General features: G+C 43.0%; 52 protein-coding genes (2 of these 52 cut by a window edge). 18 read left to right on the forward strand and 34 right to left on the reverse strand.

All coding sequences use genetic code 11. The features are described 5' to 3' along the window. Positions 1–1,116 carry the 5' portion of a S8 family serine peptidase gene (locus tag CCS90_RS14215; RefSeq protein WP_099020242.1) on the reverse strand. 654 nt of this gene lie to the left of the window's left edge, so 1,116 of the gene's 1,770 nt are visible here — the first part of the coding sequence; it begins with the start codon at positions 1,114–1,116; its stop codon lies beyond the left edge, outside the window. Between the two features lie 335 nt (positions 1,117–1,451). Here CCS90_RS14215 and rnt point away from each other — a divergent pair, with 335 nt between their 5' ends. Beyond that, positions 1,452–2,069 carry a ribonuclease T gene (rnt, locus tag CCS90_RS14220; RefSeq protein ID WP_180236540.1) on the forward strand — a complete coding sequence of 206 codons (618 nt, stop codon included), beginning with the start codon at positions 1,452–1,454 and terminating at the stop codon, positions 2,067–2,069. A gap of 161 nt (positions 2,070–2,230) precedes the next feature. On the opposite strand, the gene mmsB is transcribed toward rnt, so the two are convergent. From mmsB to CCS90_RS14240, 4 genes are read right to left on the reverse strand one after another with little or no spacing between them, the layout of a single operon-like run. Beyond that, on the reverse strand, positions 2,231–3,121 hold the full coding sequence (gene mmsB, locus CCS90_RS14225) for a 3-hydroxyisobutyrate dehydrogenase (protein ID WP_099020243.1): 891 nt from the start codon (positions 3,119–3,121) through the stop codon (positions 2,231–2,233). Between the two features lie 18 nt (positions 3,122–3,139). Continuing rightward, complete coding sequence (locus CCS90_RS14230) at positions 3,140–4,261, reverse strand: enoyl-CoA hydratase/isomerase family protein (protein WP_099020244.1); 1,122 nt, start codon at positions 4,259–4,261, stop codon at positions 3,140–3,142. Continuing rightward, on the reverse strand, positions 4,261–5,421 hold the full coding sequence (locus tag CCS90_RS14235; RefSeq protein ID WP_099020245.1) for an acyl-CoA dehydrogenase family protein: 1,161 nt from the start codon (positions 5,419–5,421) through the stop codon (positions 4,261–4,263). Before CCS90_RS14235 ends, CCS90_RS14230 begins: the two co-directional genes overlap by 1 nt. Before the next feature lie 26 nt (positions 5,422–5,447). Continuing rightward, positions 5,448–6,944: a CoA-acylating methylmalonate-semialdehyde dehydrogenase gene (locus CCS90_RS14240; RefSeq protein ID WP_099020246.1), complete on the reverse strand. Its 1,497-nt coding sequence runs from the start codon at positions 6,942–6,944 to the stop codon at positions 5,448–5,450. A 322-nt stretch (positions 6,945–7,266) separates the two neighbouring features. Here CCS90_RS14240 and CCS90_RS14245 point away from each other — a divergent pair, with 322 nt between their 5' ends. Beyond that, the gene (locus CCS90_RS14245; protein ID WP_099020247.1) at positions 7,267–7,500 is read left to right on the forward strand and encodes a hypothetical protein; all 234 of its coding nucleotides are present in this window, start codon (positions 7,267–7,269) and stop codon (positions 7,498–7,500) included. Positions 7,501–7,560: 60 nt separating this feature from the next. On the opposite strand, the gene CCS90_RS14250 is transcribed toward CCS90_RS14245, so the two are convergent. Then, positions 7,561–7,851 carry a chaperone modulator CbpM gene (locus tag CCS90_RS14250; RefSeq protein ID WP_099020248.1) on the reverse strand — a complete coding sequence of 97 codons (291 nt, stop codon included), beginning with the start codon at positions 7,849–7,851 and terminating at the stop codon, positions 7,561–7,563. Next, positions 7,848–8,744, reverse strand: coding sequence for a DnaJ C-terminal domain-containing protein (locus tag CCS90_RS14255; protein ID WP_099020249.1), 897 nt, complete (start codon positions 8,742–8,744; stop codon positions 7,848–7,850). Before CCS90_RS14255 ends, CCS90_RS14250 begins: the two co-directional genes overlap by 4 nt. Before the next feature lie 255 nt (positions 8,745–8,999). Between CCS90_RS14255 and CCS90_RS14260 the strand changes: the two genes are divergently transcribed. The 5 genes from CCS90_RS14260 to CCS90_RS14280 all read left to right on the forward strand — a co-directional run bounded on the left by CCS90_RS14260 (position 9,000) and on the right by CCS90_RS14280 (position 13,408). Then, positions 9,000–9,461, forward strand: a complete 462-nt coding sequence (locus tag CCS90_RS14260) for a DUF3429 domain-containing protein (RefSeq protein ID WP_162846850.1) — start codon at positions 9,000–9,002, stop codon at positions 9,459–9,461. A gap of 52 nt (positions 9,462–9,513) precedes the next feature. Next, the gene (locus tag CCS90_RS14265) at positions 9,514–10,245 is read left to right on the forward strand and encodes a DNA-3-methyladenine glycosylase I (RefSeq protein ID WP_099020251.1); all 732 of its coding nucleotides are present in this window, start codon (positions 9,514–9,516) and stop codon (positions 10,243–10,245) included. 81 nt (positions 10,246–10,326) lie between these two features. Next, positions 10,327–11,790 (forward strand): S8 family serine peptidase, encoded by a 1,464-nt coding sequence (locus CCS90_RS14270; protein WP_099020252.1) that lies wholly within the window; start codon positions 10,327–10,329, stop codon positions 11,788–11,790. A gap of 24 nt (positions 11,791–11,814) precedes the next feature. Then, positions 11,815–12,855, forward strand: coding sequence for a threonine aldolase family protein (locus CCS90_RS14275; RefSeq protein ID WP_099020253.1), 1,041 nt, complete (start codon positions 11,815–11,817; stop codon positions 12,853–12,855). Positions 12,856–12,970: 115 nt separating this feature from the next. Then, entirely contained in the window at positions 12,971–13,408 is a 438-nt protein-coding gene (locus CCS90_RS14280; RefSeq protein WP_180236541.1) for a hypothetical protein, read from the forward strand. Between the two features lie 13 nt (positions 13,409–13,421). Here CCS90_RS14280 and CCS90_RS14285 read toward each other — a convergent pair whose 3' ends face one another. Then, complete coding sequence (locus tag CCS90_RS14285; RefSeq protein ID WP_162846851.1) at positions 13,422–14,897, reverse strand: CRTAC1 family protein; 1,476 nt, start codon at positions 14,895–14,897, stop codon at positions 13,422–13,424. 161 nt (positions 14,898–15,058) lie between these two features. Between CCS90_RS14285 and CCS90_RS14290 the strand changes: the two genes are divergently transcribed. Next, positions 15,059–15,922, forward strand: a complete 864-nt coding sequence (locus CCS90_RS14290; RefSeq protein WP_099020256.1) for an NIDO-like domain-containing protein — start codon at positions 15,059–15,061, stop codon at positions 15,920–15,922. 253 nt (positions 15,923–16,175) lie between these two features. Here CCS90_RS14290 and CCS90_RS14295 read toward each other — a convergent pair whose 3' ends face one another. From CCS90_RS14295 to CCS90_RS14335, 8 genes are all read right to left on the reverse strand, one after another. Then, entirely contained in the window at positions 16,176–17,306 is a 1,131-nt protein-coding gene (locus tag CCS90_RS14295) for a helix-turn-helix domain-containing protein (protein WP_180236542.1), read from the reverse strand. 142 nt (positions 17,307–17,448) lie between these two features. Further along, a complete protein-coding gene (locus tag CCS90_RS14300) occupies positions 17,449–17,964 on the reverse strand; it encodes a DUF1697 domain-containing protein (protein ID WP_099020258.1) in 516 nt (171 codons plus the stop codon). A 33-nt stretch (positions 17,965–17,997) separates the two neighbouring features. After that, on the reverse strand, positions 17,998–19,407 hold the full coding sequence (gene gltX, locus CCS90_RS14305) for a glutamate--tRNA ligase (protein WP_099020259.1): 1,410 nt from the start codon (positions 19,405–19,407) through the stop codon (positions 17,998–18,000). Positions 19,408–20,400: 993 nt separating this feature from the next. Further along, positions 20,401–20,898: a protein tyrosine phosphatase family protein gene (locus CCS90_RS14315; RefSeq protein WP_099020261.1), complete on the reverse strand. Its 498-nt coding sequence runs from the start codon at positions 20,896–20,898 to the stop codon at positions 20,401–20,403. A gap of 24 nt (positions 20,899–20,922) precedes the next feature. Then, positions 20,923–21,750 carry a thioredoxin gene (trxA, locus tag CCS90_RS14320; RefSeq protein ID WP_099020262.1) on the reverse strand — a complete coding sequence of 276 codons (828 nt, stop codon included), beginning with the start codon at positions 21,748–21,750 and terminating at the stop codon, positions 20,923–20,925. Positions 21,751–21,759: 9 nt separating this feature from the next. Further along, positions 21,760–22,335 carry a NifU family protein gene (locus tag CCS90_RS14325; RefSeq protein ID WP_099020263.1) on the reverse strand — a complete coding sequence of 192 codons (576 nt, stop codon included), beginning with the start codon at positions 22,333–22,335 and terminating at the stop codon, positions 21,760–21,762. Then, positions 22,332–23,294: an alpha/beta hydrolase gene (locus tag CCS90_RS14330; RefSeq protein WP_162846853.1), complete on the reverse strand. Its 963-nt coding sequence runs from the start codon at positions 23,292–23,294 to the stop codon at positions 22,332–22,334. The genes CCS90_RS14325 and CCS90_RS14330 overlap by 4 nt, the downstream gene beginning before the upstream one ends. Before the next feature lie 239 nt (positions 23,295–23,533). Beyond that, on the reverse strand, positions 23,534–24,772 hold the full coding sequence (locus CCS90_RS14335) for a M12 family metallo-peptidase (RefSeq protein ID WP_099020265.1): 1,239 nt from the start codon (positions 24,770–24,772) through the stop codon (positions 23,534–23,536). 563 nt (positions 24,773–25,335) lie between these two features. Between CCS90_RS14335 and CCS90_RS15000 the strand changes: the two genes are divergently transcribed. The 4 genes from CCS90_RS15000 (at position 25,336) to CCS90_RS14350 (ending at position 28,643) form a co-directional block, all read left to right on the forward strand. Then, positions 25,336–25,503 carry a hypothetical protein gene (locus CCS90_RS15000; protein WP_162846854.1) on the forward strand — a complete coding sequence of 56 codons (168 nt, stop codon included), beginning with the start codon at positions 25,336–25,338 and terminating at the stop codon, positions 25,501–25,503. Positions 25,504–25,578: 75 nt separating this feature from the next. After that, positions 25,579–26,187 carry an HTH-type transcriptional repressor FabR gene (gene fabR, locus CCS90_RS14340; RefSeq protein WP_099020266.1) on the forward strand — a complete coding sequence of 203 codons (609 nt, stop codon included), beginning with the start codon at positions 25,579–25,581 and terminating at the stop codon, positions 26,185–26,187. A 201-nt stretch (positions 26,188–26,388) separates the two neighbouring features. Beyond that, positions 26,389–27,495: a flavin reductase family protein gene (locus tag CCS90_RS14345; protein ID WP_099020267.1), complete on the forward strand. Its 1,107-nt coding sequence runs from the start codon at positions 26,389–26,391 to the stop codon at positions 27,493–27,495. A gap of 38 nt (positions 27,496–27,533) precedes the next feature. Then, positions 27,534–28,643 carry a fatty acid desaturase family protein gene (locus CCS90_RS14350; RefSeq protein ID WP_099020268.1) on the forward strand — a complete coding sequence of 370 codons (1,110 nt, stop codon included), beginning with the start codon at positions 27,534–27,536 and terminating at the stop codon, positions 28,641–28,643. 21 nt (positions 28,644–28,664) lie between these two features. On the opposite strand, the gene CCS90_RS14355 is transcribed toward CCS90_RS14350, so the two are convergent. Both CCS90_RS14355 and CCS90_RS14360 read right to left on the reverse strand, forming a co-directional pair. Beyond that, positions 28,665–29,282, reverse strand: coding sequence for a fumarylacetoacetate hydrolase family protein (locus tag CCS90_RS14355; protein WP_099020269.1), 618 nt, complete (start codon positions 29,280–29,282; stop codon positions 28,665–28,667). Between the two features lie 15 nt (positions 29,283–29,297). Next, the gene (locus CCS90_RS14360) at positions 29,298–30,920 is read right to left on the reverse strand and encodes a M28 family metallopeptidase (RefSeq protein ID WP_162846855.1); all 1,623 of its coding nucleotides are present in this window, start codon (positions 30,918–30,920) and stop codon (positions 29,298–29,300) included. 184 nt (positions 30,921–31,104) lie between these two features. Between CCS90_RS14360 and CCS90_RS14365 the strand changes: the two genes are divergently transcribed. Beyond that, a complete protein-coding gene (locus tag CCS90_RS14365; protein WP_099020271.1) occupies positions 31,105–32,562 on the forward strand; it encodes a choice-of-anchor Q domain-containing protein in 1,458 nt (485 codons plus the stop codon). Positions 32,563–32,604: 42 nt separating this feature from the next. On the opposite strand, the gene CCS90_RS14370 is transcribed toward CCS90_RS14365, so the two are convergent. The 4 genes from CCS90_RS14370 to CCS90_RS14385 form a co-directional block, all read right to left on the reverse strand. Then, positions 32,605–33,426 (reverse strand): SdrD B-like domain-containing protein, encoded by an 822-nt coding sequence (locus CCS90_RS14370; protein WP_218961671.1) that lies wholly within the window; start codon positions 33,424–33,426, stop codon positions 32,605–32,607. After that, the gene (locus tag CCS90_RS14375) at positions 33,368–33,847 is read right to left on the reverse strand and encodes an SdrD B-like domain-containing protein (protein WP_099020273.1); all 480 of its coding nucleotides are present in this window, start codon (positions 33,845–33,847) and stop codon (positions 33,368–33,370) included. The genes CCS90_RS14370 and CCS90_RS14375 overlap by 59 nt, the downstream gene beginning before the upstream one ends. Further along, positions 33,735–37,751: an SdrD B-like domain-containing protein gene (locus tag CCS90_RS14380; protein WP_099020274.1), complete on the reverse strand. Its 4,017-nt coding sequence runs from the start codon at positions 37,749–37,751 to the stop codon at positions 33,735–33,737. Before CCS90_RS14380 ends, CCS90_RS14375 begins: the two co-directional genes overlap by 113 nt. A 359-nt stretch (positions 37,752–38,110) precedes the next feature. Beyond that, positions 38,111–39,007 (reverse strand): RluA family pseudouridine synthase, encoded by an 897-nt coding sequence (locus CCS90_RS14385; RefSeq protein ID WP_099020275.1) that lies wholly within the window; start codon positions 39,005–39,007, stop codon positions 38,111–38,113. 499 nt (positions 39,008–39,506) lie between these two features. On the opposite strand from CCS90_RS14385, the gene CCS90_RS14390 reads away from it, so the two are divergent. Continuing rightward, positions 39,507–42,452 carry an Rne/Rng family ribonuclease gene (locus CCS90_RS14390; RefSeq protein WP_442757013.1) on the forward strand — a complete coding sequence of 982 codons (2,946 nt, stop codon included), beginning with the start codon at positions 39,507–39,509 and terminating at the stop codon, positions 42,450–42,452. A gap of 74 nt (positions 42,453–42,526) precedes the next feature. Here CCS90_RS14390 and crp read toward each other — a convergent pair whose 3' ends face one another. Both crp and CCS90_RS14400 read right to left on the reverse strand, forming a co-directional pair. Then, positions 42,527–43,255: a cAMP-activated global transcriptional regulator CRP gene (gene crp / locus CCS90_RS14395; RefSeq protein ID WP_099020277.1), complete on the reverse strand. Its 729-nt coding sequence runs from the start codon at positions 43,253–43,255 to the stop codon at positions 42,527–42,529. Between the two features lie 92 nt (positions 43,256–43,347). After that, on the reverse strand, positions 43,348–44,202 hold the full coding sequence (locus tag CCS90_RS14400; protein ID WP_099020278.1) for a chorismate transformation FkbO/Hyg5 family protein: 855 nt from the start codon (positions 44,200–44,202) through the stop codon (positions 43,348–43,350). 257 nt (positions 44,203–44,459) lie between these two features. Between CCS90_RS14400 and cysS the strand changes: the two genes are divergently transcribed. The 4 genes from cysS (at position 44,460) to CCS90_RS14420 (ending at position 49,845) form a co-directional block, all read left to right on the forward strand. Next, positions 44,460–45,839, forward strand: coding sequence for a cysteine--tRNA ligase (gene cysS / locus CCS90_RS14405; RefSeq protein WP_099020279.1), 1,380 nt, complete (start codon positions 44,460–44,462; stop codon positions 45,837–45,839). Beyond that, the gene (locus CCS90_RS14410; protein ID WP_099020280.1) at positions 45,836–46,261 is read left to right on the forward strand and encodes a SufE family protein; all 426 of its coding nucleotides are present in this window, start codon (positions 45,836–45,838) and stop codon (positions 46,259–46,261) included. The genes cysS and CCS90_RS14410 overlap by 4 nt, the downstream gene beginning before the upstream one ends. A gap of 504 nt (positions 46,262–46,765) precedes the next feature. Then, on the forward strand, positions 46,766–47,812 hold the full coding sequence (nagZ, locus tag CCS90_RS14415) for a beta-N-acetylhexosaminidase (RefSeq protein ID WP_099020281.1): 1,047 nt from the start codon (positions 46,766–46,768) through the stop codon (positions 47,810–47,812). A 23-nt stretch (positions 47,813–47,835) separates the two neighbouring features. After that, the gene (locus tag CCS90_RS14420) at positions 47,836–49,845 is read left to right on the forward strand and encodes an FAD-dependent oxidoreductase (RefSeq protein ID WP_099020282.1); all 2,010 of its coding nucleotides are present in this window, start codon (positions 47,836–47,838) and stop codon (positions 49,843–49,845) included. A 359-nt stretch (positions 49,846–50,204) separates the two neighbouring features. On the opposite strand, the gene CCS90_RS14425 is transcribed toward CCS90_RS14420, so the two are convergent. The 10 genes from CCS90_RS14425 to rplO form a co-directional block, all read right to left on the reverse strand. Further along, positions 50,205–50,933, reverse strand: coding sequence for a hypothetical protein (locus CCS90_RS14425; protein ID WP_099020283.1), 729 nt, complete (start codon positions 50,931–50,933; stop codon positions 50,205–50,207). A 150-nt stretch (positions 50,934–51,083) separates the two neighbouring features. After that, positions 51,084–52,445: a class II 3-deoxy-7-phosphoheptulonate synthase gene (locus CCS90_RS14430; protein ID WP_099020284.1), complete on the reverse strand. Its 1,362-nt coding sequence runs from the start codon at positions 52,443–52,445 to the stop codon at positions 51,084–51,086. After that, positions 52,442–52,948, reverse strand: a complete 507-nt coding sequence (locus CCS90_RS14435; RefSeq protein WP_133566507.1) for a disulfide bond formation protein B — start codon at positions 52,946–52,948, stop codon at positions 52,442–52,444. The genes CCS90_RS14430 and CCS90_RS14435 overlap by 4 nt, the downstream gene beginning before the upstream one ends. A 137-nt stretch (positions 52,949–53,085) precedes the next feature. Beyond that, positions 53,086–53,484 carry a 50S ribosomal protein L17 gene (gene rplQ / locus CCS90_RS14440; protein WP_099020286.1) on the reverse strand — a complete coding sequence of 133 codons (399 nt, stop codon included), beginning with the start codon at positions 53,482–53,484 and terminating at the stop codon, positions 53,086–53,088. A 10-nt stretch (positions 53,485–53,494) separates the two neighbouring features. After that, positions 53,495–54,490 (reverse strand): DNA-directed RNA polymerase subunit alpha, encoded by a 996-nt coding sequence (locus CCS90_RS14445; RefSeq protein ID WP_099020287.1) that lies wholly within the window; start codon positions 54,488–54,490, stop codon positions 53,495–53,497. Positions 54,491–54,515: 25 nt separating this feature from the next. Further along, a complete protein-coding gene (gene rpsD / locus CCS90_RS14450; protein WP_099020288.1) occupies positions 54,516–55,145 on the reverse strand; it encodes a 30S ribosomal protein S4 in 630 nt (209 codons plus the stop codon). 11 nt (positions 55,146–55,156) lie between these two features. Further along, positions 55,157–55,546, reverse strand: a complete 390-nt coding sequence (rpsK, locus tag CCS90_RS14455; RefSeq protein ID WP_099020289.1) for a 30S ribosomal protein S11 — start codon at positions 55,544–55,546, stop codon at positions 55,157–55,159. A 43-nt stretch (positions 55,547–55,589) separates the two neighbouring features. Then, complete coding sequence (rpsM, locus tag CCS90_RS14460) at positions 55,590–55,946, reverse strand: 30S ribosomal protein S13 (RefSeq protein WP_099020290.1); 357 nt, start codon at positions 55,944–55,946, stop codon at positions 55,590–55,592. Between the two features lie 194 nt (positions 55,947–56,140). After that, complete coding sequence (secY, locus tag CCS90_RS14465) at positions 56,141–57,499, reverse strand: preprotein translocase subunit SecY (RefSeq protein WP_099020291.1); 1,359 nt, start codon at positions 57,497–57,499, stop codon at positions 56,141–56,143. A 1-nt stretch (position 57,500) separates the two neighbouring features. Continuing rightward, positions 57,501–57,671 carry the 3' portion of a 50S ribosomal protein L15 gene (rplO, locus tag CCS90_RS14470; RefSeq protein WP_442757014.1) on the reverse strand. The gene runs 267 nt beyond the window's last position, so only the last 171 of its 438 coding nucleotides appear in the window; the start codon falls outside the window, past its right edge; the stop codon is at positions 57,501–57,503.

Here is a 57,671-nt window from a genome sequence, read left to right on the forward strand (position 1 = left end):
CACTTTGTCATGGAATGAAATAACCCCACGATCAATCAAACAAATTTTACCAGCAGCTCCTCCATCAGTTGATTCTGCAGTACCCATATAATATGTGGAACCACTGGCAGAGCCTACATTTTCCATGGCTGAAGAAGCCACACCAGCACCATCAGCTGTGGCAGAGGAGAGTGTTGCCAAGCCAGCTGGATAAGTTGAAAATGTATCGACCCCACCTGCAGTCACTTCAACACAAATTGTTTCGTCAGTTTTAACTTTCTTTCCTCTGCCTGAAGTACAAGAAGGAAATTGAGAAAAATCAGCGATGTTGTTATCCGCATCATTGGCCCCAATCATCATCACTGATGAATAGCCTGCAGGATAAGAACGCACTGAATTACCATCATTACCAGCAGCAGCAACCACCAGACCGCCGTTGGCGATAAAGGTATCAAATGCATTTTCTTCAATTGAATTGGCTCCACCACCACCTAAACTCATGGAAATGATGTTGGCACCTGCATCAGTACATTTTTGTGCCGCGTACGCTAAATCAGAAGAATAACCCCAACCGGCAGCATTAAAAACTTTGATGATGTGCAATGGGACACCGGGGGCCATTCCAACCACACCAATGTTATTGTCAGCAGCCGCAATGGTTCCAGCGACATGGGTACCATGAGGACCACCATGATCGAACCAGTTACCCGTGCCTGAATCATTGTCACCAGTGATGTTAGACCATTCGAAATCATTGTTGCTGGCATCTAAACCAGAGTCAATCACACAAACCTTTTGACCAGGCTGTAAACTGAGTTGATCAGCTTGTGATTGATAAATGGCATATGGTTTTAATTGTTGTAAAGTAGGATCACCTGCATCATCATTATAAATAGACAGTGGGTATCTTTTTGCATCCACTTCCATATTTTTGAATCCACTTTTGCCACGCATGGCAGATTTGCCATTCTCGTCCAACTCAACTGCAAACCAACCATCACCTTGAACCAAGACTTGGTGACCATTTTTCAATCCATTGCCATTGTCATGATGACTCACAATCATGCGTTCAGCTTGTGCAAAAGTTCCCAGTGCCAACATGGTTGCCACACAGGTTTTCTTCATAGTAAATTTCATTAAGTAATCCTCTTTTATTTAAGTTTGTATGTATTTCAAAATGGCCTGTTTTTTATTCTCATTTCAAAATATATGCGGAGTGCCATTAAAGGCTGCAAAAGATTAAAGCAATATATTTAACAAAGTTCAAGCAGAAATTTTCTTATTTGCAATTATAATTACATATGTTGTTTGCTGACCAATCGCATAAGAAACAGTCAATCCCTTTTTATTCAATAAAGCGGTTTACGTGCTGCCTCACCTTTAAACCATCCGATCACTGGCTATTTTCATCATGCCGCTTTCAATCTAACTACAGGTCTCATACAATAAACACTTTATAAAAACAGACTCAGATGCCCACAATCAAAGACCGATTCAGAGGATTTTTGCCCGTAGTAGTTGATGTTGAAACCGGTGGTTTTAACAATCAAACCGATGCTTTGTTAGAAATTGCAGCAGTGATCATTGAAATGAACGATGACGGCACCCTCAGATCAGGTGAGACTATCAATGCCTATGTCACTCCGTTTGAAGGATCAAACATTGAACAAGCGGCGTTGGATGTCACCGGCATAGATTTGAACCATCCTTTAAGAATGTCCTTGGATGAAAACGCCGCCCTGGGAAAAATTTTCACCCCAATACGCAAAGCCATCAAAGCCGCTGGCTGCACCCGCGCCATTTTAGTCGGCCACAACGCACATTTCGATTTGGGCTTTGTCCATGCCGCCGCTGAACGCGCTGGCATCAAACGGAATCCATTCCACCCTTTCAGCTGTTTTGACACCGCCACTTTATCGGCTTTGGCCTATGGACAAACGGTCTTAGCCAGAGGCATCGATGCGGCAGGCATAGAATGGGAAACAGACCAGGCACATTCTGCCTTGTATGACACCGAAAAAACCGCCGAGTTGTTCTGTAAGATATTTAATCAGGCATTAGAAACTGGTATGTATACGCCCAAAACATAAGCAACTAATCATAAACAATTGACACTTCTGCAAGTTTAATCATAATAATACTGGGTCAGTCAAAGCATGTTATCAAACCTGCCTTACATCAATCTAAATGAATGCAAAACACCCTGTTATTTCAGTTGACAGGGTGTTCTCAAATGAAGTGTTTTGAACAGTTACTTTTTTTGAAATAACTGTAATATACTTGAAAAATCTTTACCGCCAGCACCTGCTGCTTGGTGAATTTGGTACAGCTGAGTGGCCATGGCACCTAACGGTGTGGCACTCTTTGATTTGGCGGCCAGCTCTTGGGACAAGCCCAAGTCTTTACTCATCAAGTCAACCATAAAACCACCTTGGTAGTCATTACTTGAGGGGACGTTTGGCATCACACCTGGGAATGGGTTATAGACTTGTAGTGACCAATTATTGCCCGAGCTGGCTTTCATGATTTCAGACATCACTTTTGGATCAAGCCCTTGTTGAGCCCCCATGTTCAAAGCTTCAGCTGTGCCAACCATGTGGATTGCCAATAACATGTTGTTACATATTTTAGCCACTTGGCCTGCTCCGGACGCGCCAGCATGGAAAATGTGCCTACCCATGGCACTCAAAACCAATTTAGCTGCTTCAAAATGAGCTGGTTCGCCACCACATATAAAGGTCAAAGTACCCGCTTCTGCGGCTGCCGTGCCACCGGAAACCGGCGCATCAATCATCGCGATGCCTTTGCGTTCACAGGCTTTGGCCACTGCACGTGCGTCATCAGCTGCGATGGTAGATGAATCGATGATTAACACATCGTCTTTGACCTCGTTGATCAATCCATTGTTGCCGATATACAGTGATTTAACGATCGCTCCATTGGGTAACATGGAAATAATCACATCGGCATCTTTGATCGCCGCTTTGGCATTGTCAGCGGTGTTAGCCCCTGCCGCTTTCAGATCAGCAACCACATGGGCGTTCAAATCATAAACTGTAACCTTGAAATCATTTTTAATCAGGTTTTTGGCCATAGGGCCACCCATGTTACCTAAACCGATGAATGCGATGTTCTGTGTCATATGAATACCTACTAAAATCTAATTGTTTAATTGGGGTTGAGTAAAAAATGCCTCAACCTCTGCCGTTGAAATTTCATCTACGCTGGCAGCACTCCATTGCGGCTGGCCGTCTTTATCAATCAACAAAGCCCGTATTCCCTCAGCCAAATCTGCGTGCATGGCACACTGGGTCGACATGATGAGTTCCATATCAAACACCGCTGATAAACTCATGTGTTTGGCACGTTTGATTTGTTCTCTGACTAAATGCAAAGTCATTGGACAACCATTAATCAGTGCTTTGGCGGCAAACGCCATCCATTTGTCATCGGTTGCCAACTCTTTGAATTGTTGTACCACCTCAGAAAGGTCTACCGGCGCCATCAATTCATTGATCAATTCATAATTAACCCATAACTGAGATTCGTGCACGCGTTGTTCCATTTGTGCAGATTGTATCGCAGTGGTGATGCCCTCATGGCTGCCATCTGATTCCAAAATGGCCAATTGCATGACCCCCAAATCCTCAGTAGCGACTGCAAAGTCTGCCAGTTTGGCAAATAAGGCATCAGCGGCATTCATTCTGGCGCCCGTCATACCAAGAAATTCTGCACATTTACCAGGCATGCGGTTAAAAAACCATGAAGCACCCACATCAGGATACAAACCTATGGTCACTTCTGGCATGGAAATCATGGATCGTTCTGTAACGATGCGGTGTGAACCACCAACAGTCACACCCAAGCCACCACCCATGACGATGCCATCGGCATAGACAATCACTGGTTTGGCATAATAGTGTATGGTTTGATCTAACTGGTATTCCTTGGTGAAAAATTCATGCGCTTTGCTTGGGACATCACCGGCTTTGGTTTCTTGCATCGAGTGATATAACATCACCACATCACCACCGGCACAAAATGCCTTTTCGCCAGCACCTTCAATCCACACCACCTTAACTTGATCATCCACAGCCCATGCGTCTAATGTGGCTTGCATGGCTTCAATCATCTCAGTTGAAAGGGCGTTCAACGCTTTGGGTTTATCCAAAACTATTTTTCCCAACAAACCGAAATCTGCTTCAACCAATTTGGTTTTGATGTGCTCACTGAGCTCATGTGGCTTGGCTTTACCAATCTCAGAATTCAAAGAATTAACCATTAAATAATCACCTCAGTGGCGCCTTCTTGAAGAATTTTTCGCGAAATAATTAAGCGCATGATTTCATTGGTGCCCTCTAAAATTCGATGAACTCGAGTGTCACGCACATGGCGTTCCAAGGGATATTCTTTGATGTAGCCATAACCACCGTGTAGCTGCAGGGCCTCATCACAAATTTGAAAACACACATCGGTGGCAAATCGTTTGGCCATGGCACAATAGGCCGAAGCTTGTGGGTGTTTATTGTCTAATTTTACAGCAGCCAATCGCACCATTTGTCGCGCTGCAATCAGTTCAGTCAGCATGTCCGCTAATTTAAACTGTAAGGCTTGAAATGATGCCAATGATTGACCAAATTGTTTGCGTTCAAGCATATAAGACTGTGCTTGGTTCAAGGCCGCCTGGGCAGTACCCAAAGAACAAGAAGCAATGTTAATACGACCACCATCCAATCCTTTCATGGCAAATTTAAACCCTTCACCCTCTTGACCGATTAAATATTCTGCAGGTATGGTCACGTCCTCAAAAGTGATCAACCGGGTTGGTTGTGAATTCCAACCCATTTTATCTTCTTTCTTACCGTATGAAATACCAGCCAAGTCAGCAGGAACCATAAAGCATGAAACACCCCTGGGGCCCGCTTCTCCGGTTCGCGCCATCACAATCAAAATTTCAGTTGAACCGGCTCCGGAAATAAAAGTTTTGCTGCCATTGAGTACATAAGTATCGTCTGTTTTGACTGCTGTGGTTTTCAAATTGCCTGCATCTGATCCATGACCAGGTTCAGTTAAACAATAAGAAGCCAACAACTCACCTGAGGTCAATTGAGTGCCCCACGTTTCAGCCAGTGATTCGCTGCCAAATGTGGTCAGCATCCAAGCACACATATTATGAATGGTTAAGTAGGCTGTGGTTGAGGTGCAATGCTTGGACATTTCTTCGAATATCAAGGAAGCATCCAATCGACTTAAGCCCAAACCACCATATTTTTCTGGTGAATAAATGCCTAAAAATCCCAACTCACCCGTGTTTCTGATTACATCCACAGGAAAAATACTTTCCTCATCCCATTTGGCTGCCAATGGTGCCATCTCACTGATGGCGAATTCTTTGGCTGCATCGACAAAGGCTTGTTGGTCTTCGTTTAAGTCAAAATTCATAACTGATCCTAATAAATAAAATGGGTTTATAAATTAATGGTGGCGTTAGGCGCAGCATCATCTGGAATGTCAGATTCAAACCAACGCGCTGTGATGGTCTTGGTTTCGGTATAAAAGCGCACGGCTTGCTTGCCATAAGCATGTTGATCACCATAAAAAGATTTTCTCCATCCTGTGAATGAAAAGAAAGGCAGTGGCACTGGAATTGGAATATTAATCCCGACTTGCCCTACTTTGATTTCATGTTGGAATTTACGTGCAGCCGCGCCTGAAGAGGTGAACAATGAGGTGCCATTTCCATAGGGGTTGTTATTGATCAACTCAATGGCTTCTTCCAAGGTGTCAGCGGTCATCACACACAACACCGGCCCAAATATTTCTTCGTTGTAAATACGCATTTCAGTGGTTACATTGCTGAACAGGCTGGGACCTAACCAGTTACCATCCGGGTAGCCTTCGACCTTAAGATTTCGTCCGTCCAACATCAAATCAGCACCTTCATCAACACCCGATTGGATCAAACTTTCTACTTTGGCTTTGGCTTGTGGAGAAATCAGTGGTCCATAAAATGACTTAGGATCTTTCCAATATCCAGGTTGCATTTCAGACATTTTACCTTTGATTTCTTCCAACCAATCTTTGGCTTCACCGACCAAAACGGCCACTGAAATCGCCATACAACGTTGACCAGCAGCACCACAAGATGAACCTGCGATGTTGTTAATGACTTGGTTTTTGTTGGCGTCAGGCATCACAACCATGTGATTTTTGGCACCAGCAAAAGCTTGAACACGTTTCAGGTTATCGGTCCCTGTTTTGTAAATGTGTTCACCTACTGGCACAGAACCCACAAAAGAAATGGCTTGGATGTCTTCATGATGTAAAATTTGATTCACTTGGTCTTTACCACCGTGTACCACTTGCAAAACATCTCTTGGAAATCCTGCTTCATAAAATAACTCAGCCAATCGCATGGGCGTATTTGGATCTTGTTCTGAAGGTTTCAAAACGAAGGTGTTGCCGCAGACCACTGCCATAGGAAACATCCACAATGGAATCATCGCAGGGAAATTAAAAGGTGTGATACCAGCACAAACACCCAAAGGTTGAATCAAAGAGTAGGTGTCCACTTGAGAAGCCACATTTTCAACTGTCTCGCCCATCATCATTGATGGGATGTTAGCGGCATGCTCTGCCACTTCGATACCACGCCATACATCGCCTTTGGCATCTTCAAAGTTTTTACCCGTTTCTTCTGCCAAAATTTCTGCCAACTCGTCATGGTGTTCTTTCAACAAATGTTGGTAGTTAAGCATCATGCGTGCTCTTTTTGTCACAGGTACATCCTTCCAAGTTTCAAACGCTTTTTTCGCTGAAGCAATGGCTTTTTCCATTTCAGCTTCAGTGGCCATAGGAACTTGGCAAATCGCTTCTTGGGTTGCAGGATCAGTCACATCCATCCAATCAGCTGATTCGCTGATCACTGATTGACCATCAATAAACATAGAGACTTTACGTGTCATAGATATACCTTTTTAATTTTAGATGGGCTGCGCCCACTACTTGTGATAAAACCTGGCTTTAATTTTGACGCAACTTGTTTGGCAGAATTAAAGGAAAAAATTTAAGTTTTGATTATTTTGCACTCAATCAGGATGTCCCCCTGTGGAATCTAACACCTTTGTGTGACCCCATATGAGCGCGGATATTGTATCACCAATGCCAATAAAAAACATATCAAGTCGTCGATAAGATTGCTGTGAAGTGGGCTTTTTATGCGACATTTCACACAATCTAAATTTTCTATTTGTTAGAATGGAATTTCATTTTAAAAAGAGCTGAATCATGAAGGCAAAACACACACCGTTTGTCATCCTCGCTGGCCTGCTGTTAAGCAGTTGTGCCACCGACCCTATTGACCCACTGAACCCAGCACAGGCAGCCAATTCAGACCTTCAACCTCAATGCCCGGTTGGGCAAGAACCCGTGTACAGCACTGAAATTGTGATCAAATCTACTGAGGACGATAAAAAAACAGGGAAAACCAAAAGAACTTTTCAATGTAAATTAATCAATTAATTCACAAGCCAATGTTATGCCGCCTCAGTGAGGCAGCATAACTATCCACCAGCTGGCCTTTTATTCGTGAAGCGCCAGCCGGTTGCTGATTTCAGTCAACCGACATTCCAATTCATCAATCCGTTTCAACAAATTAAGGATAACGTCAATGCCTTCAGGATTGATATTTAAGTCACAGTACAGGCGCAAAATTTTATCTATGCGACTGACTTGTCCTTCATCAACACACCATTTGCTTTCATGTTCAAAAGTTTGTATCAATCCCATTTCATCTAAATGTTGAAATAAGGTCGGTTCAATTTGATAATGTCGACAAAGAATATCTATTTTTATGTAGCTCGAATCTCTCATGACAATGCCTTAAGTTGTTTGAACAAATCAATTTCTTGGGCAGACAAATCCTTAGGGATCTTGACCACGTAATTGATATACAAATCACCTTTTTCTTGGTCTTTTTTGTAAAGCGGAAATCCTTTGCCTTTTAATTTAACCTGACTGTTGTTTTGCGTGCCAGCTGGGACTTTTAATTTAACCTGACCATCCAGCGTATCGACCAACACCTCACCGCCCAAAACAGCAGTGTACAAATCCAATTCAAATGTTTTGTATAGGTGGTTCTTTTCTCTGCGAAAAGCGGTGTTGTTGTTTATTTTGAAGCGCACATACAAATCACCATCAGGACCTCCATTGACACCTTTGCCGCCAAAACCTTTGAGTTTAATGCGTTGTCCATTTTCAACCCCGGCTGGAATGGATATTCGGATGTTTTTGCCGTTCACTGACAGGGTTCTTTTGTGTGTCATTACCACGTCAGTCAAAAGCAAATTCAACTCAGCTTGTATGTCTTCTCCTTTGAAACGAGTGGCCGAACCGCCAAAGCCATATCTACCACCTGAGGTACCTGTTTGCTGGCCAAAAACGGATTCAAAAAATTCTGCAAAATCAGCCTCACTGGCGCCACCACTGTATTGATGCTGGCTTTGACCTCTTTGTGTGCCGCTTTGATTTTGTGCACCTGCATGCTGCCAATGCTCACCCAGTTGATCGTATTTCTTGCGATTTTCAACCTTGCCTATCACTTGATAAGCTTCATTGATTGCTTTGAATTTCCCCTCTGCGGTTTTGTCATTGGGGTTCACGTCGGGATGGTGTTTTCTGGCCAGTCTTTTGTAGGCTTTTTTAATTTCCTGTTGACTGGCAGTCTTATCAACCCCCAAAATTTGGTAATAATCTTTGTATGCCATTGGTGTTATATCAATAAAAAAGACAGTATTGTTACTTAAAATGGGGGTTTTCAGACTATTTACAATGGTTTATCAACGATTAATACAATCAAATCCACCATAAAAATTACTGGCCAAGCGCCTCATCTACAACCACTTGCCGAATCATCATTCAGTGTTTAATTGATATCACAAACATGCTATGGATATGCTGCTGAATACATGAAAAAAGCGTCATCCACATTTTTTCGACAAACACCAGATTACAGTAGTCAGATGAAAACTGCGTTAAAACCTAAAACATTAACTTACCTGGGTGCCATACCTTTTATTCTGGCATTGCTGATTGCCAGTTATGGCTACTTCAATCTTGACAGCCTATTGGGGCATGAAGTCCGATTCACTCGCTTCAAGTCTTATTTTTTGGCTCATACCTACGGCGCTGTGATCGTGGCATTTCTGGCTGGTATCCAGTGGGGTAGCTGTCTTAATCAAACCAATGAAAATAATCATTTCATCATCAGCACAGTATTGGCCCTGATGGCATGGTCAAGTTTATTTGCTTTTGCCAGTTTTATCGGTGTGTTAACTATTTTGATTACTTTGGTTTTGGCCTTGTTGGTAGATCGCCATGCTTTTCGCAAAGGACTGATACCCGCTTGGTTTTGGTTGTTGAGAATTCGCATCAGCTTGATGATAATTTTGACATTGTCCTTGTTGTTAATGATAAATAAATGATGATCAATTGAGTTAAAATGCCTGTTTATTGAAATACTTTTAGACCCATCACATGCAATCATTTGAATCCATTTATGCCATGGCTGTTTCCCGCAAGGGCGGTGAAAAAAACTTAAAATCTTTACTGCCTCAAGTATTAACCACCCAACAACTGGCACAAAAAGGCGATGACCGGTTTTTGGCCATGATGTGCAAAGCCATCAACCAAGCAGGTTTCAATTGGACGGTGATTGAGAACAAGTGGCCACAATTTGAAGACGCTTTTCATGGGTTTGACGTCAAACGATTGGCATACAAATCTCCCGAAGATTGGGAGGCCTATGTCAAAGACACTCGAGTGGTGCGCAATTGGACCAAAATCAAAGCCATGATGGTCAATGCCAACTTCGTCAATTACACCGCAGAAGAAAACGGTGGTTTTGCACCATTCATTGCTGATTGGCCATCATCCGATCAAATTGGTTTGATGACTTATTTAAAGAAAAATGGCTCACGCCTTGGTGGTAACACCGGTTTTTGGTTTTTGCGTTATGTGGGAAAAGACTGCTTCACCACTACTCATGACACCATCCAGGCGGTGAAACAAGCCGGCTATGAAACCAATGACCACCCCACATCAAAACGTGACTTGACCCAAGTTCAGTTGGCATTCAATCATTGGCACGAAGAAACTGGGTTGCCCTATACCCACCTCAGTAAAATTGCTGCCTACTCCATCGGTGAAAATTATCCGGTCGATGGCATCAAACAACAAATGAATAAATTTTCTGCGGGTACAGCTTGAGTTGTTCACTTTATTGTATTTACAGTGCATCATAAAGTCAGTTAACATCAATCCTACAATGCAATATTAATTTGGTCACCTATGAAAAAAACCCTGTTATTAATCAGTATGGCTCCATTTATTAACGCCCAAGCAGAAGACTGGCAGCACAAAGTTTCTGCTGAAGTGCTTAAGCAACTGAACAGCAACCAAGACGTTGAAATCATATTGCGTTTACAAAGCCCAGCCACCACATCCAACATAAATTCTAATAACAGGATTGAAAAGATTCAAAACAAAGTGGCTCAGTTGAAACAAACAGCCAAAGAAACGCAAAAACCCATCATCGAGTATTTGACTGCCAACAACATACCCTATCGATCATACTGGATCAGTAACGACTTATTGATCACTGCCAAATCAGGGGAAATCACTGCTTTGCTGGCCAGAAAAGAAATCAAAAAGGCCTTCAGCAATGCCCCCATTCAATTGAATTTACCGGCTCCAAACAAACAAACCATCCAAACACCAACTGCCATCGAATGGAATGTGAGTATGGTTAATGCACCACAAGTTTGGAGTAACTATGGTGTTACCGGTGAAAACATCATCATTGCGGGGCAAGACACCGGATATCAGTGGAACCACCCGGCTTTGCTTGATCGCTACCGAGGATGGGATGGCCAATCAGCCGATCATAATTACAACTGGCATGACAGCATTGACTCTCCTCAAGTGAGCTGTGGCAACGCACCGTGCGATGACCATGGCCATGGTTCACATACCATGGGCACCATGATAGGCGATGACGGCGCAACCAATCAAATTGGTGTGGCACCAGGGGCTCAATGGATTGGCTGTCGCAACATGGATGTCGGCAATGGCACCCCAACAAGCTATGCCGAATGTTTCCAATGGTTTTTAGAACCCACAGACCTCAATGGTCAAAATCCAGACAGCAATTACGCGCCACACATCATCAATAATTCATGGGGCTGTCCTGGTTTTGAGGGTTGTACCGATCCTTTGGTACTGAGAGACACCGTTAACAATGTGGTAGCGGCCGGTATATTGGTGGTTTCATCTGCTGGAAACAGCGGCTCAGCGTGTAACACCATCACCACCCCAGCAGCCATTTATGACAAAAGCTTGACCGTTGGATCAACCACATCAAGTGACTTGATTTCAGGTTTCAGCAGCCGAGGTGGCGTGGTGGTCGATGGCGTAGAATTGATCAAACCCAATTTATCAGCACCGGGCAGTTCGGTGCGTTCTGCCAATAACAACTCAGGCTACACCACATTCAGTGGCACCAGCATGGCATCACCCAATGTGGCTGCAGTCGCCGCCTTGGTCATGTCTGCCAACCCATCACTGGCAGGCAAGCCTGAATTGGTCAAAAAAGTGCTTGAAAGGACCTCTGTTCCGAAAACATCAACACAAACATGTAACGGTGTCCCAGGGTCAACCATACCAAACAATACTTTTGGCTGGGGCAGAATTGATGCTTTACAAGCGGTTGACTTCGCCTCCGACCTAATCTATTTCGATGACTTTCAGCAGTAATCCAACCTTGATGATGAGGGAAATATGAAATCGATGCGGTACCTGGGCATGCGTCACCACAGCCATCAATACTGGCTGAATATCATGAACCAGTCTGCATACAAAGAACTGGCTAATGACAACTACAATCAAGGGCCTTTGGTGGCAGCCTTAGAAAACCGTGTGGCCCACTTACTGGACAAACCCAAAGCCATGTTATTCAATAAGGGCACCACCTGTCAATTGGCAGCGCTCAAAACCATATGCCAAGCCAGTAAAAACAACCGAGTCATCCTGCATGCAAAATCGCACATTGCTTTCGATGAGCAGGATGCTTATCAAGCCTTGATGGGACTTGAGGGTGTTATATTGGGTACTGAAGCCGCTCCCTTCACTGCCAGAGACCTAAAATCAATCAAACACAAGGCCGCTGTGTTAACCGTTGAGTTGCCCTTGCGGCGAGTTGGATTTAAATTAACTGCATGGGAAGAGTTATTAAAAATGCGCCAATGGTGTGATGAGCATCAAGTGCATTTTCATATGGATGGTGCAAGGTTGTGGGAATCGACCCACTTTTACCAAAGGTCATTGGCAGAAATAGCCGCACTTTTCGACTCGGCCTATGTTTCACTCTATAAAGGCATTGGTGGTATTTCAGGCGCACTGCTGGTGGGCAGTGAAACATTTATAGCACAATGCAGTGTATGGCGCGATCGCTTGGGTTCCAATATGTACAGCACATTTCCAGCCTTGATCACTGGACTTGAAGGCATCGACAAAAACTTACCCAAAATCCCTTCATGGGTTGATCGAGCGCAGGAAATCAACACGCTGTTAAACAGCATTGAAGCCATCAAAGTAAACCAAGCTGACACCAATGGGTTTCAACTTCATGTCAAAGGCAACAAAACACAATTGAATCAACAACTGAATCAACTTCAGCAACAATACAATTTGGTTTTGTGCAAACCTTTTGAAAATATGGACAATCAGGACCTGTTATACACAGAAATTCAAGTGGGGGCTGAACATGAAAAAATCTCTAACGAAGAAATCCTTGCCTTTTTTAACCAGTTGTTTAGTTGACAAGAGCCATTATTTCTCAAGCGCTACAATCAACCATCATATAATATGTTGTTCAAAACCACGCGAAATACACAGCACTGACAGTGATTAAATGAAACCAATCCCATTAAAATCCATGGCTCTATACACCTGCTTGCTGCCTTTGTTATTTTCATTATGGCTGGCCTGTTATCAATGGCTTAACTGGTCACAATACACGGGCCTGAGCTTGTCATATGCACGCCTCAATTCCTACATATACGCCCATTCCTATGGTGCTTTGTTATTGGTCTTGTTTGTTGGTATAAGAATCGGTCAAACCACATCTTATGCTCAACAAAAATACAGACTCGCCTTACATCTATCCTTGGCGATGTGTGCTTGGCTCAGTTTGGCTTCATTTGCTGATTTAGCAGGGATGACTTTCCTTTCATTTTGTTGGATGGTGTACGCCATTAGCCATCGTTTTTTTACCCAGCATGCAGAACAAAACCAAACCTCTGTTCGCCCAGAAACCCATGTCAATTTCAGCGTGATTGGCCTCTTAATTGCGCTGATATTGATTAACCATTAAGTCTCAATAAAGTTCATTCGAATCCTTGCATGAAAATCCCATCACCTGGGTAGGTCAATGTGTGCATTTGATTCGCCGATAAGCCGGATAACAGGCTGATGATTCCATTTGGCCAGGTGATCTTAACAGATTCAATCGTTTCATCAGCCAAGCCAAAATGAAGCACCAAAGAATTACCAGCGCCATGGCTGCCACCTGAAACCAATTGATCGACCAGTTCCTGACCATTGCTGGTATTCACCGCAACTTTCGATCCAATGGCCAACTGATTGATTCCACTGCCTCCAATCAATTTTATTTTGATCCAATTATTGGCATCCAATGAAGTGTTTTTGTACAGCATGTAGTTTTCACCCCAGTTCCCCACCACCAAATCCACTTTGCCATCGTTGTCAAAATCTCCTTTGGCCGCACCAACTGTCATGTATAAATCCTCGATACCACTGAGTGCAGTCACATCAGTGAATTGCTGGGATTGGTTGTTCAGGTACAAGCGGTCTCTTTTGCTTGGGGTATTATTGGCTGTTGCCAAGTAGGCATCCGGAAACTGGTCATTGTTAAAATCAGCGAAAATAGTGGCCCATCCTGTGGCATTAAAATTTAAACCAGCTGGATTGGATTGTTCCACAAACACCGCTGAGCCTTGACTGATTTGAGATTGTAGCAACACCTGTTCAGCGATGCTGGAAAAATAAAAATCAAAATCACCATCCAAATCATAATCTGCTATAGCGATCCCCATACCAAATACTGCCCGATTTGTTTGAGTTAAAGCGGATACATCAGTGAAACAAACATAAACACCACAAGCGCTAGAACCAGGGCCATCATTGCGCCACAAGGTGTTTTGCTCTAATTTGTCATTCACCACGTACAAGTCCATGTCATTATCCATATCAAAATCAATAAACTGAACAGCCAAACCATGTTTGGTTAAATTTGTAAAAGGGGTTAAATCAGAAGAAACATCAATAAAATTGGCGCCTTGATTATTTAAATACATCCTGTCAGCTTCATCTGAATCATTCTCAACACTGTAATTAACCACATACAAATCTAGCCAACCATCTTGATTGATGTCAGCCCATGTTGATGCAATGCTGTAGCTGTTATCAACAAAACCCATCTCATCACTGACATCAAGAAACGATGAACCATTGATGTTTTTGAGTAATTTATTTACCCCCCAACTAGCAATGAATAAATCTTGAAAGCCGTCATTATTAAAATCTGTCACTGAAACACCGAAATCTTGTGATAAGGGCAACTTAATGTCATTATATTGTGCCATCTCAACAAAACTGCCATCTTGTTGGTTGATGAATAAATAATTTTCACCACTTTGGTTGGTTAACATTAAATCCTCGTATCCATCATTGTTAACATCAACCCATCCCTGCCCCATTCCCAGTTCACCGCTTTTCAACTGATGATTTATAGCAACCCCTGCTTGATTACTGACGTCTGAAAAATAATTTTGAGCCGTCACATTTAACGAAATCAAGCTCAAAAGAATAAAACAAAGAAAAAACATATTAAAAAAGCCAATAAAATGAATGTATTTTTAACACATTTACCCCAACATTTCTCTTTTTTGTGATAGGATTATCTTTTTTATAACAACAGCCTTGTTACAAGAGGGGAGCACCTATGAAATTTAAATCTTTACTTTTTACTGCATTAATCTCTACATCAGCCCTTGCGGCTGAACCTAAAGAAGACTTGAACGCACCAATACCACCTGGTGTATTTTTGGGTGGTGGTGGCGTTGGACCAGACGCGTTTGGTTACACCGGCACCGATTCCAATACGGGTACCTGTTCAACCCAATTTGTCGACATCACAGCAACCGGAACCAATGTGGTTTCTGGTGATGATTCAGGCGCACCCGTCACGCTTGGCGCACCATTTAACTTATACGGCACAATCTATACCGATGTGGCTTTAGCTACCAATGGATATATTGCCACTGATGTCACAGATACAGGTCCTGACCTGTCAAATGACTGTCCATTGCCTGCAGCCCCCAGTACCGGCGGTGGTGCACGCATATATCCTCTGCATGATGACTTAATATCTGATGTATTCTACCAATTTTTTCCAGTTTGCCCCAGACCTTCAGACAACTTCCCAGGACAAGATGTGGGTTGTCATGTGGTTCAATGGGCCAATACCACTCACTTTGGTGATGCCACTGTTTTCACTTTCGAAGCCATTCTGTATGATCAAAGCTGGGAAATTGCATTCATCCAAGGCGCTGGTAATCCAGAAGAAGGATCAGGTTCAACCACAGGTATACAAAATGATGGTGCCACAGATGGCCTCACTTACGCATGTAACACAGCATCCAGTGTACCCGCTGCAACTGCACAGTGTTTCACCCACCCTGCACCAGAGCAGTCACTTTTCCCACCACGCTCAGTACCAGTTAACAACAACATAGCCTTGATGATTCTGGCTGGTTTGTTTGGCTTAATCGGTTTGTCACTGTTCAGAAGAAAAGCGGCTTTGTAAGTAAAGCATTCAATATGAATGAAAGAATCCCCTCTGTTGAGGGGATTCTTTTTGTCTGAAGACAGCAAATTATTGGATTAAAGGAATAAGTATATAAACCAACAATCTGTGACCTAAGGCCTGGGTTAATTCCAAAGTTTTTTCTTAAAATTGACCGATAAAAGAGATCATTACTGGATTATTTACCAGCAAACTAAATCTCCCATAACATAAATCAATTTAATGTGGATCCAAGCGCCTTGACCGCTCGGCTTTATGATATTTTGTCAATATAGGCCTTGGGCGATGTACCTTCAAATTTTTTGAATGCCCGATAAAAACTGGCCTGGGAATTAAAACCCGAGTCCAAAGCCAAATTTAAGATTGTTGACTGATTGCCCAATGATTGTTGCATTTTAGTTTTCACATGACTGACGCGGTACTTGTTGAGTAAATCGCGAAAACTCATCTCAAACTTTTGATTCACCACCATGGACAAATTTTCTGCGCTCACCTCCATATCTGTAGCCAGCGTTTTCAAAGTCAGTGATGGATCAAGATAAACGGCTTCATTGGTCAACTTATCCAATAATTTTTGCTCAATTACACTGACACGGTCTTTACTCAGTTTTTTTGACAAGGAAACTAAATTGAGCTTTGAATCATGAATTTTCAAACCCGCCTGTTTGTATCCCATAAACCCCAAATAGTAAGTCACAAAAGCCAGCAGTAAATTGAAGAAACGCCATCGGAAGGTATTCACTTCCATCGCAACAGCCAATGAATCCAAACTTTGGTTGATCATTAATACCAAACCCAACAAGACAAACCACATGATCAAGCTTCTCAGCCAACGATAAATCGGAAAGGAATGGTAATCCTTAAATTGTTTTAACCAAGTTAAATAGATATACACTTTCCTGCCGCCAGCTGCAATAAAAAACAGTGTCATGACCACAATCAAATGGTCTTCGATTTGATTGGCTGAGTTGAAATAAAAACTGGTGGCAACTTGGTCTTTGGCTTGCAAAGATTCCAGACCCACCACCATGATGTAAAGTGCAATGTCATATATGGCAAAGAACAGACCGGGCATAAAATACAACAGGTATTTTCGCCTTAAATGAAAATCCGTCTCAGTCAATGACAACAAATACAAATAAACCAATGGAGGCAGAAACAACTCCATGCCAACTGGAAAAAATCGAAACGCGGGCACATCCCACAAATCCGATGAATGCAACAACACCCGACAGTTGGCTATACAAAAAACCAAAACGGTCACACCCAATATTTTTTTCCCCAACTGCTTGTCTTGAGTGGTTAACAGCAACGAAGCAGTAATCAAACCTTGGGACAAGCCAATGATGATTAAAATTTCAAACAATGAAAAGGTGACAGGCATCATGCAGTTAAATAATAGTTATATATAATTTGTGTTTATGGTTTCGATGTTTGATTTTACACTGAATCTAAATGAGTCATTCAATTGAACTTTGTCTTCATATTTATTGAAGGGTCACTTATCCGTTAAGATTGAGGGTTCATCAGTATTGGGACATGGTCAGTAGTTTATTAACGGTATTGAGGTTTCTGGCAGTGGTCGCCACACCCATACATTTTTCCACTTGGGCAGCCATTTTTGAGCGACCTATGCCATCAGGGGCATACAGGTAAAACACCTGATTGATTAATTGATATGCTTCATTGGGTGCGGCCAAAATTTCCAACTTTGTTGCATCAACTGTTGGCGGTCCGGCCAAAAAGTAGAAATGAATGGTTTTACTCTCACTGGCTTTGAATGGATTATTTTGTACCGCACGGTTAAACTCAGCTTGATCTAACACCAAAATTTGTGGTTTAAAACCAAAGCTGTCTGCCATTTTATCAACCATCAATTGATCGGGTCTATTGGGACTTTGCAAAACCACATTGCCGCTTTGTATATAGGTTTTGATCTGTTGGTAACCACACTGTTCTAATATGGCCGTCAAAGCTTTCATGGGCAGTATATTATGACCGCCCACATTGATTCCTCGAAATAATAAGATGTACGTTTTCATGGCTCAGCTAATTAACTCGATACATGGCAAAGTTCATGCTGAGGCCAACTTTTGCTGCAAGTATTCCAAGGCCTGTTGTAAGCGATGGATGGTTTCATCTTGACCCAAGACCTGCATGATTTCATCATTGGAAGGCCCTTGGGCTTGACCTGACAGCGCCAAACGCACAGGCATGCCCACTTTACCAAATCCAACTTCCAATTCAGCCACCACATCAGCAATCAATTGGTGTAAGTCAGCCGCGGCCCAATCATTGATGGCTTGGCATTTGGCGATCACCGCTTGTAAAGGCTCGATGGCAGATTCCTTGAATGCTTTCTTTTCAGCCTTTTCATCATAACCAGACAATGGTTGCAGTAAGAATAAGCTCAAATCAGCCAGTTCATTGATGGTATGCGCACGGTCTTTGAACATATCAACAACAGCGGATAAATTAATTTCAGCAGGTAAATGTAATCCCATCGTCATTAACCGTTTTTGTAGTAAACCCACCAACTGTAAATGATCGGCTTTTTGCATGTATTGTTGATTGATCCAATTTAATTTGGTGGTATTAAAAGCACTCGGCGCTTTGTTAACACCCGATAAATCAAACAACTCAATCATTTCTGCTTTGCTGAACAACTCTTGGTCACCGTTTGACCAACCCAAACGGACCAGGTAATTCAATACCGCTTCAGGTAAATAGCCGTCCTCGGCATATTGCATCACACTGACCGCACCATGGCGTTTGGACAATCGCGCACCGTCATCACCCAAGATCATTGGTACATGGGCAAATTCTGGCACTGGCTCACCCAATGCTTGGTAAATATTGATTTGTCTTGGGGTGTTGTTGATGTGGTCATCGCCACGTATGACATGGGTGATGCCCATATCGGCATCATCGATGACTACACTGAAGTTATACGTAGGCATGCCATCAGCACGCGCAATCACCAAATCATCCAGTTCGGCATTGGCCACCGTTATTTCACCACGCACATGATCAACAAACTTCACTTCACCAGTTTGCGGGGTTTTAAAGCGGATGATGGTTTGAGCAGTTTTGGCCAAGCCCAAATCACGACATTTCCCGTCATATCGCGGTTTTTCACCGTCTTTCATCTGTTGTTCACGAATTTTATCAATGCGCTCTTTGGAACAATCACAATAATAGGCTTGCCCATTGTTCAATAGTTGATCGATTTTTTCATGATAACGAGCCAAGTTTTTACTTTGGTATTTGACTTCAGAATCAAACTCCAAACCCAACCAATTCATCCCTTCAAAAATAGCGTCAACAGATTCTTGGGTCGACCGTTCGGTGTCAGTGTCTTCAATCCTGAGTTCAAATTGGCCGCCATGATGACGTGCATATAGATAAGAAAATAAGGCCGTTCGGGCACCGCCTACATGGAGGTAACCGGTTGGACTGGGGGCAAATCGAGTGATGATTTTCATGGTATATTTTGTATTGCTGTTGGTTGTTAAGGTTGAATCAGATTCTAAATTATTTAACCGCCAAATGCTGATATTATTTGAATAAATTGACCATTCGTCATATCAGGGACTTGTTTGGGTGTTTGCATGAGTGTGGGTTGTTGGCTTTAGCCAACCTGTGCAGGTTGTACAAAAAGCTAACTCAGGTCGACTGAAGTCGACAACCCAAAATAAAACTGACTTGAATTTGTTATTGGCCCAACAGGGATTTCATCGCGTCATTCAATTCAGTTCATCCTGGCCAATGGCTTTTAAAGCTCCAGAGGTGGAATTGTTAATGAGTTTGAGTTGTTGGCTTGAGCCAACCTGTTTAGGCTGGACAAAAAACCAACTCTGGTCCACTGAAGTCGACAACCCAATAAAAAAACTGACTTGAAATTGTTATTGGCCCAACAAGGATTTCATTGCGTCATTCAATTCAGTTTCATCCGAACCAATGGCTTCTAAAGCTTCGGAGGTGGAATTGTGAATGAGTTTGGGTTGCTGGCTTGAGCCAACCTATTTAGGTTGGACAAAAAACTAACTCTGCTCGACTGAAGTCGACAACCCAATATAAAAACTGACTTGAAATTGTTATTGGCCCAACAAGGATTTCATTGCGTCATTCAATTCAGTTTCATCCGAACCAATGGCTTCTAAAGCTTCAGAGGTGGAATTGTGAATGAGTTTGGGTTGTTGGCTTGAGCCAACCTGTTTAGGTTGTACAAATAGCTAACTCAGGTCGACTGAAGTCGACAACCCAAAATAAAACTGACTTGAATTTGTTATTGGCCCAATAGGGATTTCATCGCGTCATTCAATTCAGTTCATCCTGGCCAATGGCTTTTAAAGCTTCAGAGGTGGACTTGTGAATGAGTTTGGGTTGTTGGCTTTAGCCAACCTGTTTAAGCTGTACAAAAAGCTAACTAACGTCGACTGAAGTCGACAACCCAATAAATAACTGACTTGAAATTGTTATTGGCCCAACAAGGATTTCATCGCGTCATTCAATTCAGTTTCATTCGAACCAATGGCTTCTAAAGCTTCGGAGGTGGACTTATTTTGGTGTTTGATCAACCAGGCTGCATACAACTGGCTGGCTCGATGTCCAGAGCGACAATGCAAAACCATTTTCTTGTCTTTATTGGCTGTCATTAAAGCGTTGAATGTTTCAAGCTTGGCTGGCGAATATGGGTGGCCTGTACCTATTTCTAACAAATCATAAGTCATGTTGAATTTTGACGCCTGTTCAACTTCGCTGTAACCCAGTTGCTCCATTTCAGCTGCTGTACGGGTATTGACCACTGCGCCTATTTCTTCTGCAGCCAACTCATCGAAATCTTGTGCTGTGGGTTGAGGACCAATCCAAACGTTTTCACCCACTTTTTTAGCCTTGTTTAAATAACTCACTTGTTCTTCCGCCATCACTATTTGAGACACCACCATTAATATAAGTACTGAGTATTTCAACATGTTATTCTCCGCTGTCTGTTGGTGTTAATTAAGTAAAGAACCCATCCTTCTGCGATACTGTGCCGCCAATTTAGGGTCATTCAATAAACTGAATGAAGCGATCAAGAGCTGTTTGACATTTGCATTTCCCAAGTCATTTTGTAACATGGCTAACAAGCCTTGTACCGCAGGTTCAACCTGGCCTTGGGCGATCTGAAGTTTTAAAGCCGCCAGTTCATCCTTGGCATCCACGCTGGCCAATTGAATTTTGGCTTTGGCTTGATCGGCTTCAGTCATTTTAAGTTGTTCATCACTCAAGGCTTCATACATTTTTTGTGCCGCATCAATATTATTCATTAACAAATGAACTTCAATGGTTTGCCACACCGCTTGTTCAGGAGGCAAGGCCAATAAAGCAGATAAGGCAGCCTCGTATTGTTGACTGTCAATCAAGGCCTGTATGTTGTTGTCAACGACGGGTGCTTCAACTGCAACATTCAGATCAATGTGCTGCTCTAACCAAGTCACAATCTCCCCCATTGGTTTAACACCCATGAAATTGTCAATGATTTGACCATCCTTTAATAAAGCCACTGTGGGCAAACTTTGAATGCCCATTTGTTGCGCCAGCATCTGTTCTTGGTCGGTATTGACTTTAGCCAACACCACTGAGTCTGGGTATTTTTCAACAATTGAATGCAAAATGGGCGTGAGGTTTTTACAGGGTTCACACCAGTCAGCCCAAAAATCCAATAAAACCGGCGTCACTTTAGATTTCTCAATCACCTCAGCCATAAAGGTTTCGGCAGTGACATCAACAATATGTGCTTGTGTATCAGTCTTGGGGTTGCTCTCAGTCATCTTTGGGCTCATCTCAATTAATTAATAATAAGGGTTATCACCTGACTCATGGTCAGTGGCATCCAATACCTGGTTAATCTCTGAGAACGCAGTGGTTATTTGAGATTGCATTCCTTGAGACAGGGTTTGTTTCGCCATACCACAGCCTTGACAACCTCCACCAAACTGAATATATGCTTTGTCTTCTTCAATCGCAGTTAATGCAGCATTCCCACCATGCGATGCCAACATGGGGTTGATGGTGGCATCGATAAAATATGAAAGTCTATCAAACAAAGGAGCGTCTTCATCGGGTGATTGGCCTTTGAGCATCGGCGCCTTGATATTCAATTGACCACTGGCTCCTTGTATTTCATAATCAATTTCAGCATCGACAAAATAGTCTTTATCTGCTTTGGCCATATACATGTTGAATGGACCTAAATCTTGCACATCATAACTGTCATCCATTTCTACGGCTTCACAGAAACCCAAGTGACAATCAGCTGCGGGGGTACCTGGATTTTGCACGTCCACTTTCAAATGCAGGTCGTCGATGTCTTGTTCATTAATCACACCAGCTAAAAATTCGATGGCTGATTCACTGACTTTAATCATTTAATTTTCTCATATAAAAAGGGTAAGGATTCATCCAGACGGTAGTCGATGCCTGAATGTGTTCCATTGAACTCTGTGTAAGTGTGTTCAACTTGTGATTTTTCAAGCTTTTTCGCCAGTTGTCGCATGCCATAATGGATAAAATATTGATCGCGAAAGCCACAATCCATATACAATCCATTCAATTGTTGCAATGCACCCACATGATCTGCGACCCGATTCACTGGATCATGAGCCAACCACCGCTGCCAGCGCTCATGGTTCAACTCACAAGTCTCTAAGTCAAAAGGCAACACCAGCTGGGTGGTATTGGCTTCGTCATAAGTGGCGGCCATGCACAGGTGCATCATGGCCAAAATATGCGAACCCATGACTTTTTTTGCTTTCCAAAACCGTTTAATGAATTTTTCAATGTCACCATTGAATTGGGCCAAGATATCAGCCACTGCAGGGAAGTCGCGTTGATACAGCAAATCAAAACCGGCATCACCCGAATGATTGGCAATGGCGCCCCACCTGCCTGGAAAATCCATGGCAAATCGAATCGCGGCAAACCCACCTGATGATTTACCCAGAACCGCACGATGTTTGGCACCTTTTTTCACTGCATAGCTTTGTTCAATCAAAGGAATCAATTCATCATGAATGTGACTGGCATAAGGACCCATGGCCGGTGAATCAAGGTATTGGTTACCGCCCAACCGGGTAAAACATTCAGGAAAAACCACGACAGTTGCTCCCATTTGCTGTTCATGAATCAACCGATCCAATCGCTCCGGAATACTTTCTCCAAAACCCCGCCATTCAACCACACCCTGCCCACTGTTGGTATATGCCGCCAAATAATACATCACTGGATAGGTGTTTTTAGCATCGTAGCCAGCGGGTAAATACACCGGCACTTGACGCTCATGTGGATCTCCCAACGGGTTGTTTTTCAACAGTTCAGATGAAACCATTTGAAGATCTATTCGTCCCTTTGGCACACTTGGTTTTTGGTTGTAGATAGACATGAAAGTAATTAGCAGGATTAAAGCCTGTTATTTTAACTGATAGCCACTGCCGTTTTCAGCTAATTCTTAATAGGGGGACCGAATGCCTAAAAAGGCGGTTTATACAAAAAAACCTCCAAACAGGTTAATGCTTGAAGGTTTGGTCGGTAATACACCATCACGGCGTATTATTTCAGCTCGACAAATTACCTGAAACCAGCAACCGTCGATGCACGGTTGGCATGAACCCGCCGGTTATCACGGCTTGATGTGCCTATCGCGCGGCCACCATAGGTTTGATTGGGGTTTGAAAAACCAGCAATTCGGGGTTGTGGATTAGAACTGACTGCCATAACGGTCCTGAAGTTTCCGGCAGAACTGACAAAACCGCGACCATAACTGTATGGCGTACCCGTTGGGTCATTGTCATGACGCGCCCCAAACAAATGGCCGGCTTCATGAACAAAAGTATAATCAGTGCAATCATGATCAATCACAAAAAAGGCTCGACTCTGACTGACACCAATGCCATCGGCCTGTCCACACAAACCTTGATTCCTTAATGAAGTCGTTACCAACACCACCAAATCAGCATTGGTTTGGTTTCTTAAAGTACCTGGTACATTGTCCAAATAGCCGTCGTTGGTTCCTCTTAGGCGAGACAGCATAGTTCCTGAGCTGGTGTTTAATTCAGCCCCGGCTCGATACAAACCCGCATTGCGCATTTCAAGATCCAGGCCATTGTTACCATATACTTGATTGGATTGGGTGATAAAAAAGCGCATGGCATCGACTGCTGATGAGACCCCTCCGGCATCATTGATGGCTTGATCCGTTATCAATTGGATCACATCAACCACATTGGATGCGGCTTTGGCACCCCCGCGATCTGCTGTGTTTTGCCAAGGGAATTCATTTTCAGGGGTGTCGTCTTTACTGCTGAGTACACTGAAGTCGCGTTTAACCAACAAATACCCATCACCATTTTCCATGGTTCTAATTTCATAGACCAGATCTTCAATAATAATTTGACCAAAAACCCGGTGACCACTGACCATAAATACCGCTTGATTGGCATTGATAACAGCGGCATCATCTATTGGTTTTGACCGCTTATGTATGCCCAAGTCAATTTCACCAACCCAGGCATATGACTCATCGTCTATGGCATAGGATTGGCTTTGAGTGGTTTTCAATTGTAAATCTTTAGCCAGATTCAGGTTCAAAGATTTTTCTTTGGGCTGCAAGGCGGCAACATTTAGACCAATCATCTCAATGTATTCAACACTGTCGTTTTTTTCCAATGCTTGTATGACTGTGGAAATTGACTTCATGCCATTGACTGTTCTGGTCTCTGGATAAAACAATTCATTTTCTGCTTGCACCGTTGAGCACATGCCTCCAGCCATAAAACCAATAAGCGCTAATTTATGTGTTTTTTTCATTTCGTACTTCCTCTTTTTATCTATTTAGAAAGTCAAAATAAATCTATAGATCCCAGTCTTGGGATGCAATAACCGCTACAGTCGAAAATCAACTGTGGTTCTGTAGAGATGTTGTCAGCATCGAGAATGTGGGTTCCTGCTTCACTCCATTGATTAAAAGTTTATTTCAACCAATTTGGTGCTTTTGAACATTATTTTAATTATGATATAGATTCAATCAACACCGCTCTTTTCATGATTTATGCCTGCATAGTATGCACCTAGTCGCACAAATCAACAGCCATTCTGACAGCAAATTTATTGTTATTTTGTTAAGGCCATCACAAATCACATGATACAAAGGCCATTAAATTGAAAACAGATCATAGGAATCAGGAGAGCTCTTAGATGCCAAGCAAGACATTGAATTACAGCAACTTCGTTGACTGCTAAAATCAAATAGACACCAGCAACCACTATTATGAGGTGTTTCTAATACTTTTCTCAATGTAAATTGGACATCAATCTACCCTTTATTAAAAGACCTGGACTTGAATTAAAAACAACCAGACTATTGGCAACCCATGTTGGCTGAAATATGGATGGGAGAATTGGCCATGAAATGTGGCCATACAGATTTGACCAAACAACACCTCATCTCAGGGCTTGAAAAATCCAAGCAAGTCTACAAAACTGGCTCTGTCGGACAAAAGCAAATTGCTCAGAAAGTCAGTGAACTGTTAAATTTGTAAGCGATTTGCTGGGCTTTATGCTTGCGTCCATTCAATTGAATTGTTACGCTAGTCTTTTTTTCATAATGGCTTCATTTGACCATCAGTCGCTCACAACAAAAAGAACGCACCAGACGCGCCATCATTGATGCGGCCATTGGTCAATTGGGTGAAAGTAAAAGTTTTGCCAGTTTGAGTCTGCGTGAAGTTTCTAGAGAAGCTGGGATTGCACCCACATCGTTCTATCGTCACTTTAAAGACATGGAAGAATTGGGACTGACCTTGGTCGACGAATCTGGCTTAACACTCAGACAAGTCATGCGCAAAGGCAGACAACGCCTGAAGAAAAAAGGCAGTGTCATCGCGACTTCAGTCAAAACATTCATGGAATTTACCCAAGCAAATCCTAATATTTTTCGCATTTTATTTCATGAACGTTCTGGTACAACCCGAGCCTTACGGGTGGCTGTGGCCAGGGAAATTCAGTATTTTGTGGTCGAACTGACCGATTACATACAAAACTCGGGCTTTGACCAAGAATCGGCCTATGCCCAAGCAGAAGCCATGGTTGCGGTGATTTTTAATGCCGGTGCCGAATCAATTGCAGTCAAGCCCACAGCAAGAAAAGAACTTGAAAAAAGAGCCATATTACAATTGCGCTTCATTGCAACTGGCGCCCTCAGACTCAAAGAAAAACAGCCTTAAATCCTGTCTATTCAGTCGTTTAAATTAATCAAACAGACGTTTGAACGGTTAACACACGTATCCCAAAATACAATTGTTTTAATTAGAGTATATACTCTAAAAACCAGATATATAGTCATTTAATTTATAAAAGCCATAATTTTACCTTGCATGAATGATATTTAAGTGTACACTTGTACGCTCAAATAACAGGATTAAACCATGTCAACACCGACCAGTTTCAGCCGCCACAAAAAATGGGTCACCCAAGCGTTGACCAACCACCAAAGTTTCAAAGCTTATATTGAACCTTTGGTACAAATGGTTAAACCGAGCTGGCAAGCCAGCGATTGTAATGCTGAAGTTATGGACCTTCGTAACGAAAGCGAACAGGTGTATAGCTTGGTACTCAAGCCCAGCAAAAAGTGGATGCGTCACACGGCAGGACAATACGTACATATACAAGTCACTATTGAAGGCGTCAGGTACAATCGTACTTTCAGTGTATCCAGCTCCCCAAAACACCACGAAGTTTCAGGCTTGATCGAATTAACCATACGCAAACAAGAGCATGGCAAAGTCACTCAATGGATGGCTCAAGGATTAAAGGTCGGCGACCACATCAGTCTGACTCAGGCGCAAGGTGAATTCACCTTGCCGAACCATCAAGAACCCTTGTTATTGATAGCCGGAGGCAGCGGCATCACGCCTTTTCGCAGTTTTTTACAACAACTGGCTGCAAGCCATTCAACCTCAGACGTTCACTTGATTTATTACAACCAATCTATTGCGCCCTTGTTCGCCATTGAATGGCAACAACTGAGTCAAGCGCATCCCAATTTTAAAATCAGTTTAATTGACACGCAAATCTCAGGTTTGATTTCTGCCCAACAACTGCATAAAACTTGCCCTGATTTTGACCAAAGAAAAGCCTATTTGTGCGGGCCCCATGGCCTGATCACCACCTGCAGAGACTTGTTGATTGAACATGGCGTCGCAAAAACAGATATCTACCATGAGCTGTTTGGACCAAAACCAGTATCTAAACCGCCATCAATCACCAACCAAAATCAAGCATCAACTGTGACTTTCGCCCAATCAAACCGACTCGTGAACGCGCAGTCACAGCAATCACTGCTGGAATTGGCAGAGGCCGCTGAATTGAACCCGCCCAGCGGTTGCCGGATGGGAATTTGCCATCAATGCAAATGCAGCAAAAAACAAGGCGTGGTCTACAACACCCTCACCAACACCTATTCAGACACAGGTACTGAAGACATTCAACTGTGTGTTTCGATAGCCGTTGGTGACGTGACTTTAGACTTTTAACCACAGACAGACTGAATCAAACTTAAACAGGCAATACTATGAAGCACAAAGAATCAATAGACTTTACCGCTTTGGCGGATGAATTTGATCAAATCAACGCATCCGTTAAAAGTCAACTTGGCAGCCAAGATGCTGACTACATCAGGCGCATCATCAAAATCCATCGTTTGGCAGAAATCAGCGGCAGAATCATTCTGATGTTGTGTTTCTTCAGCTTGTGGTTTCTCCTTCCAGGCATGCTGCTGCTGGCCTTGGCAAAAATATTAGACAATATGGAAATTGGACACAATGTGATGCATGGTCAATACGACTGGATGAATGACCCCAACATCAATTCCAGAAATTTTGAATGGGACATTGCCAGTGATTCAGGTTCATGGAAGCGGGTTCACAACCATGAACACCACACTTACACCAACATCATCGGCAAAGACCGTGACTATGGCTATGGTTTACTGCGCATGAGCAATGACTTACCCTGGCGTAAAAAAAACCGGTGGCAGTTTTTCACTTATTTGAACTTAAGTCTGCTGTTTGAATGGGGCATTGCTTATCATGAGCTGGCTGCAGAAAGGGTTTTCGTCGGCAAGAAGAAAAAAGACCGCACCAGCAGCTTGTCTGACAGCGAGCTAAAGCGCATGTTTTTTAGTAAAGCCGGCAAACAGCTGTTTAAAGATTATGTGTTCTTCCCATTATTGGCAGGCCCCATGTTTTTGTATGTGTTGGCTGCAAATGTCGGCGCCAATTTAATTCGAAACTTATGGACATCAACCATTATATTTTGTGGCCACTTTACTGAAAACGTGCAGACATTTACCGAAGCAGAGTGCAAAGGAGAAAGCAAAGGGGAGTGGTATTACCGCCAAATGCTGGGGTCATCCAATTTAACTGGGCCTAAGTGGTTTCACATCATGACAGGTCATTTAAGTTGTCAAATCGAACACCATCTGTTCCCTGACATTCCTGCCTTCAGGTATTATGAATTGGCACCCAAAGTGGAAGCCATAGCAGCCAAATATGGCATCCCCTACAATTCAGGCAGTTTCTTCAAACAATACGGCACTGTATTACAACGGATTTGGACATACTCGTGGCCAGACAAAGCCGCTCATAAAATCAATGAAGATCATCAACAAACAGAAAATTGATCAGCATTGTACGATCCGTGGTCAGCGGCTGACCGACCAGGTGCTTTCAACCAACAGTTTTTCACCGCTGTAAACTCGACCAACAAAATCATCGCCAGCATTTATTTTGCCCACACCTGCTGGCGTGCCTGTCATTAATATATCACCATCTTCTAAAGTCATGAATGCACTGATGTTATTTAGCAGTTCATTGGGTGAGAAAAGCATCATTGAACACCCACCTTTTTGCTGCAGTTGTTCATTAATAAACAGCGCCAAGTGCAAGTCTTCAACAGAATCGGGTATCAAGACAAATGCACCAAAGACTGCGGACTGATCAAATGCTTTGGCACGCTCCCAAGGCAATCCCTTGATTTTGAGTTGATGCTGAATTTGACGTTTGGTTAAATCCAAACCCAGACCCACAGCAATCAACTTGCCGGATTCAACTAAAAATGCCAACTCAGCTTCGTAATGCACTTCATCACTGCCCTGCAGGACCAGTTCGGATGAAATGGCTGAGTTGGGTTTAACAAAAATAACGGGTTCTGTCGGTGTGGCATTATTTAATTCCTTAATGTGCTCGGCATAATTTCGCCCAACACAGACCACTTTAGAAGGTGAAATTTTGCGGCCATCGAAGTTGATGTGATTTTTCATGTCCTCACCCACCCTTCAATCATTTTTTATGGTTGCAAAGAAACTGTCTTTATTCCAACTGGGTCTTTCTTCTGCATTGGCTACCTCCGAAACGATGACCCGATTGATGGCAACAAATTTGGCAGCTACCTCATAGTTAATCGGCAAATCCAATTGGTCCGACGGCTTGTGATAGTGTTGCATCCTAAACTCTTGGCTACTCACTTCATGCGCTTCAAACACCATATTGGCATTGTCAGCGGTTACCAGAAAAACGGCAGGGATGCCTTTTTTCACAAAGCTGTATTGATCGCTGCGCACAAAAATACTTTGTTCTGGCATGGGGTCAGGAATTAAATTCATGCCATGCTGTTTCACAGCACCTTCAATCACACCCCAGAGACTGCTGTGTTGGGCACCAAAGCCAATCAATTGATCAAACGCATTGGTCAAAATAGGCATGTCCAGATTGATATTTGCCACGATGCTGTCAATCGGTACCGTCGGGTTGTGCGCAAAATAATCAGAACCCAACAAACCTTTTTCTTCAGCCGTAACCATGGCAAACAATATGGACCGTTTAGGGCGTTGATTCAGCTGGGTAATTTGATACGCCATTTCCAACAAAGTAGTCACACCAGCGGCATTGTCCATGGCGCCATTGTTGATTTTATCACCCAATTCGATGTGCGTAGAAACACCAATGTGATCGGTGTGCGCACTGAGCAAGACATATTCATCTTTCAAAACAGGATCCGCACCTTCTAAGATTCCAATGACATTTGGACTGCTGATTTGACTGTGAGAGGATTGGTAGCTGATGCTTGCAGTTAAGCCCATGTTTTGCGCTTTAGGCTGCTCCCCTTTTTCAGTTTGCTCAATGATCGCGTCCATATCCATACCTGCCAATGCAAACAATTTTTTCCCAGACTCAACACTCAACAAGGCCGCTGCCATAATCTCGGGGTTGCCTTTACCAATGGCTCCTTGTGCATTGATCCAACTGATTTTAGGTTTATCTATATACGCCTTGCCTCGATCAAAACCCCATATCTTTTCCATCTGTGGGGTGCTGACTGAAATCACCGCAATGGCCCCTCGGTCAACCAAGGCCTGTGTTGATGTGCGCGAATAATGAGCACCTTCTTCGCTGGGAAAAGTAATGGGTTTACCGCGCAAAACCACGGCTATTTTCCCTTGCAAATCGATTTGATCAAAATCCGAATAATTTAAAAACGGTGCATCAATACCAAAACCGGCAAAAACCAACTCAGCGGAAACCGCAGATTCAGTTCGACTGACATCTGCACCCACTAAAAATTCTGACATAAACTTGAATTCATGCTCCCCCGCATCATGGCTGACCATCAATTTCGGTGAGTCCAAATCCAACAAAGCCGATTTGAATGGTACGCGTTGCTGATAACCACCATTATCACCAGCGGGTATAATGCCTAACTTGGCAAATTCAGTGGCAATGTATTGCGCAGCTATTTCATGTCCAACACTGCCAGTGTCTCTACCACGCAATAGATCGGATGCCAAAAAATCCATATGGGCTTCAAATCTTTGGGCTGTGTCTGAATGGGCATCTGGCGTTACCAGCAATAAACAGGTACAACTGATCAACAAGGCATTGAGAATGAATTTAAGGGTCATGGGCTGTGTCGGTATAAGTGGGAATACTGTCATCTTATCGAAAACAATTTAATTATTGAATAGCTCACAAGTCATTAACTCCAAAAAACCAATTATGTTGGTATAGGCGGGTATTTTGTGAAGCAACCTACAAAACAATTTGGTAAATAAGCTAAAATCTGTTTACTTTTTTTAGCTGATAATTATGAGAGCCACCAATCTGAACCCACTGTTACTCACCTTACTTGTTGTTGCATGCCCTCATGAGGCTTTCGCCGGCGGTGTCCCATTCACCTCGGACGACCTCAATTTAGAATCGGCAATTAACAGCAATGCGGTTGTATTGGATCTATTGGGTAATGACGACAGTGGTATCAACAATGATGATTACAAGGAAGTGATTGCCGTTTGTGACATCAACAGTTCAGATCAAGACTGTACGGGTAACAGTTACTCGGATGCCATTGGTTCCGTCAGCATCAATGGTACCGGCAACAACAACAATGTTGTGCTGACCTCTGACGGCAACGCATCAGCACTGTTTCAATTTAAATACGTGATGCAAAACAGTGCATTTTCTACCGGCACTGCTGTTGCTGAAGTTGCTTTGTCTTATGTAGAAGTGAACAGCTTGTCAGATTCCGGCAGTGGTGGTTGCGACAGTGCAGAATGCACACTCAGAGAGGCCATTGTGTTTGCGGCCAATGATGGAGAAGCATCGCTCATCAACTTCGCCAGAGACTTGAATGGAACCATAGTGCTCAGCAATCAACTGACCATAGACTCAATAGATTTGTCGATCATCGGACCCGGAGCGAATTCAATCACCGTATCAGGCAACGATCAAAACCGTGTTTTTATGGTTCCAGCTGGCAGTGAGCGTTTCTTTATGTCGGGCCTGACCATCAGTAACGGCAAGACTTTTGTCAATGACTCAGGCGCAGGAATATTGATTGAAAATGCCACAGAAACTCGTTTTGAGAATTTAAGAATCACCGACAACGATTCAATACAAGACGGTGGAGGTCTGTTTATCTCAAATGCAGGTTTCATCATGATTAATTCAGAGATCAGTCTCAATTCAGCCAACAACAATGGTGGTGGCATAGCAATTTCAGGCGGCTTTGGCAACGAGGTCATTATTGAAAATGTCACCATCAGCAACAATCAATCCAGCAATTTTGGCGATGGCTTATTCATCAACTCAAGTTCTGGCCAAAACACACTGCTGCGATTCGTCACAGCAGCATTCAATTTTGGTGGAATCACCGACAACCACATAGCTGGGGCGGGCAATGTAACCATAGAGTCCAGTGTCTTTGACCCTGGCCTTTCTATACCAAATAGCAACAATATCACCAACAATTCTATTTTTAAAAATTTAAGTGACGGCAATATATTTGGCAGCAACAACTTAACTGACACTGATGATTTATTTTTAGAGCCTTTGGCAGAAATCAACAATTCTGGTTTTTATGGCCACAGCTTCGACACCAACAGTTTGCTCTATAACCATGTTGATAACATGATTGGCAACGCTGGCTGTGAGGTTACTGTTACCAGTGATCAATTTGGTAACCCCAGACCTACCGATGGTCAATGCGATGCAGGGGCCTATGAATATATATACATTGATCTGATTTTTACCAACGGCTTTGAATAACAAACCTACCCCCAGACCTGTCAGGTCTGGGGGCAATTAAACTTAACCCCTTGCTGTTCTGAGCTTAAGAGCTGTAATCCCACCTAATGACAGCATCATCAAAAGCAAGCTCCACCAATGATTTATCGGTACCTGCACAGGTGGTCCTCCTTGGATAACCACAAATTCTACTGGTTGGCCCACTGGATTGTTGGTACTGATAGATACTGTTTGTGTTTCCGGTGTTGTTGGAATGTTGCAATCAGTCAACGATGCATCACTGGTGTCATAACTTAATAGATAACAAGCTTCTGGGTTAGGAGGCGCTGGTGACAATGCCACAGGCAAGTTATTGAATGAAAACACCCCATTGGCATCCGTTAAGGTGGAACCCACCGCTTCATCACCGATCGCATCACAATTGAAATCCCTGTCTAAGGTTACAGTTACTCCGGTAACCGCCTCGCCAGGGTCTTGAGAACCGTTTTCTGGATTATCATCACAATATAACAAGCCAGAAACTTCACCGTTGTTGGCATATACACCTGCATCAATAGTTGAGTCATTCATGGTCAAACTGATGTTTTGTAATTGGCCATCGGCTGGGTTGGCATCAGAATCCACACCATCGTCGCCACCTTGATTGGCCAGGGTAAACACATGACTGGCCGGTAAACCACTGAATTGCACGCAATAGGTTCCAACATCCAATCCGGTGAACTGATAATACCCATCATTGGCAGGCACTCCACCGTTGGCGGTCGTGGTGCTGTCCACTGCCGGCGCAGTACAAGTCGCGTTATCAAACAGCTCGACTGTGATGCCATTAACTCCGGGCTCGCCACCATCTTGCAGGCCATTCTGGTTGNTGATAATACCCATCATTGGCAGGCACTCCACCGTTGGCGGTCGTGGTGCTGTCCACTGCCGGCGCAGTACAAGTCGCGTTATCAAACAGCTCGACTGTGATGCCATTAACTCCGGGCTCGCCACCATCTTGCAGGCCATTCTGGTTGTTGTCGTACCACACAAAATCACCCAAGGACAATTGGTCATCGAAGCCAAAATTCACATCGGTGACATCAGGTGTTACCGTATCTAAATCTGGGCCTAAAGTGGTGGTGGTTATAGCGGTATCACAAACACCCAAGTCAGGATCACTGCTGTCCACTTCAACCACATAACACAAGGCATTACCCGCCGGCCCGACCGGTAAGCCACTGAATAANCGCAGTACAAGTCGCGTTATCAAACAGCTCGACTGTGATGCCATTAACTCCGGGCTCGCCACCATCTTGCAGGCCATTCTGGTTGGTGTCATACCACACAAAATCACCCAAGGACAACAGGTCATCGAAGCCAAAATTCACATCGGTGACATCAGGTGTTACCGTATCTAAATCCGGGCCTAAAGTGGTGGTGGTTATGGCGGTATCACAAACACCCAAGTCAGGATCACTGCTGTCCACTTCAACCACATAACACAAGGCATTACCCGCCGGCCCGACCGGTAAGCCACTGAACAAATAATCACCAGTGGGGTTGTTGGTTGCCAGGCTCACCGCAGTGCCAGGTTCAGCACCATTGACGGTGTTTGAACAGTCAGTGTCTTCATACAAGGTCACCGTGATGTCAGACAACAAGGCATCGCCATCACCTGCATCGTAACTGGTGTTGGCATTGGTGGCTGACTCACACCAGGCCAAACCTGCGATTGAGCCATTGCGGTAAATACCGGCATCAATGGTTGAATCATCCATGGCTAAATTGATGTTTTGTACTTGGCCATCGGCTGGGTTGGCATCAGAATCCACACCATCGTCGCCACCTTGATTGGCCAGGGTAAACACATGACTGGCCGGTAAACCACTGAATTGCACGCAATAGGTTCCAACATCCAATCCGGTGAACTGATAATACCCATCATTGGCAGGCACTCCACCATTGGCGGTCGTGGTGCTGTCTACTGCCGGCGCAGTACAAGTCGCGTTATCAAACAGCTCGACTGTGATGCCATTGACACCTGGCTCGCCACCTTCTTGCAGGCCATTCTGGTTGGTGTCGTACCACACAAAATCGCCCAAGGACAACAGGTCATCGAAGCCAAAACTAACTCCGGTTACTGTGGGAGTAACGGTATCTAAATCTGGACCTAAAGTGGTGGTGGTTATAGCGGTATCACAAACACCCAAGTCAGGATCACTGCTGTCCACTTCAACCACATAACACAAGGCATTACCCGCCGGCCCGACCGGTAAGCCACTGAATAAATAATCACCAGTGGGGTTGTTGGTTGCCAGACTCACCGCAGTGCCAGGTTCAGCACCATTGACGGTGTTTGAACAGTCAGTGTCTTCATACAAGGTCACCGTGATGTCAGACAACAAGGCATCACCATCACCTGCATCGTAACTGGTGTTGGCATTGGTGGCTGACTCACACCAAGCCAAACCTGCGATTGAGCCATTGCGGTAAATACCGGCATCAATGGTTGGATCAACATCACTTAAATTGATGTTTTGTACTTGGCCATCGGCTGGGTTGGCATCAGAATCCACACCATCGTCGCCACCTTGATTGGCCAGGGTAAACACATGACTGGCNACCGTGATGTCAGACAACAAGGCATCACCATCACCTGCATCGTAACTGGTGTTGGCATTGGTGGCTGACTCACACCAAGCCAAACCTGCGATTGAGCCATTGCGGTAAATACCGGCATCAATGGTTGGATCATCCATGGTTAAATTGATGTTTTGTACTTGGCCATCGGCTGGGTTGGCATCAGAATCCACACCATCGTCGCCACCTTGATTGGCCAGGGTAAACACATGACTGGCCGGTAAACCACTGAATTGAACACAATAATTCCCAGTTCCCAACCCATTGAATTGATAAAATCCATCATTGGCGGGTACCCCGCCATTGGCGGTCGTGGTGCTGTCTACTGCCGGCGCAGTACAAGTCGCGTTATCAAACAGCTCGACTGTGATGCCATTAACTCCGGGCTCGCCACCATCTTGCAGGCCATTCTGGTTGGTGTCATACCATACAAAATCACCCAGCGATAAATTTTCCTCAAAATAGTAATCATTATTTAAGTCATTGGGGGCATCTTGTGTTAATTGTGCCTGAGTGTTGTCTGTTGGACTACCCAAGGAATCACAGGCCATTAAATCGGTGTCATTAACATCAACTTCACTGACATAACAAATGGGCGATCCAGTTGGTCCAGTGTTTAAACCACTGAACAAGTAATCACCGTCACCTGAGGTTGTGGTTGTATTGATTGCAGCACCATCTGCTGTACCATCACATCCCAAGTCATTGAATAAATTAACAGTGATATTATTCAAGCCTTCACCTGCTGTGAAGGTCATGTCACCTGTACCAATTGGACCATCACACCAAACTTTGTCTCCTACACTGCCAGGCACTGAAACGCCCATATCCAAGCTGTCGTTGTTGGTGGTTAAATCGAAACTGTTTAGACACAAGGTACCAGGATCCACATCTGAATCAAGTCCATCATCTCCACCTTGATTGATGGCACTGACAATTGCACCAGCAGGCAGGTTGGAAAACTGCAATGAATAAGTTCCAGGAACAAGATCTTGTAAGGCATACAAACCTGCCACATCTGTGGTGTCTGTGATGCCTGTAGGGCTGCCACAACCGGCTCCCAAGTGTAATTCTACTTGAACACCTTGGACGCCAGGCTCACCGCCATCCTGAATGCCGTTTTGATTGCTGTCATACCAAACAAAATTTCCAGCCTCAAAAGCACACATCAATATATCAACATCTCCAAACAGGCCTTTAGCAAGTTGATTGGGATCTCCATCTAGATCTGCCACCAATGAATCGTACAAATCTCCTGGGCCTGAGGTCGGCATAAATTGGTAACCGTAGTATATTTGTCCACCTCTCAATGACAAAGCGTCACCGGTAGATAAAAAGTAATCGTCAATTCCACTCACTTGAGGAGGCACAATGGCATTGTATCCCCAGGCAGCGCCGCCTCTGGCATTGATCCCATGATACTCAACTAAATTGGGACCAGACATGAATGATATTGACTCACCAATACCATACCTGGACTGATTGCCGACCACTGACCACACCCCTCCAGACAATGACCACTCTGTTAATCGCGACCTGTGCGCCAGGGTCTGAGGGACTGATTCATCAAAACCGGTTTCAGACAGGATAACCCGCGTACCCGTCCGGTTGAACTCTATATCAGCCACGGGCATGCTGTAGTTATCTGTGAAAGTGACTGTATTCGGTTGGTTCAGTTGATCTTCTTGAGTGACATTCAAGTCTGGCATGGTGATTTGCAATTGATCAGTACTCGCATCTATAGCGTTGGTCAAATCCAAAGCCACTGACCTGATGGTATTTGGCACCGTATTGGCAGTACCCTCTTCAGCACCATCCACAGCCCAAACTGAATAATACAAACGGTTATCACCTGGGTTCCAAGCCAGACCTAATATACGTTCTCCTCTGGGTGCCATAACGCCGGGTAAGGTATCTTCCGGGATCAGGCCATCGATGTCAGGATTATAAATTTGCAAAACGGCAGGCGCACCGCTCAGGGTTGGGTCAATCCGATAAATGGAGCCAGTGTCCATGCCCACCACAAACAATTGGTCAGTGCGCTCATCAAATGTGACATAACTGGCACCAAAATTCTCCAAAGGATTAACGTCCGTGGTGATGTTAACGATTAAACTAACTGCACCAGAGGTGCCATCGATACGATAAACCGCTGTGATACCAGGAGACAAGGGAGCCACTGTAGAATTTGGTGCTGGTGGCGTTCCCCACAGTCGCGTTGAAGCCGTATAAATATCGCCATTGACAGGGTTAATTGCCACTGAGAAAACTTCTTGCTCGCCAGTACCAGCTATATTGAAATCGGATGGCGCCCAACTTGATACCATCGGAGTATTTGGGTTTTGGTCTATCGGCCAAATTTCACCGTTGTTAAATCTTGTTCCGTAAGATGTGACATCTTTGATGGCCAAGGTGTCGTTTATCAATGATCCGGGAACCCCAGGTTTACAAGTCAACACAGAGTAACCGTTTTGTATCAGCCGAGAGCTGATATCTACTGGACAACTTTGTTGCGATTGAACGTCTGTATTTACCAAAAAAAACAGACAGAACATAGAAACCAGGCAAACCCTCTCAGTTTTCAACATTTTTTTCTCCAATCAGATAATATTTTTAAAAATTCAACCCCTTACAAATGTACTTTCAATCACTTATTTTATATATTAATAAAATAATATTGTCAAATTCAAATGATATTTAGGTTTTCGTGAAAATTTTGTGAAAACATCGACTGACATGCACACAGTTAAGCTGCAGTTGATACACATTTAACCACCATAAATTACTTAGATTAAACAGAGAGGATTTATAAAAAACAAGAACTGAAATGCTTTACAAATACAGCAATGTAGTGATTTGCTGTCTCGATCAACCGGGTGTTGTTAGATGCTTAAAAAGACAAAACCATTCAACTCAGATGATTAACCTATAAAAACACCTCTCGATTTTATTTGACTGACTGAAATTGATTAAACGTTTGCTTAAACACATCTGGCACATCAACCTGCCAATCGCGACTTAAAAACTGCAAACTACTGGCATGTAAATACAAAGATCGGTCAAGCGTCGAATCAGATTTTCCATATAAGCTGTCTCCCAAAACTGGACAACCCAAATATTGGGCATGAACACGAATTTGATGGGTTCGACCTGTCTCTATCTGGCATTTAACCCAACTGAGAGAAGGCTGAATCACGATGGGATTGAAATGGCTTATGGCAGGCTTACCCCGAGGGTCTACCAACACAGTGCGAATGCCACCTTCCCGATGATCTGTGAACAAAGGCTGTTCTACAGTCACTGGAGCTGGAAGTGCTCCCAGTAACAATGCATCGTAAGTTTTAGTCACTTGTTGGGTTTTTAAAGCCGATTGAAAACGAACCAATGCCTGACGACTTTTTGCCAAGAGCAAACACCCGCTGGTGTCTTTGTCCAGTCGATGTGCCAATTGCGTGTTTTCATAACCAGGGATTGATCCAATGATTTCAATCACTCCCATTTTGTGACCGGTTCCTGTATGTACAGCCAGACCAGCTGGCTTATTCAACAAGAGATAATCTTTGTCTTCAATAACCACATGCTGCATTAAATCGGATTGCCACTTTGGGTCAACCTTGGCTTTATTTGATTCAACGAAGAAGATGCTGGCAGGAATTCGTATCGCATCTCTCGCAGCAAGTTTATGTAATGGCTTCACTCGTTTACCATTAACTCTGATCAGACCTTTGCGAATTAATTTATACCAGTTTGATTTTTCAATGTGTTTACGCTGTTTCATCAGATAATTATCCAATCGTTGCCCCACATCATTTTCGGTCACTTCAAAAATTGGTTTTTTATCCATATTCCTTACTTTTATCAGATAATTATGCGATTCATTGAAAATAATGTTAAAATCTCGCGAATCTTGCAACCAGAGGTTGGCAAGTATTTAAACTGAAGGCTCAAAGTTAACTTGTGAGCCCGAGATTATACGATTTAAAACTGTTTAGTTCCAAGGAGTCGAATGATTAATTCGCAGGAACCAAGAATCATTGGAATGATGATAAACAACCACTGAATGGAACGAAACCATTTCAGTCAAAAAATAACTTGCATACGGTGATACACATAAATATTTTATGGTTCACCATCGATAAGCGACCAAAAACACCGCGAGTGGTTATTGATCAGGAATTAATCATATATTCCAAAGCTTGTTACAAGCTGAAAATACATAACCGCGTCATCGAATCCAACTGCCCACCGCCTTATTGGCCTGTGGACTGTTAAATTATGCTTATTTGGCATCACTGAAAAAGGTTCATCGTTCCTATATTAAAAAAGGAAATAAGATGAAAAGAATGTTAATCAATGCAACGCACACCGATGAAATCCGTGTTGCCATAGCAGATGGACAAAAACTTTACGATTTAGATATTGACTCAGCGGGCCATTACCGCAAAAAAGGCAACATCTACAAAGCCAAAATTACTCGTGTTGAACCCTCATTAGAAGCCTGTTTTGTCAACTACGGTTCAGAACGACACGGATTTTTACCCTACAAAGAAATCAGTCCTGCCTATTGCAAGCAAGCCCCACGTGGCAAAGCCCGCTTACCCATCAATGAAGCCCTGCGAGAAGGCGATGAAATCATTGTACAAGTGAATAAAGAAGAACGTGGCAACAAAGGTGCTGCCTTAAGTACATTCATTTCACTGGCGGGTCGTTATTTGGTTTATATGCCAGGCAACCATCGCGCGGGTGGAATATCCCGTCAAATCCGTGGCGAAAAAAGAAACCAATTACAAGACATCATGCGTCGTTTAGAAATTCCTAAAAATGACGGCGTGATCATCAGAACAGCTGGGCTAGGCACTACTTTTGAAGAATTACAATGGGATTTCAATTACTTAAAACAAGTTTGGGAAGCCATTGGAACAGCCGCGGAACAAAAGAAAGGACCTTTCTTTATCTACCAAGAAAGTGACTTATTCATCAGAGCTTTGCGAGACTACTTACAACCTGATATTGGTGAAATCCTGATTGATGATCGCGATTCCTATGAGAAAGCCCGTGAATTCATGCAGCAGGTGATGCCACACAATTTAAAAAAACTTTCCTATTACAATGACACCACACCATTGTTTTCAAGGTATCAAATTGAACGTCAAATTCAATCGGCTTTTGAACGTGAAGTGAAATTACCTTCAGGTGGTTCTCTGGTGATCGATCAAACCGAAGCCCTGTTATCTATTGACATCAATTCAGCCAAAGCCACCAAAGGCATCGATGTAGAAACAACCGCTTTGAACACCAATTTAGAAGCAGCTGATGAAATTGCTCGACAATTAAAAATACGTGATTTGGGTGGTTTGGTGGTCATTGACTTTATTGACATGCGCAGCAACAAAAATCAACGTGAAGTTGAAAACCGAATGCGTGATGCCGCTGATACCGATCGTGCCAGGGTACAAATTGGAAAAATATCCAAATTCGGTTTGTTGGAAATGTCTCGTCAAAGACTGCGATCTTCGATTTCAGATTCCAGCCAAATCACTTGCCCAACTTGTGGTGGTCATGGTTTTATTCGTTCCATGGAGTCTTTGGTTATTTCAATCATCAGGTTGACTGAAGAAGAAATGATTAAACCAAAAACTGGGCGCGTCATTATCCAAGCCCCAGTAGACACAACCAATAAAATATTGAATGAAAAAAGAACCGAATTGTCTGAAATGGAAGCACGTCATGGCGTACAAGTATCTGTCATTTCAAATGACAACTTAAGTTTCCCAGATTTCCATGTACAAAGACTCAATACCAATGAATCGCATATCAGCATTGACTCCATTAAGCTGGTGAAAACCGAAGATTGTCACAAAGCAGTTTCTTTGGACCCACCTGCACCTACTCAAGAAAGCCCAGCTTTGAGAATGGTTAAACCCAATACACAAGCACCAAAACGCTCTATTGGTCTGATGATTTCTTCATGGTTCAAAACTTTATTTGCTAAACCCAGCAAAAAAGGTAAAAACCCACAGAAAAAACCTTACAAGAAAAATAACCAAAAAAACAACAACCGGAAGCCTAATACACGCAACCAATCCAGTAATGCGCAAGCCAATAAAGGACCAGCGGCTAAACCTCAGGGCAGGAACAACAGAAACAACAAAAACCAAGGCCAAAAGAACAACAATCAAAAACCACAAGGCCAAGGTAAAAAACAAGCGGTTAAACAAAACCCCGGTAAACAGGCCAATCAACAAAGTAGCCCAAATCAGGCCAAGAAAAACCCCAACCAAAATAACAAGCCGGTTCATAACAATAACAACAAAGATAACCAAGCCCCTCAAAAACCACAACAAGGTAAACAGGGGAATGACAATGCCAACAACAAGACCAACAAAGGCGGCAAGTCTATCTATGGCAACAAAAACAAAAAACGCAACAACAAACCAGCTGAAGCCCCAAGTCAAAACCAAGAAACAGATGCAAATACAGTGAAGAAAATGACAAGACCATTGGGCAGTGTGGCTGAGTTGGCGGCTAAAAAGGATCCTGTGGTGCCATCAGGTGCCATGAAAAAAAGACCCATTGACAACATCAATGTTGATGAAAAAATCAATGGCGGTGCAAACAACAATACGGAAGCCAATTCGAATCCAAGCCAAAAAGCAAACGATGAACACAATGCCAAGCCAAAACCTCGAAAAGGCAACAACAGAAAACCCAAAAACACGTCACCAGAACAAAATGATTCTGCTGCAGTAGACAATAAGGCGGTTGAAAGTCAATCCGATGAGGGCCAATCAACTGGAACCAAGCAGGAAGCGCCGAAAAAAGCACCCGCTAAGAAAAAACCAGCCAAGCAAGTAGCCTCTAAGCAAACACCGGCTAAAAAGACCGCCGCTAAACAAGCTGCACCTCTACAAGCTGCACCTCAACAAGCTGCGCCTCAACAAGCTGCGTCTAAACAAGCTGCACCTAAACCAGAAGCACCTAAACAGGCTGAGCCTAAACAAGCTGCACCTAAACCAGAAGCACCTAAACAGGCTGAGCCTAAACAAGCTGCACCAAAGCAAACTGCACCTAATCCGGCTGAGCCTAAACAAGCTACACCAAAGCAAACTACACCAAAACCAGACGCACCTAAACAGGACATGCCTAAACCAGATGCACCTAAACAAGCTGAAGTTAAACCAGTCGAAACCAAGCAAGCTGAGCCAAATAACAAAGCCCCTGCGACTAAATCAGCCATCACCGCTGAAATGGTTAAACCAGGTATATACAAAGCCAAAAAGAAAGACTGATCAATTCATTTGATGACAATAAAAAAGCCTGATTGAATCAGGCTTTTTTTGTGCGTTTTAGATTGTAGTCGGTATTAACTGATAGATGGTTTGTCTTGACGATCATGCAGCACCACTATGGTGTGTCCTTTAACAGCTAAGTTCCCTTGTTCACTTAAATCTTTTAACACCCTTCCCGCCATTTCTCGAGAACACCCCACAATTCGTGACAATTCCTGTCTGGAAACTTTGATTTGCGTTCCATCTGGATGAGACAATGCAGCAGGCTCTTTGCACAAATCCATTAAGGTGCGAGCAATTCGTCCGGTGACGTCTAAAAATGCCAATCGGTGAACTTTTCGAGATGTTTGTAACAAACGGTGGGTCAATTGAGTCCCAATCACATACAAAATGTGTTTGGCATCATCCTTAAGATCAGATTCAAACAATTGACCTAAGCGCAAATAACCAATTTCAGCCACTTCGGTTTTTTCTTTTGATTTAACCATCACTTCGCGGCGCTCGGTTTTCATGAACAAACCCATCTCACCAATGAAATCACCTTTATTTAGATAAGCCAAAACCAATTCTTTCCCCTCATCATTCTCATATGAAATGGTTACTGAACCGCTGACAATATAATACAAAGTATTGGCTAAGTCGCCAGGGCGAATGATAGTGGTTTTATTGGGAAATTTCCGCCGATGACACATGGCCAAAAAACGATTCAAAGATTCTACATTCAGTTTGAAAAAACTGGAGTTTTGAAACCTTTCACTTAAATACAATTCATCAAAGGTGGCATCATTAAATGCATCCGACATGTTTATTTCCTCTCTTTTCTTACCAGCTTTTTCTCAACGTGAATAAGCTGATACACACAAATTCAATCAATGATTCTACTCTGTTTTACTGATTATTGGAACACAACCTCGCATTCAATCAATAAGTTTTCTCGACAAACGTCGCCATGTAAGACTATGTAGTTTTCAATTCCAAAATCAATAATTTTTGCTTCCACCAATCCTGCGTGCTCAACTTCCCTTAAATAAAATCGATACAATCCAGATTGGATTGGGTACTTGTTTTCATCTTCTGACAACAATACAGACACATTTTTCAAACATTCATCCAATTGCGCCAAAACATCATTCAAATGCAAAGTTTCATGCCCGACCACGCTGGCTGTACCACTGCACATCAAAACGGGGCCATACTTCATGGCTCGTGAAAAACGAGGTTGTTTAGGTGCGTATTTTTTGGGATATTCCCAAGCAGAAACTTGTCGCTTGTTTTCAATGACATGCCCAGCTTGTTTGGCGAACAAAAACACAAATACATTTTCACCATTGTGACTACCAATCGCAGTTGCTGCAGGATTCGGCGTGGTGAGTTGCTCAAATTTCTCTAACATTTCATGTCTGGCCACACAAAATGATTGGTACCGTTCCAAGCCATTGTCTGAACCATTGATGTCATGTAAATAATTCCAAGTCCTGATCAAGTGCGTACAACGGTTTGCTTTACTTGATTGAAATGCCTGTTCATAGGCCTGTTTAGTGACTGTCTCAATGTTGCTCTCACTGGAGTTGTAAATAACTGCCAAATGGTTCTGGCTGGTCATTTCGCCACCTGAGTCTGTTTTAAGCAACGACACCTCAGCACCATCGATCCAGTATTCTGAATAGCCAGCTGAACGACACAAGACTTCCAATGGCAATATGGCTACATTGGCCTGGTGACTGTGATCCGGCAGATATTTAAAAGTCATCAGGCTGTGGTGGTCTGAGCTCTTAACTACATGTAATGATGAATTCGATTTCACTTATTTAACATTCAGTCCTTAAAAATAAACAGGTCAACATTGACCGCCGGGATTCAGGCCACACATTATCGTCAATTCAATGAAAGATAACAATGCCAAGAAAAATATTTATCACACAGAACGGTAAAAGTTATCCTCATTGATGACTGCTTCACTTAAAATAGGCAATTTATTCTCAATCTAAGCTCGACTGAACAACCATCATGGCACTACATCTACACAACAGCTTAAGCGGCAAGAAAGAATTATTCACCCCCATTGACCCACAACGCGTCACCATGTACCTGTGTGGACCCACGGTTTACAATTATGCCCACATTGGCAATGCCAGACCTGCGGTGGTTTTCGACGTGCTGAATCGTTTACTCAGGGCACATTACCCACATGTGGTATTTGCACGTAACATCACTGACATTGATGACAAAATAAACACTTTTGCCAAAGAGAATAATTGTTCAATCAAAGACGTGTCTTCAAAGTATGCCAAGGCTTATAACGAGGACTTAAAGGCTTTGGGCGTAATGATGCCAGACATTGAGCCTTACGCCACCGATCATGTGCCTGAGATGATTGTGATGATAGAAGACCTTATTAATAAAGGTCATGCATATGCAGCAGAAGGTCATGTGCTGTTCGATGTCACCACTTATACACATTATGGTGAACTTTCAAAAAGATCATTAGATGATATGCTGGCTGGTGCCAGGGTCGAAGTGGCGACATACAAACGCAATCCAGGTGATTTTGTGTTGTGGAAACCCTCTGATGCCAGCTTGCCTGGTTGGCAAAGCCCCTGGGGCCGTGGACGACCTGGGTGGCACATTGAATGTTCAGCGATGGCTGCCAAACACCTGGCCAAAACCATCGACGTTCATTGTGGCGGCAAAGATTTAATTTTTCCTCACCATGAAAACGAAGTGGCTCAAAGCTGCTGTGCCAATGACACCCGCCACTTTGCCAATTACTGGGTTCACAATGGTTTCATCACCATGAGTGATCAAAAAATGTCTAAATCTTTGGGCAACATCCAACTGATTCGCGAAGTGCTGGCTGAAATCAAAGGCGAAGTGGCCCGGTGGGTCCTGCTCAGTGCCCATTACCGCCAATCAGTTGATTGGACAGAAGATACGGTGGCACAAGCAGAAAAAACCATTGATCGCATTTACACCACTTTACGTGATGCACAAGCCATTGAGCATGATTCATCGGTTGGCATTGATGCTGAATTTCTGGCAGCATTGAATGATGACATCAACACACCCAAAGCTTTTGCCAGGGTCAACCAATTGGCAAAATTATTGGCCAATGCCGAATCAACTGATGAAAAAATTAAACTCAAAAGTACTTTACTCAATAGCTGTGAACTTTTAGGTGTGCTGCAAAATAACCCTGAAGATTGGTTCGCCGATAAACAAGCAGGCGGTGAAGACATCAAGGAAAAAGTAGAACAATTGATTGTAGCGCGCAAACAAGCACGCGCTGACAAAGACTGGGGGAAATCCGATGAAATCAGAGACCAACTCGACGCCATGGGCGTGGTCTTGGAAGACTCAAATGATGGCACCCGCTGGAGCATGAAATGAATGAAACAACCGACAATCCGATGGATGAGCAGCTAGAAATCATTGAAACTTTTGACATGTTCGATGATTGGCTGGAGAAATACCAGTACATCATCGACCTGGGCAAACGCCTAGAGCCAATGGATGAATCTCTCAAAATTGATGAGAACATCCTGCATGGCTGTCAATCTCAAGTGTGGCTGGTACATGAATTCAAAGACGGTAAACTCAACTTCCAAGCCAACAGTGATGCAGCCATCGTCTCAGGGCTGATCCATTTGGTGTTAACCATCTACTCTGGCCAACCTCCCAAAAAAATAGTCGACACCGAACCTGATTTCATTGAACTCATCGGCTTGTCATCTCACTTGTCATCTACACGAAGCAATGGTCTGAATGCGATGATCGAAAAGATCCAAGCGACTGCAAAGGCTTATTTGTAAAAAAACAAGTCATTGCGAGGGCGGCGCGACCACGGCAATCTGTCTAATTCAGTGACAGATTTATGAAATTACCACGTCGTTCCACCTCGCAATGACAGACTGTTTTAAAGAACCTCAGCTTTTTCACTCGACATAAATTTCACATTAATTTTTACACCATTGAAAGCCAATGAAGACCCAAGGGTATTCCTGTGCATTAGCCGGCTGGCTGAGCGCAGCGAAGTCAGAGGCGTTGCACCGAAAACCTAAGCCATACTCGCCGCGGTCGCTTTCACTTTGATTGATACACTTGAAAATCAGCTTCATTCAATAAAAGTGAATGAAGACCCAAGGGTATTCCTGTGCATTAGCCGGCTGGCTGAGCGCAGCGAAGTCAGAGGCGTTGCACCGAAAACCTAAGCCATACTCGCCGCGGTCGCTTTCACTTTGATTGAGACACTTGAAAATCAGCTTCATTCAATAAAAGTGAATGAAGACCCAAGGGTATTCGATTACAATCTCCACATGACTTATATTATGACTGGAATCGAAGGGTTCGAACTGACAGAACAAGACCTGACCAACCTAGATCACCCGCTGACTTGTGGGGTGATATTTTTCAAACGTAATTTTAAAAACTACGATCAATTGGTGCGTTTGGTCAATCACATCAGGGCGTTAAAAGGCAAAGATTTTATCCTCGCAGTTGATCAAGAAGGTGGACGGGTGATTCGCTTTGGCTTGCCGTTCACCCAATTACCACCACTCGGCTTAATAGGCCGTCAATTTGTCAACAACACCGATGCGGCCAAAACACTGTGTCATCTGCATGCCTGGTTAATGGCCACTGAACTATTGAGTGTGGGTATTGACCTCAGCTTTGCACCAGTTTTAGATATAGACAATGGCAGTGATGTGATTGGCGACCGGGCTTTTACGAACAACCCACTGTTGGTCAGTGAGCTGGCTGCACTTTACTGCAACAGCATGCATGCCGCTGGGATGAAAACCACTGCCAAACACTACCCTGGTCATGGCACCGTCAAAGCAGATTCACATTTTGAACTACCGATTGACAGCCGTTCACAAGCTGAGCTGTTTGATCATGACATGCTGCCTTTCAGTCAATTAATTCCTACTGGCTGTATCGATGCGATGATGCTGTCTCATGTTATTTATTCAAAGGTATGTGACTTACCGGCAGGGTATTCAAAAAAATGGCACCAAGAAATACTGCGCCAACAACAAAAATTTCAAGGTGTTTCAATCAGTGACGATTTGGGCATGAAGGCGGCTGAATGTGTCGGCGACATTCTCCAAAGGTACCAAGCTTGTGTCGATGCAGGGATTGATTTGACCCTATTATGTGAACCAAAATTGTGTTCGGACCTTTATTCAAACAATCGTTTGAAATATTTGCCCAACAACCCGGCAAAATTGATTAAAATAAAACGCTTGAAAGGTCAGTCAACACTGGACACACAACAACCATTTTGGCAACAAATGCGATGGCAACAGGCCAGAAAAGCTCTGGTTTCATTGATGGCAGACATCATTGGCCAAATTAAATAAGCACACAAACGAGACAATAAATCATGACCGCTGCAAACTACCCAAAACTCTTTGAACCTTTGAAAGTCGGCAACAAAACCATTAAAAACCGCGTTTTGATGGGTTCTATGCACACCGGTTTAGAAGACCGTGCAAAAAATTACCCCAAACTGGCTGAATATTTCAGACAGCGTGCAGCAGGCGAAGCCGGTATCATCGTCACCGGTGGAATCGCACCCAATATTTCGGGCTGGGTTGGTCCTTTCTCTGGCTTTCTGAAATATGGTTTTCAAGTTAAAAGACACCGATTGATTACTGATGCAGTGCACCAAGAAGGTGGCTTAATCTGTATGCAAATATTGCATTCTGGGCGCTATGGCTACCACCCATTCAATGTGTCGGCCACCGACAAACAATCACCCATTACGCCATTTAAACCCAAAAAACTAACTGAGAAAAAAATCCACAAACAAATCAAAGATTTTGTTAACTGCGCCAAGCTTGCGCAAAAAGCCAACTATGACGGTGTTGAAATCATGGGTTCGGAAGGTTACTTAATCAATCAGTTCATTTCTCCCAGAACCAATGACCGCGATGATGCTTGGGGCGGCAGTTTTGCAAACCGAACCAAGTTTGCTTTAGAGATTGTTAAACAAACGCGTGCAGCAGTTGGCGAAAATTTCATCATCATTTTTAGGTTGTCGATGTTGGAGTTGGTCAGCAACGGTTCATCGATTGATGAAGTGATTCAATTGGCTAAATTAATGGAACAGGCCGGTGTCAGCATCATCAATACCGGCATTGGTTGGCATGAGGCTCGGGTACCCACCATTGCCACCATGGTGCCCAGAGCTGGCTTTGCTTGGGTTACTGAACTGATCAAGAAAGAAGTCAATGTACCTTTGGTGACCACCAATCGAATCAACCACCCCCAAGTGGCTGAAGACATCATTCAATCAGGTAAAGCAGACATGGTTTCCATGGCCCGTCCATTCTTGGCCGACCCTGCCTTGGTGCAGAAATCCAGAACGGGAGATGTCAAAGACATCAATATTTGTATTGGTTGTAACCAAGCCTGTTTAGATCATGTGTTTAAAAACAAAATGGCCAGTTGTTTGGTTAACCCGGCAGCCTGTCATGAAGACGAATTTATTAAGCAGACACCAAAAATCAAAAAGAACATTGCTGTGGTGGGTGCTGGGATGGCTGGATTGTCTTGCTCAACCACATTGGCTGAAAGAGGACATCAAGTCACCCTGTTCGAAGCAGCTGATAAAATTGGTGGTCAATTCAACCTGGCTGCAGCCATACCAGGCAAAGAAGAGTTTGAACACACCATCAGTTATTTCACACACTTGTTGGATAAACATGGGGTTAATTTAAAATTGAACAGTCAAGTCACTGCCGCCGACCTGGCAGGTTTTGATGAAGTGGTCATTGCCTCTGGTGTTACGCCGCGTGTACCAGGTATAGAAGGCATCGACCATGCCAAAGTGATCTTGTACCATGACCTACTCAGTGGCCGCAAAACAGCTGGCAAAAAAGTGGCTGTGATTGGTGCCGGTGGTATTGGATTTGATGTTTCTGAATATTTATCTGTAGAAAATCCAGATCAAGCGCAAACCATAGATGAGTTCTGTGCTGAATGGGGCATCGACAAAAGCATTGAATCTGCCGGTGGCTTGGTAAAAGCCCACGATGAAAAATCGGCCCGTGAAATCTATATGCTGCAAAGAAAAACCAGTAAACCAGGCAAAGGTTTGGGGAAAACCACGGGTTGGATTCACCGCTTGGCCTTGAAGAAAAAAGGCGTTAAGACCCTTACTGGAGTCAATTACGAAAAAATTGACGACCAAGGCTTACACATCACCGTCAAAGAAAAGTCACAAGTTTTAGATGTTGATCACGTGATCATCTGTGCCGGTCAAGTCTCTAACAAAGACCTGTACCAAGAACAAGACAACTACCACATCATCGGTGGTGCCGATTTAGCCGCTGAACTGGATGCCAAACGCGCCATCAAACAAGGTACTTTGTTGGGAATGAAGCTTTAAATAGCATCAGGAATTGAAAACAAAACACTTAACTTAATTTCACTCAACTTTCCACACTTGGGCGACAGATTGTATGCTGAGCTTGTCGAAGTGTTTATCACTTTACCAAGCTGACGGAAGTTTCCAACTGTAGGCGCCTTAAACGCGACAGGCTCAACCACCTAGACATTAAGGTCAATGAGCTTGTCGAAGCCCATTCATCGCTGGCTGAGCGAAACCGAAGGATCTCCTTCAGCATCAATGATTTAAATAAACATCGTCGTCACGGCGCAGGCCGGATATTCGCTATAATTTTACTCTCACTACCGGCATCATCGGGCTTCCTTAAAGGACCTACTTTTAGTGACCCGGGAATCCATTTAATCTTTAGCTCCTGATTCACTGGCCAAATATTCATCAGCTTTTGCTTTAATGGCTTGAGCCTCTTCATGCCTATCAGTTGCCTTCAGTACTGTGATGATCTTTATAATTCCGTCATTAAATAATTTATCGACATCTTTGATTAGCCCGCTGGTATTTCTTTCGGTTTCTAGCTTTGCCATCACCAATGTGTAATCACGCATGGATTTAAGAAAAACAAATTGTTTCACAGGGTCTCGCATGTATTTACCAGCTAAATCGAAACGAGCTTCCTTGATCAACAAATCCTCTACTATGGGATAATACTGCTTGGCTTGTTGAGGAAATTTTTCATCCAAGGTCAAATACAAATCCAAGGTTTTTTCACTCTCATACTGGTAATCGTTAATGGCTGAGATTTCGTGAAAATCTTGAGCTGTGCCCTTTCCTGATTGTAACTGACTGAACAATTCATCCCTTATTTCCAGTAAAGCTGACTTGGCTGGAGGGTATTGTTCACCCAAAGAACTCCAATTACTGAGTGCGAAAGACAACCTAACACCTGCTTGAGATGGTTGATTTCTTGTCTGATGGTGGAATTTGATGTGCCTCTTTAGAGCTTCTTCGAAATTTCCATCCTTTGTAAGTTCGTATATCTCTTTCAAAGTGACTGCATCTGGATTGGCCGCTACCTGGCTTGTAGTCAATACCAACAAAGAAAGTATAAGAAATACTAATTTTAATTGCATAACAATCTCCAGTTTTGTTTGGTCTCCATGCGACTTCCTGGTTGGCGAAGCACAGCGGAGCTAGAAGGAAATCGGATGGATGACTTAATCGCCCGCATTGGCTGCTTTCACTTTTGCTAGCAAAAGTGAAAAAAGTCCCACGGGCTTACCTTATTGGTGAAAGAAATCCTTAATCGAAAAGGCTAATTCTAAAGCCTGCTCGTAGTTCAATCGTGGATCGACCTGTGTGGTATAGGCTTTACTGAGATCGGCTTCCTGTAGTGCTCTGGCGCCGCCTAAACACTCGGTAACATTTTCACCAGTGAGTTCTAAATGCACACCGCCCAAATGTGAACCGTTTTCCTTATGGATCTTAAATGACAATTCGACTTCTTTACTGATGTTTTCAAATCGGCGGGTTTTATACCCATTAGAAGTGGCTTCGGTATTGCCATGCATGGGGTCTGCGCACCAAACCACATCTAAATTCGCTCTTTGGGCAGTTTTGATCAGTCTGGGCAAGTTATTTTCGATGTTCTTGGCACCAAAGCGGTGAATCAAAGTCAATTTACCGGCTTCATTTTCTGGATTCAGGGTGCGGCACAAATCAATCAGATGATCATCATCTGTTTCAGGTCCTATCTTGACCCCAATTGGGTTTTCGATGCCTCGCATCATTTCTACATGCGCACTGTCCAGTTGGTTGGTTCTCAGACCAATCCACGGAAAATGTGCACTTAAATTAAAGTGTCCGTCTTGTCTAGGAACCGTTCGTGTCAATGCTTGCTCATAATGCAGATGTAAAGCCTCATGCGCTGAAAAGAATTCCACACTAGAAAGGTTATGTACTTTTGTACCGACCAAGACTTCGGCAAATTGCACTGAGTCCTTAATTTCTGTGACCAATTGACTGAATTTTTCAGCACTCTTCGAATGCTTAACCCACTCAATGTTCCAATACTCAGGGTGACGAATATCTGCGAAGCCACCAGCCACCAGAGCTCGGATGAAGTTCATCGTCATGGCAGAGTAATGATAGGCTTCCAGCATTTTATCTGGATTGGGTATGCGTGAAGCTTCGGTGAATTCATTTTGATTAACAATGTCTCCACGGAATGATGGCAAACTAACCCCATCACGGGTTTCTAAATCGGCTGATCTTGGTTTGGCATATTGACCTGCAAAACGCCCCACCCTGACCACCGGAATTTGACAACCATGAATCAATACCAGGCTCATTTGAATCAAAACTTTGAGTCGGTTAGAGATGATTGAAGAATTACAATCTGCAAAAGATTCCGCACAATCTCCGCCTTGTACCAAAAAACGTTCACCTCTGGACACTTCAGCCAAATAGCTCTTCAACCGTTTCACTTCCCAAGAGGTCACCAAGGGTGGTAAAGAAGACAAGGTTGATAAAGCTTTATCTAAATGAGCTTGGTCAGGATATGTGGCCTGCTGCCTGATGGCTTTGGTCTTCCAGCTTTCTAGGCTCCAATTATCAGATTGTGGGTTACTTTTTAATGATTTCATGATTTTTCAATGCGGACAAACATCCAAATAAGGGTATAAATAAACAGACCTATGAAACTGATTAAGGTCCAGGTTGGCATACTCATTCCTAAGAATTGCCATTGAATATCAGCGCAGTTACCTGATGCACTGAGGACGTTTTTTAACACGTCCCAAAGGGGTGATGTATCCATCATCATTTCAATACTGGGGCCACAGTCAGGCACCAGTTCAGGCGGCAATCCTTGCATCCATACATGACGACCACTGATAGCGATACCACAAACAGTGGTGAGCAACAATAAAACCCCGATGAGTTTACGTCCCCAAAACTGAGCCGGTTTGAAACAAGCGATCAAATACCAAAGTCCTATACCAACAAATACAACCCTTTGCAGAATGCACAGGTTGCATGGCATCAAAAACATCACATGTTCTACATACAAAGCGTAGGACAGAACGCCCACACAAAATAAAAAGGGTAATATGGAAACGAGTCTAAATTGATTCTTAGTCAATGTCATGTCGGTTGTGGTGGTCAAAAGTGTAGATTAACAAATATAGACCTGACAGAACACCCTTTATTCAATTTAAATATTATTTTTAAGCAAAAAAAAAACCCAGTTCGAAAACTGGGTTTTTAAATAAGAACGGTGATTTCTTATTCACTGTCATCAGACACTTCAACAGCTGCTGATTTAATGGGTCTATCTACCAATTCAACATAAGCCATTGGCGCTTTGTCACCGGTGCGTAAACCACACTTCAAAATTCTTAAATACCCACCTGGACGCTCTAAATAACGAGGACCCAATTCAGTGAATAATTTATTAACAATTTCTTTGCTTCTTAAACGAGCAAATGCCAATCTTCTGTTTGCAACAGAATCAACTTTAGCCAAAGTGATTAATCTTTCAGCCACTTTACGCAACTCTTTTGCTTTAGGAACAGTTGTTTTGATCAACTCATGCTCAAACAAAGAAGTCGCCATGTTTTTGAACATTGCTTTTCTGTGTGACGAAGTTCTGTTTAATTTTCTACCTGCTTTTCTATGACGCATGATCTGCCCCTTATCCGATAAGACGCTCAGCAGTTCTGATCGCTGCTGGAGGCCAATTTTCTAAACGTACACCCAGAGTTAATCCCATCTCTGAAAGTACACCCTTGATTTCGTTCAAAGATTTTTTACCTAAGTTTGGAGTTTTTAACAACTCCACTTCAGTTCTTTGAATTAAATCACCTATGTATTGAATGTTTTCTGCTTTTAAACAATTGGCAGATCGAACCGTTAACTCTAACTCATCAATAGGTTTCAATAAGATAGGATTAAGTTTCTCTTCTTCTTCTTTTTCTTCAACAGTGGTTTCAATCTTGAAGTCAATGAAGATAGCCATTTGTTCAACCAGGATTCTGGCTGCAGTTCGCACTGCGTCTTCAGCTGAGATTGAACCATCAGTATCGATGTCCAAAATCAATTTATCCAGGTTTGTTTTTTGCTGTAAACGTGCATTTTCTACATCATATGAAACACGTTTCACTGGACAATAACTGGCATCAAGTACCAATTGACCAATGGGTCGTGATTCTTCAGTTGAAATACGATTGGTAGAAGGGTCATAACCCACACCTTTTTCGATTTTCAATCTCATTGAGATAGAAGCTTTTTTATCCAAATTACAAATAAGCTGTTCTGGATTTGCAACTTCAACACCTTCTGGGAATTGAATGTCAGCAGCAGTAACAGTACCACCGGTGACTTTAATCGTTGCTTCCGCTTCATCTCGATCAGGCATGATGAAAGACAATGTTTTTAAATTCAACATGATCTCAACAACATCTTCTCTAACACCTTCAAGGGTAGAAAATTCATGCTGTACACCATCAATGCTTACTTCAGTAATGGCACAGCCTGGAATTGAAGACAACAAGATTCTGCGAAACGCATTACCTAAGGTATGTCCAAAACCCCTTTCTAAAGGTTCGATGATGATCTTTGCACTGTAATCTGAACGTTCATCTACTTCTACCACTCTTGGGCGAAGTAATTTTGCTAGTATGTCAGACATAATATTTCTCTCTATAAAAGGGTTATTATTTAGAGTAAAGCTCTACAATCAGGTTCTCATTGATGTCAGCTGGTAATTCTTCACGACCTGGAACAGATTTAAACTGACCGGCCATTTTAGCTGCATCAACAGTGACCCAATCAGCGAATAAATTCATTTCGCCCCATAGCTCTAGTGCCTGCTTTATACGCAATTGTTTTTTAGATTTTTCACGAACTTCAACTTCATCACCCGCTTTCACTTGGTAAGAAGGGATGTTGGTAACTGTGCCGTTAACTACGATAGACTTGTGGCTCACCAATTGACGAGCTTCATTTCTGGTCACAGCAAAACCCATGCGGTAAACCACGTTGTCTAAACGAGACTCTAAAAGTTTCAACAGGTTTTCACCGGTTGCACCTTTTTGCTTAGCTGCTTTTTTGTAATAGTTAACAAATTGCTTTTCTAATACGCCATACGTTCTGCGAACTTTTTGTTTTTCGCGTAACTGTAAAGCATAATCAGAAGGCTTGTTTCTTTTGCCGGCTAAACCGTGCTGACCAGGAGCCACATCAAGTTTACACTTGGTCTCCATAGCACGTGCTGGGCTTTTAGTCATTAAATCGACGCCTTCACGACGTGCCAATTTACATTTTGGACCTAAATATCTTGCCATTTTATATCTCCTTACACCCTACGTCTTTTCGGTGGTCTACAACCATTGTGAGGAATCGGTGTAATATCAATGATGTTAGTTACACGAAAACCTAAGGCGTTTAATGCTCTAACAGATGATTCTCTGCCTGGACCTGGACCTTTAATTCGAACTTCAATGTTTTTCATACCGTAGTCCTTAGCTACTTGGCCTGCTCTGTCAGCAGCTACCTGTGCAGCAAATGGGGTACTTTTTCTTGAACCTCTAAATCCAGACCCACCAGCCGTTGCCCACGACAAACCATTACCTTGTCTGTCAGTGATCGTGATGATGGTATTGTTGAAGGACGCGTGTACATGCGCGATGCCATCAACAACAGTTCTTTTAATTTTCTTTTTAGTAGTTTTTTGTGGTCTTGCCATTACAATTCTCTAATCTGATATCGCTAATGATATATTCAATCAATTAACGTTTAATTGGTTTTTTAGGACCTTTTCTGGTACGTGCGTTGGTCTTGGTTTTTTGACCACGAACAGGTAAACCTCTTCTGTGTCTTAAACCACGATAACAACCCAAATCCATCAATCGTTTGATGTCCATGGCAACTTCTCTGCGAAGGTCACCCTCAACATCAAACTTAGCCACTTCTGCACGAAGCTTATCTAAAGCGTCTTCATCCAATTGCCCAATTTTATGAGCTGGATCAACGCCAGCACTGTCGCATATCGCATATGCTCTGGTACGACCTACACCATATATACTGGTCAGGCCAATCCAAGCATGCTTATGCACTGGTATATTTACACCCGCAATACGAGCCATTTTTTACTCCTGAATCCTCAAAAAAGTTAGATATTTGGTCATTAAATCAAATATTTACTCTTTCTATTACAATAAAAAGGTCACTTGACCTTAGTTCTTCACCCTTCGGGAAAGGGCGCAAATTATATATCAACAAATAAACCAATGCCATCATTATTTAAAACAATGGCATCAGGGGTTTTATTGATAAGTGCTTACCTGCGAATCTTGCTAGATCGTTGGTAATTTTTAATGTTGGTTTTCTTCAATACTGAATCGTATTGTTGAGAAACCAAATGATTTTGCAATTGAGCCATGAAATCCATCGCAACAACCACAACAATCAGTAAGCCAGTACCACCCAAAGCGAATGGTATGGTAATAAATTGACCGATTAAATCTGGTAACAAACTGACACCCAATAAGTACAACGAACCCCAGAAGGTCACACGGTTCAACACACCATCTAAATAAGATGAAGTTTGTTTACCTGGTCTGATACCTGGGATGACTGCGCTTTGTTTTTTCAAATTATCAGCTGTTTCATCTGAATTGAATGTCAATGCCGTATAAAAGTAAGCAAAGAAAACAATCAATGAACCAAAGAAAATCATATACAGCGTATTACCTGGAGACAACTGTTGTGACAAATCTGTTAACCATCCAAAACCTTCATTTTGGCCAACAAAACTGGCAATTGTACTTGGGAACAACACCAATGATGAGGCAAAAATAACTGGAATGACACCAGCCATATTTACTTTCAATGGTAAGTATGAAGTCTGTGCCTGTGTGGCTTGTCTACCACCACGTCTGGCAAACTGCATGGTAATTCTTCTTTGACCCCTTTCCACAAATACAATGAATGCGGTAAGTGCCAAAGCCAAGACCATTAACAATATTGCCCATAAAGCATTAAGCTGACCTTCACTGACTAACTGGAATACAGAGTAGACAGCACCCGGTAAGCCAACAACAATACCAGCGAAAATGATCAAAGAGATACCATTACCGATACCACGTTCAGTAATCTGTTCACCCAACCACATCAAAAACATGGTTCCACCAGTCAATGAGACGGTGGCAGTAAACAAAAAGCCAAAACCAGGTTGTGGCACAACAGGTATACCACCAGCTGCATCAAATGATTGCAATGCCGATGTGATACTGAATGACTGGACTGCAGCTAAGATGATAGTGAAGTATCGAGTGTATTGGGTAATCTTGCGACGACCGGTTTCACCTTCTTTCTTCATTTCACGCAAAGCAGGAACAGTGTGCCCTAATATCTGCATAATAATAGATGCAGTGATGTATGGCATCACACCCAATGCAAAGATTGAATAACGTCCTAAAGCGCCACCAGAAAACATGTTAAACATGTCTATCAAACCACCAGAATTCTGATCCAACAAAGCTGCCATGGCAGCAGGGTTTACACCAGGAACAGGTAGAAAAGTACCCATTCTATAGATGATTAATGCGCCAATAACAAACAAAATTCGGCTTTTGAGCTCACTCAAGCCTTTCTTATTACCGAGTAATTTTTCAACTTGTTCTTGTTTGCTTGACATATTATTCTACTTTTCCACCAGCTTTTTCAATTGCTTCTTGAGCGCCTTTTGTTACATGTAAACCTTTCAAGTTCACAGCCCTTTCAATACTACCGGTGTTGATGATTTTTACCTTGGTAACACCTCTTTTAACCATTTTATTGTCAATCAAGTAAGCCAAATCTATATCAGC

This window comes from Marinicella litoralis (assembly GCF_002591915.1).
GTDB lineage: Bacteria > Pseudomonadota > Gammaproteobacteria > Xanthomonadales > Marinicellaceae > Marinicella > Marinicella litoralis.

Bases quoted from the DNA above. Each gene is read 5' to 3' on its own strand.
- CCS90_RS14360 (WP_162846855.1), bottom strand. From the start codon at position 30,920: ATGACCCTTAAATTCATTCTCAATGCCTTGTTGATCAGTTGTACCTGT.
- CCS90_RS14350 (WP_099020268.1), top strand. From the start codon at position 27,534: ATGAAGCACAAAGAATCAATAGACTTTACCGCTTTGGCGGATGAATTT.
- CCS90_RS14435 (WP_133566507.1), bottom strand. From the start codon at position 52,948: ATGACATTGACTAAGAATCAATTTAGACTCGTTTCCATATTACCCTTT.
- CCS90_RS14245 (WP_099020247.1), top strand. From the start codon at position 7,267: ATGAAGGCAAAACACACACCGTTTGTCATCCTCGCTGGCCTGCTGTTA.
- CCS90_RS14425 (WP_099020283.1), bottom strand. From the start codon at position 50,933: ATGCAATTAAAATTAGTATTTCTTATACTTTCTTTGTTGGTATTGACT.
- CCS90_RS14420 (WP_099020282.1), top strand. From the start codon at position 47,836: ATGACCGCTGCAAACTACCCAAAACTCTTTGAACCTTTGAAAGTCGGC.
- rpsM (WP_099020290.1), bottom strand. From the start codon at position 55,946: ATGGCTCGTATTGCGGGTGTAAATATACCAGTGCATAAGCATGCTTGG.
- CCS90_RS14275 (WP_099020253.1), top strand. From the start codon at position 11,815: ATGAAATCGATGCGGTACCTGGGCATGCGTCACCACAGCCATCAATAC.
- CCS90_RS14290 (WP_099020256.1), top strand. From the start codon at position 15,059: ATGAAATTTAAATCTTTACTTTTTACTGCATTAATCTCTACATCAGCC.
- CCS90_RS14365 (WP_099020271.1), top strand. From the start codon at position 31,105: ATGAGAGCCACCAATCTGAACCCACTGTTACTCACCTTACTTGTTGTT.
- CCS90_RS14255 (WP_099020249.1), bottom strand. From the start codon at position 8,744: ATGGCATACAAAGATTATTACCAAATTTTGGGGGTTGATAAGACTGCC.
- CCS90_RS14240 (WP_099020246.1), bottom strand. From the start codon at position 6,944: ATGACACGTAAAGTCTCTATGTTTATTGATGGTCAATCAGTGATCAGC.
- rplQ (WP_099020286.1), bottom strand. From the start codon at position 53,484: ATGCGTCATAGAAAAGCAGGTAGAAAATTAAACAGAACTTCGTCACAC.
- crp (WP_099020277.1), bottom strand. From the start codon at position 43,255: ATGTCGGATGCATTTAATGATGCCACCTTTGATGAATTGTATTTAAGT.
- mmsB (WP_099020243.1), bottom strand. From the start codon at position 3,121: ATGACACAGAACATCGCATTCATCGGTTTAGGTAACATGGGTGGCCCT.
- CCS90_RS14335 (WP_099020265.1), bottom strand. From the start codon at position 24,772: ATGAAAAAAACACATAAATTAGCGCTTATTGGTTTTATGGCTGGAGGC.
- trxA (WP_099020262.1), bottom strand. From the start codon at position 21,750: ATGAGCCCAAAGATGACTGAGAGCAACCCCAAGACTGATACACAAGCA.
- CCS90_RS14325 (WP_099020263.1), bottom strand. From the start codon at position 22,335: ATGATTAAAGTCAGTGAATCAGCCATCGAATTTTTAGCTGGTGTGATT.
- CCS90_RS14265 (WP_099020251.1), top strand. From the start codon at position 9,514: ATGCAATCATTTGAATCCATTTATGCCATGGCTGTTTCCCGCAAGGGC.
- CCS90_RS14355 (WP_099020269.1), bottom strand. From the start codon at position 29,282: ATGAAAAATCACATCAACTTCGATGGCCGCAAAATTTCACCTTCTAAA.
- CCS90_RS14445 (WP_099020287.1), bottom strand. From the start codon at position 54,490: ATGTCTGACATACTAGCAAAATTACTTCGCCCAAGAGTGGTAGAAGTA.
- CCS90_RS14295 (WP_180236542.1), bottom strand. From the start codon at position 17,306: ATGCCTGTCACCTTTTCATTGTTTGAAATTTTAATCATCATTGGCTTG.
- CCS90_RS14300 (WP_099020258.1), bottom strand. From the start codon at position 17,964: ATGAAAACGTACATCTTATTATTTCGAGGAATCAATGTGGGCGGTCAT.
- CCS90_RS14430 (WP_099020284.1), bottom strand. From the start codon at position 52,445: ATGAAATCATTAAAAAGTAACCCACAATCTGATAATTGGAGCCTAGAA.
- CCS90_RS14330 (WP_162846853.1), bottom strand. From the start codon at position 23,294: ATGGTTTCATCTGAACTGTTGAAAAACAACCCGTTGGGAGATCCACAT.
- CCS90_RS14235 (WP_099020245.1), bottom strand. From the start codon at position 5,421: ATGAATTTTGACTTAAACGAAGACCAACAAGCCTTTGTCGATGCAGCC.
- CCS90_RS14280 (WP_180236541.1), top strand. From the start codon at position 12,971: ATGGCTCTATACACCTGCTTGCTGCCTTTGTTATTTTCATTATGGCTG.
- CCS90_RS14260 (WP_162846850.1), top strand. From the start codon at position 9,000: ATGAAAACTGCGTTAAAACCTAAAACATTAACTTACCTGGGTGCCATA.
- nagZ (WP_099020281.1), top strand. From the start codon at position 46,766: ATGACTTATATTATGACTGGAATCGAAGGGTTCGAACTGACAGAACAA.
- secY (WP_099020291.1), bottom strand. From the start codon at position 57,499: ATGTCAAGCAAACAAGAACAAGTTGAAAAATTACTCGGTAATAAGAAA.
- CCS90_RS14400 (WP_099020278.1), bottom strand. From the start codon at position 44,202: ATGACTTTTAAATATCTGCCGGATCACAGTCACCAGGCCAATGTAGCC.
- CCS90_RS14270 (WP_099020252.1), top strand. From the start codon at position 10,327: ATGAAAAAAACCCTGTTATTAATCAGTATGGCTCCATTTATTAACGCC.
- CCS90_RS14250 (WP_099020248.1), bottom strand. From the start codon at position 7,851: ATGAGAGATTCGAGCTACATAAAAATAGATATTCTTTGTCGACATTAT.
- CCS90_RS15000 (WP_162846854.1), top strand. From the start codon at position 25,336: ATGTTGGCTGAAATATGGATGGGAGAATTGGCCATGAAATGTGGCCAT.
- CCS90_RS14230 (WP_099020244.1), bottom strand. From the start codon at position 4,261: ATGGTTAATTCTTTGAATTCTGAGATTGGTAAAGCCAAGCCACATGAG.
- rnt (WP_180236540.1), top strand. From the start codon at position 1,452: ATGCCCACAATCAAAGACCGATTCAGAGGATTTTTGCCCGTAGTAGTT.
- CCS90_RS14345 (WP_099020267.1), top strand. From the start codon at position 26,389: ATGTCAACACCGACCAGTTTCAGCCGCCACAAAAAATGGGTCACCCAA.
- CCS90_RS14390 (WP_442757013.1), top strand. From the start codon at position 39,507: ATGTTAATCAATGCAACGCACACCGATGAAATCCGTGTTGCCATAGCA.
- CCS90_RS14315 (WP_099020261.1), bottom strand. From the start codon at position 20,898: ATGTTGAAATACTCAGTACTTATATTAATGGTGGTGTCTCAAATAGTG.
- cysS (WP_099020279.1), top strand. From the start codon at position 44,460: ATGGCACTACATCTACACAACAGCTTAAGCGGCAAGAAAGAATTATTC.
- rpsD (WP_099020288.1), bottom strand. From the start codon at position 55,145: ATGGCAAGATATTTAGGTCCAAAATGTAAATTGGCACGTCGTGAAGGC.
- gltX (WP_099020259.1), bottom strand. From the start codon at position 19,407: ATGAAAATCATCACTCGATTTGCCCCCAGTCCAACCGGTTACCTCCAT.
- rpsK (WP_099020289.1), bottom strand. From the start codon at position 55,546: ATGGCAAGACCACAAAAAACTACTAAAAAGAAAATTAAAAGAACTGTT.
- CCS90_RS14410 (WP_099020280.1), top strand. From the start codon at position 45,836: ATGAATGAAACAACCGACAATCCGATGGATGAGCAGCTAGAAATCATT.
- CCS90_RS14385 (WP_099020275.1), bottom strand. From the start codon at position 39,007: ATGGATAAAAAACCAATTTTTGAAGTGACCGAAAATGATGTGGGGCAA.